At 66.8% G+C, this 57671-nt stretch carries 54 protein-coding genes, 1 tRNA gene and 2 pseudogenes (1 of these 57 running past the window's edge); 31 read left to right on the top strand and 26 right to left on the bottom strand.

Annotated features, from left to right (window positions below; all coding sequences use genetic code 11):
- Positions 1–228 carry the 5' portion of a YybH family protein gene (locus ACIRG5_RS21845; RefSeq protein ID WP_402907196.1) on the bottom strand. The gene continues 222 nt to the left of window position 1, outside the view, so only the first 228 of its 450 coding nucleotides appear in the window; its start codon is at positions 226–228; its stop codon lies beyond the left edge, outside the window.
- Between the two features lie 115 nt (positions 229–343).
- Here ACIRG5_RS21845 and ACIRG5_RS21840 point away from each other — a divergent pair, with 115 nt between their 5' ends.
- Positions 344–718, top strand: a complete 375-nt coding sequence (locus ACIRG5_RS21840; protein WP_402907194.1) for a YciI family protein — start codon at positions 344–346, stop codon at positions 716–718.
- On the top strand, positions 715–1893 hold the full coding sequence (locus ACIRG5_RS21835) for an RNA polymerase sigma factor (protein WP_402907192.1): 1179 nt from the start codon (positions 715–717) through the stop codon (positions 1891–1893). The genes ACIRG5_RS21840 and ACIRG5_RS21835 overlap by 4 nt, the downstream gene beginning before the upstream one ends.
- Here ACIRG5_RS21835 and ACIRG5_RS21830 read toward each other — a convergent pair.
- The 3 genes from ACIRG5_RS21830 to ACIRG5_RS21820 are packed head-to-tail and all read right to left on the bottom strand — an operon-like array spanning position 1865 to position 4441.
- Entirely contained in the window at positions 1865–2557 is a 693-nt protein-coding gene (locus ACIRG5_RS21830; protein WP_319980467.1) for a histidine phosphatase family protein, read from the bottom strand. The two genes, ACIRG5_RS21835 and ACIRG5_RS21830, sit on opposite strands and share 29 nt — an antisense overlap.
- A 10-nt stretch (positions 2558–2567) precedes the next feature.
- The gene (locus ACIRG5_RS21825; protein WP_402907190.1) at positions 2568–3395 is read right to left on the bottom strand and encodes an undecaprenyl-diphosphate phosphatase; all 828 of its coding nucleotides are present in this window, start codon (positions 3393–3395) and stop codon (positions 2568–2570) included.
- Positions 3392–4441: an LLM class F420-dependent oxidoreductase gene (locus tag ACIRG5_RS21820; protein WP_319980465.1), complete on the bottom strand. Its 1050-nt coding sequence runs from the start codon at positions 4439–4441 to the stop codon at positions 3392–3394. Before ACIRG5_RS21820 ends, ACIRG5_RS21825 begins: the two co-directional genes overlap by 4 nt.
- Before the next feature lie 72 nt (positions 4442–4513).
- On the opposite strand from ACIRG5_RS21820, the gene ACIRG5_RS21815 reads away from it, so the two are divergent.
- The 3 genes from ACIRG5_RS21815 to ACIRG5_RS21805 all read left to right on the top strand — a co-directional run bounded on the left by ACIRG5_RS21815 (position 4514) and on the right by ACIRG5_RS21805 (position 6550).
- Positions 4514–5479, top strand: coding sequence for an aldo/keto reductase (locus ACIRG5_RS21815; protein WP_319980464.1), 966 nt, complete (start codon positions 4514–4516; stop codon positions 5477–5479).
- A gap of 205 nt (positions 5480–5684) precedes the next feature.
- On the top strand, positions 5685–6341 hold the full coding sequence (locus tag ACIRG5_RS21810; RefSeq protein WP_402907187.1) for a YncE family protein: 657 nt from the start codon (positions 5685–5687) through the stop codon (positions 6339–6341).
- Positions 6338–6550, top strand: a complete 213-nt coding sequence (locus ACIRG5_RS21805; RefSeq protein WP_093602889.1) for a DUF5703 family protein — start codon at positions 6338–6340, stop codon at positions 6548–6550. Before ACIRG5_RS21810 ends, ACIRG5_RS21805 begins: the two co-directional genes overlap by 4 nt.
- Here the strand turns inward: ACIRG5_RS21805 and ACIRG5_RS21800 are convergent.
- Complete coding sequence (locus ACIRG5_RS21800; protein ID WP_402907185.1) at positions 6543–7475, bottom strand: aldo/keto reductase; 933 nt, start codon at positions 7473–7475, stop codon at positions 6543–6545. The two genes, ACIRG5_RS21805 and ACIRG5_RS21800, sit on opposite strands and share 8 nt — an antisense overlap.
- A 69-nt stretch (positions 7476–7544) precedes the next feature.
- Here ACIRG5_RS21800 and ACIRG5_RS21795 point away from each other — a divergent pair, with 69 nt between their 5' ends.
- The 3 genes from ACIRG5_RS21795 to ACIRG5_RS21785 all read left to right on the top strand — a co-directional run bounded on the left by ACIRG5_RS21795 (position 7545) and on the right by ACIRG5_RS21785 (position 12584).
- Positions 7545–8267, top strand: coding sequence for a helix-turn-helix domain-containing protein (locus ACIRG5_RS21795; protein WP_402907183.1), 723 nt, complete (start codon positions 7545–7547; stop codon positions 8265–8267).
- A gap of 46 nt (positions 8268–8313) precedes the next feature.
- Positions 8314–11952, top strand: coding sequence for a helix-turn-helix domain-containing protein (locus ACIRG5_RS21790; protein WP_402907181.1), 3639 nt, complete (start codon positions 8314–8316; stop codon positions 11950–11952).
- A gap of 188 nt (positions 11953–12140) precedes the next feature.
- On the top strand, positions 12141–12584 hold the full coding sequence (locus ACIRG5_RS21785; RefSeq protein WP_402907179.1) for a hypothetical protein: 444 nt from the start codon (positions 12141–12143) through the stop codon (positions 12582–12584).
- Here the strand turns inward: ACIRG5_RS21785 and ACIRG5_RS21780 are convergent.
- From ACIRG5_RS21780 to ACIRG5_RS21740, 9 genes are all read right to left on the bottom strand, one after another.
- Entirely contained in the window at positions 12565–13668 is a 1104-nt protein-coding gene (locus tag ACIRG5_RS21780) for a hypothetical protein (RefSeq protein ID WP_402907177.1), read from the bottom strand. The two genes, ACIRG5_RS21785 and ACIRG5_RS21780, sit on opposite strands and share 20 nt — an antisense overlap.
- Before the next feature lie 11 nt (positions 13669–13679).
- Positions 13680–14513, bottom strand: a complete 834-nt coding sequence (locus tag ACIRG5_RS21775) for an alpha/beta fold hydrolase (protein WP_402907175.1) — start codon at positions 14511–14513, stop codon at positions 13680–13682.
- A gap of 63 nt (positions 14514–14576) precedes the next feature.
- On the bottom strand, positions 14577–15365 hold the full coding sequence (locus ACIRG5_RS21770; RefSeq protein WP_402907173.1) for an SDR family NAD(P)-dependent oxidoreductase: 789 nt from the start codon (positions 15363–15365) through the stop codon (positions 14577–14579).
- Positions 15366–15376: 11 nt separating this feature from the next.
- Entirely contained in the window at positions 15377–16702 is a 1326-nt protein-coding gene (locus ACIRG5_RS21765) for a M20/M25/M40 family metallo-hydrolase (protein ID WP_330275832.1), read from the bottom strand.
- A 37-nt stretch (positions 16703–16739) separates the two neighbouring features.
- Positions 16740–17630 (bottom strand): glutaminase, encoded by an 891-nt coding sequence (locus tag ACIRG5_RS21760; protein ID WP_402907171.1) that lies wholly within the window; start codon positions 17628–17630, stop codon positions 16740–16742.
- A 26-nt stretch (positions 17631–17656) separates the two neighbouring features.
- Complete coding sequence (locus tag ACIRG5_RS21755; RefSeq protein WP_402907169.1) at positions 17657–18250, bottom strand: DUF6801 domain-containing protein; 594 nt, start codon at positions 18248–18250, stop codon at positions 17657–17659.
- Positions 18251–18393: 143 nt separating this feature from the next.
- The gene (locus tag ACIRG5_RS21750; protein ID WP_402907167.1) at positions 18394–19551 is read right to left on the bottom strand and encodes a PucR family transcriptional regulator; all 1158 of its coding nucleotides are present in this window, start codon (positions 19549–19551) and stop codon (positions 18394–18396) included.
- 58 nt (positions 19552–19609) lie between these two features.
- Positions 19610–20278: a GAP family protein gene (locus ACIRG5_RS21745; protein WP_402907165.1), complete on the bottom strand. Its 669-nt coding sequence runs from the start codon at positions 20276–20278 to the stop codon at positions 19610–19612.
- Positions 20275–20841: a TetR/AcrR family transcriptional regulator gene (locus ACIRG5_RS21740; protein ID WP_402907163.1), complete on the bottom strand. Its 567-nt coding sequence runs from the start codon at positions 20839–20841 to the stop codon at positions 20275–20277. The genes ACIRG5_RS21745 and ACIRG5_RS21740 overlap by 4 nt, the downstream gene beginning before the upstream one ends.
- 79 nt (positions 20842–20920) lie before the next feature.
- Between ACIRG5_RS21740 and ACIRG5_RS21735 the strand changes: the two genes are divergently transcribed.
- The 6 genes from ACIRG5_RS21735 to ACIRG5_RS21710 all read left to right on the top strand — a co-directional run bounded on the left by ACIRG5_RS21735 (position 20921) and on the right by ACIRG5_RS21710 (position 25617).
- Complete coding sequence (locus ACIRG5_RS21735; protein WP_402907162.1) at positions 20921–21325, top strand: hypothetical protein; 405 nt, start codon at positions 20921–20923, stop codon at positions 21323–21325.
- An 18-nt stretch (positions 21326–21343) separates the two neighbouring features.
- Positions 21344–22219 carry a LysR family transcriptional regulator gene (locus tag ACIRG5_RS21730; RefSeq protein WP_402907160.1) on the top strand — a complete coding sequence of 292 codons (876 nt, stop codon included), beginning with the start codon at positions 21344–21346 and terminating at the stop codon, positions 22217–22219.
- A gap of 68 nt (positions 22220–22287) precedes the next feature.
- Positions 22288–23172, top strand: coding sequence for an ABC transporter ATP-binding protein (locus ACIRG5_RS21725; RefSeq protein ID WP_402907158.1), 885 nt, complete (start codon positions 22288–22290; stop codon positions 23170–23172).
- Entirely contained in the window at positions 23169–23876 is a 708-nt protein-coding gene (locus ACIRG5_RS21720; RefSeq protein WP_402907156.1) for an ABC transporter permease, read from the top strand. The genes ACIRG5_RS21725 and ACIRG5_RS21720 overlap by 4 nt, the downstream gene beginning before the upstream one ends.
- Positions 23858–25015 (top strand): sensor histidine kinase, encoded by a 1158-nt coding sequence (locus ACIRG5_RS21715; RefSeq protein ID WP_402907155.1) that lies wholly within the window; start codon positions 23858–23860, stop codon positions 25013–25015. The genes ACIRG5_RS21720 and ACIRG5_RS21715 overlap by 19 nt, the downstream gene beginning before the upstream one ends.
- Positions 25012–25617 carry a response regulator gene (locus ACIRG5_RS21710; protein WP_402907153.1) on the top strand — a complete coding sequence of 202 codons (606 nt, stop codon included), beginning with the start codon at positions 25012–25014 and terminating at the stop codon, positions 25615–25617. The genes ACIRG5_RS21715 and ACIRG5_RS21710 overlap by 4 nt, the downstream gene beginning before the upstream one ends.
- Here the strand turns inward: ACIRG5_RS21710 and ACIRG5_RS21705 are convergent.
- Positions 25614–26540, bottom strand: coding sequence for a squalene cyclase (locus tag ACIRG5_RS21705; protein ID WP_402907151.1), 927 nt, complete (start codon positions 26538–26540; stop codon positions 25614–25616). The two genes, ACIRG5_RS21710 and ACIRG5_RS21705, sit on opposite strands and share 4 nt — an antisense overlap.
- A gap of 148 nt (positions 26541–26688) precedes the next feature.
- Here ACIRG5_RS21705 and ACIRG5_RS21700 point away from each other — a divergent pair.
- The 5 genes from ACIRG5_RS21700 to ACIRG5_RS21680 all read left to right on the top strand — a co-directional run bounded on the left by ACIRG5_RS21700 (position 26689) and on the right by ACIRG5_RS21680 (position 31608).
- Positions 26689–26774 (top strand) — tRNA-Leu (locus ACIRG5_RS21700).
- Positions 26775–26887: 113 nt separating this feature from the next.
- Entirely contained in the window at positions 26888–27364 is a 477-nt protein-coding gene (locus ACIRG5_RS21695) for a hypothetical protein (protein WP_402907149.1), read from the top strand.
- Positions 27361–28395, top strand: coding sequence for a tyrosine-type recombinase/integrase (locus tag ACIRG5_RS21690; protein ID WP_402907147.1), 1035 nt, complete (start codon positions 27361–27363; stop codon positions 28393–28395). The genes ACIRG5_RS21695 and ACIRG5_RS21690 overlap by 4 nt, the downstream gene beginning before the upstream one ends.
- A gap of 229 nt (positions 28396–28624) precedes the next feature.
- Positions 28625–28978, top strand: a complete 354-nt coding sequence (locus tag ACIRG5_RS21685; RefSeq protein WP_402907145.1) for an Lsr2 family protein — start codon at positions 28625–28627, stop codon at positions 28976–28978.
- Positions 28979–30213: 1235 nt separating this feature from the next.
- A complete protein-coding gene (locus ACIRG5_RS21680) occupies positions 30214–31608 on the top strand; it encodes a hypothetical protein (RefSeq protein WP_402907143.1) in 1395 nt (464 codons plus the stop codon).
- A gap of 128 nt (positions 31609–31736) precedes the next feature.
- Here ACIRG5_RS21680 and ACIRG5_RS21675 read toward each other — a convergent pair whose 3' ends face one another.
- The 4 genes from ACIRG5_RS21675 to ACIRG5_RS21660 form a co-directional block, all read right to left on the bottom strand.
- Positions 31737–32666: a hypothetical protein gene (locus tag ACIRG5_RS21675; RefSeq protein ID WP_402907141.1), complete on the bottom strand. Its 930-nt coding sequence runs from the start codon at positions 32664–32666 to the stop codon at positions 31737–31739.
- Positions 32667–32676: 10 nt separating this feature from the next.
- A complete protein-coding gene (locus ACIRG5_RS21670; RefSeq protein WP_402907139.1) occupies positions 32677–33057 on the bottom strand; it encodes a hypothetical protein in 381 nt (126 codons plus the stop codon).
- Between the two features lie 30 nt (positions 33058–33087).
- The gene (locus tag ACIRG5_RS21665; RefSeq protein WP_402907137.1) at positions 33088–38178 is read right to left on the bottom strand and encodes a CHAT domain-containing protein; all 5091 of its coding nucleotides are present in this window, start codon (positions 38176–38178) and stop codon (positions 33088–33090) included.
- Positions 38179–38762: 584 nt separating this feature from the next.
- Entirely contained in the window at positions 38763–40856 is a 2094-nt protein-coding gene (locus ACIRG5_RS21660; protein WP_402907135.1) for a hypothetical protein, read from the bottom strand.
- 300 nt (positions 40857–41156) lie between these two features.
- Between ACIRG5_RS21660 and ACIRG5_RS21655 the strand changes: the two genes are divergently transcribed.
- Positions 41157–41339, top strand: a complete 183-nt coding sequence (locus ACIRG5_RS21655; protein ID WP_402907133.1) for a hypothetical protein — start codon at positions 41157–41159, stop codon at positions 41337–41339.
- Positions 41340–41397: 58 nt separating this feature from the next.
- On the opposite strand, the gene ACIRG5_RS21650 is transcribed toward ACIRG5_RS21655, so the two are convergent.
- A complete protein-coding gene (locus ACIRG5_RS21650; RefSeq protein ID WP_402907131.1) occupies positions 41398–41685 on the bottom strand; it encodes a glutaminyl-peptide cyclotransferase in 288 nt (95 codons plus the stop codon).
- Between the two features lie 17 nt (positions 41686–41702).
- Positions 41703–41936 (bottom strand): annotated as a pseudogene (locus tag ACIRG5_RS21645) (glutaminyl-peptide cyclotransferase); the annotation flags it as partial.
- A gap of 234 nt (positions 41937–42170) precedes the next feature.
- On the opposite strand from ACIRG5_RS21645, the pseudogene istA reads away from it, so the two are divergent.
- Together istA and istB are read left to right on the top strand one after the other, a co-directional pair.
- Positions 42171–43779, top strand: a pseudogene (gene istA, locus ACIRG5_RS21640) (IS21 family transposase).
- The gene (gene istB, locus ACIRG5_RS21635; protein WP_402907129.1) at positions 43776–44549 is read left to right on the top strand and encodes an IS21-like element helper ATPase IstB; all 774 of its coding nucleotides are present in this window, start codon (positions 43776–43778) and stop codon (positions 44547–44549) included. Before istA ends, istB begins: the two are co-directional and overlap by 4 nt.
- Positions 44550–44553: 4 nt before the next feature.
- Here the strand turns inward: istB and ACIRG5_RS21630 are convergent, their stop codons facing one another.
- The gene (locus ACIRG5_RS21630) at positions 44554–44769 is read right to left on the bottom strand and encodes a hypothetical protein (RefSeq protein ID WP_402907127.1); all 216 of its coding nucleotides are present in this window, start codon (positions 44767–44769) and stop codon (positions 44554–44556) included.
- A gap of 798 nt (positions 44770–45567) precedes the next feature.
- Here ACIRG5_RS21630 and ACIRG5_RS21625 point away from each other — a divergent pair.
- The 3 genes from ACIRG5_RS21625 to ACIRG5_RS21615 all read left to right on the top strand — a co-directional run bounded on the left by ACIRG5_RS21625 (position 45568) and on the right by ACIRG5_RS21615 (position 47479).
- The gene (locus ACIRG5_RS21625) at positions 45568–46305 is read left to right on the top strand and encodes an inositol monophosphatase family protein (protein ID WP_402907125.1); all 738 of its coding nucleotides are present in this window, start codon (positions 45568–45570) and stop codon (positions 46303–46305) included.
- 76 nt (positions 46306–46381) lie between these two features.
- The gene (locus ACIRG5_RS21620; RefSeq protein WP_402907124.1) at positions 46382–46882 is read left to right on the top strand and encodes a helix-turn-helix transcriptional regulator; all 501 of its coding nucleotides are present in this window, start codon (positions 46382–46384) and stop codon (positions 46880–46882) included.
- A gap of 246 nt (positions 46883–47128) precedes the next feature.
- Complete coding sequence (locus tag ACIRG5_RS21615) at positions 47129–47479, top strand: hypothetical protein (RefSeq protein WP_402907122.1); 351 nt, start codon at positions 47129–47131, stop codon at positions 47477–47479.
- A gap of 220 nt (positions 47480–47699) precedes the next feature.
- Here ACIRG5_RS21615 and ACIRG5_RS21610 read toward each other — a convergent pair whose 3' ends face one another.
- From ACIRG5_RS21610 to ACIRG5_RS21600, 3 genes are all read right to left on the bottom strand, one after another.
- Positions 47700–47966, bottom strand: a complete 267-nt coding sequence (locus tag ACIRG5_RS21610; protein ID WP_402907120.1) for a helix-turn-helix domain-containing protein — start codon at positions 47964–47966, stop codon at positions 47700–47702.
- 430 nt (positions 47967–48396) lie between these two features.
- Complete coding sequence (locus ACIRG5_RS21605) at positions 48397–49242, bottom strand: SDR family NAD(P)-dependent oxidoreductase (protein WP_402907118.1); 846 nt, start codon at positions 49240–49242, stop codon at positions 48397–48399.
- Between the two features lie 29 nt (positions 49243–49271).
- A complete protein-coding gene (locus ACIRG5_RS21600; protein ID WP_402907116.1) occupies positions 49272–50303 on the bottom strand; it encodes a GAF domain-containing protein in 1032 nt (343 codons plus the stop codon).
- Between the two features lie 512 nt (positions 50304–50815).
- Here ACIRG5_RS21600 and ACIRG5_RS21595 point away from each other — a divergent pair.
- The 5 genes from ACIRG5_RS21595 to ACIRG5_RS21575 all read left to right on the top strand — a co-directional run bounded on the left by ACIRG5_RS21595 (position 50816) and on the right by ACIRG5_RS21575 (position 55846).
- Positions 50816–51631 carry a hypothetical protein gene (locus ACIRG5_RS21595; RefSeq protein WP_402907114.1) on the top strand — a complete coding sequence of 272 codons (816 nt, stop codon included), beginning with the start codon at positions 50816–50818 and terminating at the stop codon, positions 51629–51631.
- A 295-nt stretch (positions 51632–51926) separates the two neighbouring features.
- Positions 51927–52577 (top strand): hypothetical protein, encoded by a 651-nt coding sequence (locus ACIRG5_RS21590; RefSeq protein WP_402907112.1) that lies wholly within the window; start codon positions 51927–51929, stop codon positions 52575–52577.
- A gap of 47 nt (positions 52578–52624) precedes the next feature.
- Positions 52625–53506, top strand: a complete 882-nt coding sequence (locus tag ACIRG5_RS21585) for a hypothetical protein (RefSeq protein ID WP_402907111.1) — start codon at positions 52625–52627, stop codon at positions 53504–53506.
- A 490-nt stretch (positions 53507–53996) separates the two neighbouring features.
- Positions 53997–55049, top strand: a complete 1053-nt coding sequence (locus tag ACIRG5_RS21580; RefSeq protein ID WP_402907110.1) for a DNA-processing protein DprA — start codon at positions 53997–53999, stop codon at positions 55047–55049.
- Positions 55049–55846 (top strand): YgjP-like metallopeptidase domain-containing protein, encoded by a 798-nt coding sequence (locus tag ACIRG5_RS21575; protein ID WP_402907108.1) that lies wholly within the window; start codon positions 55049–55051, stop codon positions 55844–55846. The genes ACIRG5_RS21580 and ACIRG5_RS21575 overlap by 1 nt, the downstream gene beginning before the upstream one ends.
- Before the next feature lie 69 nt (positions 55847–55915).
- Here ACIRG5_RS21575 and ACIRG5_RS21570 read toward each other — a convergent pair whose 3' ends face one another.
- On the bottom strand, positions 55916–56599 hold the full coding sequence (locus ACIRG5_RS21570) for a phosphotransferase (RefSeq protein ID WP_402907106.1): 684 nt from the start codon (positions 56597–56599) through the stop codon (positions 55916–55918).
- 548 nt (positions 56600–57147) lie between these two features.
- On the opposite strand from ACIRG5_RS21570, the gene ACIRG5_RS21565 reads away from it, so the two are divergent.
- A complete protein-coding gene (locus ACIRG5_RS21565; protein ID WP_402907104.1) occupies positions 57148–57606 on the top strand; it encodes a hypothetical protein in 459 nt (152 codons plus the stop codon).
- Positions 57607–57671: the final 65 nt, after the last annotated feature.

Genomic DNA, 57671 nt, shown 5'->3' with positions numbered 1-57671 from the left:
GTGCTCGATCGTGATCGGCCCGCTGAACCCGGCCATCCACCCCGCCAACGCCTCCGGATCACGAGCGTCCAGCCCCGTGTTGCGCAACGGCGGCGCCAACGTGCACGTCACCGCGTCCTGCGCATACCGCGCCACGATCCGCGCGGGATCACGCAGCCGCATGCCCTCCTCCTGCTCGGTGAACACCGCGAGGATCGCGACCTCGTCCTGCACCAGCGTGTGAGTCATCTCGAACTCCTCCGTCGAAAGTGGCTGACACACCGGTGTCGAGACACAGCCCGCGGTCTCGACATGGCGGTGAGAAGATTTTTCCGCCAGCCAGCCACGAGCCGGGAGGCCGCACGTGAAGTACCTGATCCTGATCTACAGCAACCCCAAGTCCCGGGCCGCGTGGGACAAGCTCACCGAAGAGCAGCAGATGAAGTTCGGCCAGGACCACTACGACCTGTCCGACAAACTCCGCGCCTCCGGCGAGCTCATCGTCAGCGAAGGCCTCCCCGGACCCGAGACCGGCAAGGGCGTGAGCATCCGAAACGGCGAGGTCGTCGTCACCGACGGACCGTTCGCCGAGGCCAAGGAGTACCTCGCCGGCTTCTACCTCGTCGAAGCCGACGACATCGAGCAGGTCATCGCCCACGCCGCCACCCTGCCCGACGCCCACAACGACGGCATCGAGGTCCGGCCCGTCTGGGACCCCTCCATGCTGGACGGCATGTGAACCCAGAGGTGGAGGGCCTGCTGCGCACACTCGCGCCGCAGGTCCTCGGCGTCCTCGTACGCCGCCACGGCCAGTTCGACGTCTGCGAGGACGCCGTGCAGGAAGCACTGCTCGGCGCCGCCCAGCAATGGCCCGCCGACGGCATCCCCGACAACCCCAAGGGCTGGCTCATCACCGCCGCCAGCCGCCGCTGGATCGAGCAGTACCGCTCCGACACCGCACGCCGTCAGCGCGAGGACAAGGTCGTCGCCCTCACGCCCGCACCACCGGACCCGGTGCCCGCCCAGGACGACACGCTCACGCTCCTCGCACTGTGCTGCCACGAGTCACTCACCACGGCCTCGCAGATCGCCCTGACGCTGAGAGCGGTCGGTGGCCTCACGACGGCGGAGATCGCACGCGCGTTCCTCGTCCCAGAGGCGACGGTCGCGCAACGCATCAGCCGCGCCAAGCAGAAGATCAAGCAGTCGGGAGCGAAGTTCCGGCCGCCCCAGGACCTCACCGCCGTCCTGCACGTGCTCTACCTGATCTTCACCGAAGGCTCCACCGCCAGCTCCGGCGACGACCTCGTCCGCGTCGACCTCACCGCGGAAGCCATCCGCCTCACCAGGCAACTCCACCGCAGAAGGCCCGACGACGGCGAACTCACCGGCCTGCTCGCGCTGATGCTGCTCACCGACGCACGCCGCCCCGCCCGCACCACCGCCCACGGCACCCTGATCCCACTGGCGGAACAGGACCGCACCCAGTGGGACACCACAGCCATCGCCGAAGGCACCGACCTCATCAGCACCGCGCTCAAAACCGCACAGATCGGCCCCTACCAGCTCCAGGCAGCCATCGCGGCCGTCCACGCCGACGCCAGGACCGCCGACGACACCGACTGGCACGAAATCCTCGGCCTCTACGACCTGCTCACCGTCACCGCACCCGGCCCGATGGTCTCACTCAACCGCACCGTCGCCGTCGCCATGGTCCACGGCCCGCAGCAGGCACTCGACGAACTGTCCACACTGGACCTCGACCACTACCGGGTGCACGCCGTCAAAGCACATCTCCTCGACCTGCAAGGAGAACACGACCAAGCACGCCACGAGTACGATAAGGCCGCCAAACTCACCCTGAACGCACCCGAACAGCGCTACCTCAGGTCCCGGTCGCGCCACCCACGGTAGCGTCCGACGACGGCTCCTCCTGCGGCGGCGCCACCGGCACCACACCCTTCAGATCGCCACCGTTGTCGTTGGTCCGCAACACGAACGGCCGCGTCGTCGTGTACTGCACCACCGAGATCGAACACGGATCCACCACGATCCGCTGGAACCCGTCCAGATGCACACCCAGAGCGTCCGCCAGAATCGACTTGATCACGTCACCGTGCGAGCACAACACCCACACCGCACCAGGACCGTGCTCCTCGGTGATCCGCGCATCATGCGCACGCACAGCCGCGACAGCGCGAGCCTGAACGTGCGCCAGCCCCTCACCCTCGGGGAACACCGCGGCGGACGGATGCTGCTGCACCACCGCCCACAGCGGCTCGTTCAACAGATCCTTCAACGCCTTACCGGTCCACGCCCCGTAATCCACTTCGGACAGATCCGGCTCCGCGACCGCCTCCAGAGAGCGGTCCGCCAACAAAGGCGCCAGCGTCTCCTCGCACCGCTGCAAAGGAGACGACACCACCGCACTCACCGGAACGTCCTTCAACCGGCCGACCAACGCCGCGGCCTGAGCCTGCCCGCGCTCGTCCAAACCCACACCCAGCGAACGCCCGGCGAGCACACCGGAACCGTTGGCGGTCGAACGAGCATGTCGAAGCAGGATCACCGTGGCCACGGCACCCACCTTAGATCGGCTGCAGCAACCCCATCGACAGCAGCCCCATCAGCACGAGCCCCAGCATCAACCGGTACCAGACGAAAGCCGAGTACGAATGCTTCGACACGTACTTCAACAACCACGCGATCGTCGCGTACCCCACCACGAACGCGATCAACGTCGCCACGACCATCTGCGGAACCGACGCCTGCACACCCTCACCCGAACGCTCCAGAACGTCCGGAATGGAGAACAACCCCGCCCCGAACACCGCCGGAATCGCCAGCAGGAACGAGTACCGCGCCGCCGCCTCCCGCGTCAGCCCCAGGAACAGACCCGCCGTCAACGTGCCACCCGAACGAGAAACGCCCGGGATGAGCGCCAGCGCCTGCGCCAGCCCCATCCCGATCGCGTCCTTCATCCGCAGCTCGTCGCGCTGCCGCTTGGCCATGTGGTCCGCCAACCCCAGCAGCAGACCGAACACCACCAGCATCGTCGCCGTGATCCACAGGTTCCGCGCCGACGTCCGGATCTCGTCCTTGAGCAGGTAACCGAGAACAGAGATCGGCACGGAACCGATGATCACGTACCAGGCCAGCCGGTAGTCCTTCTCCTTGCGCGCCTCCGCGGAGAACAGGCCGCGGAACCAGGCGCTGATGAAGCGCCCGATGTCCTTGGCGAAGTAGATCAGCACCGCCACCTCGGTACCCAACTGGATCACCGCGGTGAACGAAGCGCCCGCGTCGTTGCCGAAGAACAGCGTCGACGTGATGCGCAGGTGCGCACTGCTGGAAATCGGCAGGAATTCCGTCAGTCCTTGGACCAGTCCGAGGACCAGAGCCTGCAACCAGCTCAACTACCCACTCCTGCCAGATCCAAAGCCTCGGCCGCGGTCCGAAGACCCGCGATCCCCTGCTCCAGATCTTGCAGCATCGGCGAAACGGACAGCGTGGTGACCCCCGCGGCAGCGAGCGCCTTCATCTTGTCTGCTATGCGCTCCTTCGGGCCCAGCAACGACGTCGCGTCCAGGAACTCCAGCGGAATCGCCGCCATCGCCCCCGCGTAGTCACGGGACAGGTACTTCTCCTGGATCTCCTCGGCCTGAGCCGGGAAACCCATGCGCACCATCAGGTTGTTGTAGAAGTTCTGCTTACGCGAACCCATACCGCCCACGTACAACGCCGTGTACGCCCGAACCGGGTCCGCACACGCCTTCCAGTCCTCACCGACGATCAACGGCACGGTCGGAACGACGTCGAAACCGTCCATCGTCAGCCCGGCCTTCTCCCGGCCCGCCTTCACGCTGGCCAGCGACTCCGCCGAGTACTCAGGCGAGAAGAAGATCGCCAGCCACCCGTCCGCGATCTCGCCCGTCAGCTCCAGGTTCTTCGGGCCCACCGCAGCCAGGTAGATCGGAATCTTCTCCCGCACCGGGTGGACGGTCAGCTGCAGCGCCTTACCGGGACCGTCAGGAAGCGGGAGCGTGTAGTGCTCACCCTCATAACGCAGCTTCTCCCGGGACAGCGCCTTCTTCACGATCTCCACGTACTCACGCGTGCGCGCCAACGGCTTGTCGAACCGCACACCGTGCCAGCCCTCCGACACCTGCGGACCCGACACACCAAGACCCATCCGGAACCGCCCACCGGACAAAGTGTCCAAAGTGGCCCCGGTCATCGCGGCCATCGCCGGCGTCCGCGCCGGAATCTGGAAGATCGCGCTACCGACGTCGATGCGTTCGGTCTGCGCGGCCACCCACGCGAGCACCGTCGGCGCGTCGGAGCCGTAGGCCTCCGCGGCCCACACCACCGAAAAACCGAGTCGGTCGGCCTCTTTGGCCAGCTCAAGGTTCGCGGCGTCGTTGCCGGCGCCCCAGTATCCGAGGTTCAGTCCGAGCTTCACACGGCGAGACCCTACCGGTCAGTAACACCGATTGCCAGGCTCAGCCGATGATCACCCCTTAGCATCGCGCACGTGGAACAGCGATACCTCGGCCGCAGCGGCCTCCGCGTCTCCAGGACCGCACTGGGCACGATGACGTGGGGCCGCGACACCGACGCGGACGAGGCCGCCACCCAGCTCATGGCCTTCGCCGACGCCGGCGGCACCCTCGTCGACACCGCCGACGTCTACTCGGAAGGCGAAGCCGAACGCCTCCTCGGCACCCTCCTCGACGAAGTCGTCCCCCGCGACGAACTCGTCCTCGCCACCAAAGCCGTCGCCCGCCGCACCGAAGGCCCCTTCGGCGGAGGCGCCTCCCGCGGCGCACTCCTGTCCGCCCTCGACGGCTCCCTGCGCCGCATCGGCGTCGACCACATCGACCTCTGGCAACTCCACGCCTGGGACGCCGGCGTCCCCATCGAGGAATCACTGTCCGCCCTCGACCACGCCATCTCCTCCGGCAAGGTCCGCTACGCCGGCATCTCCAACTACAGCGGCTGGCAACTCGCCACCGCCGCCCTCACCCCCACCACGTTCCCGCTCATCTCCACCCAGGTCGAGTACTCCCTGCTCGAACGCGGCATCGAACGCGAAGTCGCCCCCGCCGCCCGGCACCACGGACTCGGCCTCCTGCCGTGGGCCCCCCTCGGCCGCGGAGTGCTCACCGGCAAGTACCGCAACGGCACGCCGCCCGACTCCCGCGGCGCGTCCGCGCACTTCGCGGGCTACGTCGAACAGCACCGCAACGAACGCGCCGCCCGGATCGTGCAGGCCGTCTCCACCGCCGCCGAAGGCCTCGGCACCTCCGCACTGTGCGTGGCCCTGGCCTGGGTCCGCGACCGGCCCGGCGTGATCTCTCCCGTGGTCGGCGCCCGCGACACGAACCAGCTCATCGCCTCACTCGAAGCCGAAGAGCTCACCCTGCCGCCGGCGATCAGGGCCGCGCTGGACGACGTCAGCGCCATCGAACTCGGCTACCCCGAACGCCCCATGCCCTGAGCTGACCCTCTTCTTCTCGGCTTGTCTCTGGTCTGCATGGTTTCTGATGCCGAAGACCGGCTGATCATCAATTTTGGTCTACACTGAAGCAATAGAGATAACTGCCGAACCGAGCGGCCGAACGGGTTTCACCCCACCCCTTGCGTGACCTATGACCGCCCGTCAGGGATGCTGGAGAGGACGACTTCCGCGAAGGGAACCGATCTTGCGCCGGCTCGCTGCTCTGCTCCTGACCACCGCCACGCTGGCAGCGTGCGGCCAGAGCGAAGGGTCACAGGATCCCCTGCAGGTCGCGGAGACCCTCGAAGCCGCCAAGCCGGCCCACTCCCCCGCCCAGAACGCCACCCCGCCCGGCGAGATCACGCCCGGCGGCACGTTCACCGAGACCGGCACCACGCTGAAGTTCCAGGTCAACGGCCGTGACGTCGAACTCGACCGGCTGCGCAGCGCGGTGTTCGAGATGACCACCGACGACAAGGGCGCCGAGACCAGGGGCGCGGGCCTGCGGGCGGGCGACGGCGCCACCAACGGCGTCCCGGACCGCTTCGGCCGGCTGCTCGTGGTCGACACCCGCGGTGGCGAGTTCATCGCGTTCTCGATCAACCCGCTGATCATGCGCCAGCGCTACCCCGTGCCCGGCACCCCGTACGGCATCGCCTACGACGGCAAGCGCGACATCGCGTGGATCACGCTCACCGACCGCAACGAGGTCGTCGGACTCAACGTCGCCGCGGGAGAACCATCCGAGAAGTACCGGTTCCCCACCGTGCGTCAACCCAACACCGTCAGCGTCGACCAGGAATCCGGACGCGTCACCGTGACGTCCGGCGACAACGGAGGGATACAGGTGATCTCACCATGAACGAAGGGGTGATCGACGGAGACTGGGAATACCGGCCGCTGCGTCTGCCGCCCGGCATCTCCCGCCGCACCGCGACCACGCAGCTGGCCATCCAGGCCGAGTTCGCCGGCTGGGAACTGTCCCGCACGCTGCTCTACAGCGACGGCTCCCGCAAGATGTGGCTGCGCCGCAAGCGCCAGCCCGCGTTGCTGCCAGGCCTCATCACCTGACGACGACGGCAGAGCCGAACGTACCCGCCTCGCACTCCGCGAGGAAGTCCGCCGGAAAGCCCCGCTCGAACGGGGCCGACGCCTCCAGGCGCGCGACCGCTTCCGGCGGCAGCACCACCTCGCCCAGGCAGTCCAGCACCTGCTCCCGAGTCCGCGCGCCCACCAGCGGCAGCGCCCCGGACGCACGCACCCACGCCAACGCCACCTGAGCCGGCGTCGCGCCCAACTCCTCCGCGACCGACCGCACGGCCCACGCCGCGCGCTGTTCCCGTTCGGTCAGCACACCAGAGCGCTGGGTGCCGCCGGACAACTTCCCCGCCGCCAACGGCGCCCACGCCGCCACGCTCAGCCCCAGCGCCGAGGCCATCGGCAGCAACTCCCGCTCCACATCGCGCCGCAGCAGGTTGTACGGCACCTGCAACCCCGAGAACGCCGTCCAGTCACGCCACTCCGCCAGCGTGTTCGCCCGCGCCACGAACCACGCCGGCGCGTCCGACACCCCGACGTAGAGCACCTTCCCCGCCCGCACCACGTCGTCCAGCGCCCGCATCGTCTCCTCGACCGGCGTGTGCCGGTCCCACAGATGCACCCACAACACGTCCACGTAGTCCGTGCGCAACCGCCGCAACGACTGCTCCAGCGACAGCATCAGGTTCTTGCGGTGGTTCCCACCCGCGTTCGGATCCTCCGCGTCCCGCGACAACGCGTACTTCGTCGCCACCACGAACCGGTCCCGCCGCCCCAGCACCGCGCCGAGCACCTCCTCGCTCTCGCCATAAGCCGAAGCGGTGTCGAGGAAGTTGCCCCCGGCCCCGGCGTAGACATCGATCACCCGCCGCGCCACGTCCTCGGAACGCAACGTCATCGTGCCCAGCAACAACTCCGAGACGCGCAGGCCGGTCCGGCCGAACAGTCGGTATCGCATGATCCACAGCATCACCGCAGACGACGAACGCGGGGAGACCGGCTCAAGGCCCCTCTAAGCTCCGCCGTCATGGCCGACAACGCACTGGGCCGCTTCCTGCGCGCCCGCCGCGAAGCCACCACTCCCCCGAGCACCGAACGCCGCCGCACCCCGGGACTGCGCCGCGGCGAACTCGCCGACCGCGCCCGCATCAGCGTCGAGTACCTCACCCGGCTCGAACGCGGCACCGACCGCTCCCCCTCAGGCCAGGTCCTGGCCGCCCTCGCCGACGCGCTGGCCATGACCACCGACGAACGCGTCCACCTGTACCGCCTGATCAAGGCCGGCACGACCTGCTCCCCCGCACCGCCACCGCCGCTGCGGCCGACCGTGCGGGCCACCCTCGACGCCCTCGAACCCACCGCGGCCGCCGTCCTCTCCCCCGCCGGCGACGTCCTCGCGAGCACCGCACGATTCCGCGAGATCTCCGGCCTGAACGACGAGCAGAACCTCGTCCGCTTCGCCTTCAGCCCCGACTCGTTGGCCCACTACCCCGACTGGGACCTCATCGCGAACGACCGAGCCGCCGCCCTCAGAGCTGCCGCGGACCTCGGCGACCACACCGCGGCCGCACTCGCGTTCGAGCTCTCGATCACCGCGGGCGCCGCCTTCACCGACCGCTACGACACCGCGTCGTCCCTGCCTCCGGCCACCGGCACCGAACGTTGGGGCCCTCATCTCCTGGTGTTCGAGGCGTTGTACCTGTCGGGTGAAGGCGAACACCGGATGATGGTCTACTTTAGTCAACACTGAAGATATAGAGATTGAAGATATTCGAGCGGATGAAAGAATCTTCGCCATGCCCCGCCCGGAGAAACCGCTCGACCCGTTCGCCGGGCCAGTCGAACAGTTCGCGTTCGACCTGCGCCGGCTCCGCGAGAAGGCCGGCTCCCCCGGCTACCGCGAGCTCGGCAAGCTCAGCCACTACTCCGCCAGCACCCTCGCCGACGCCGCCCGCGGCCAGCGCCTGCCGAGCCTCGCCGTCACCCTCGCGTTCGTCCGGGCCTGCGGTGGCGACGAGGAGACGTGGGAACAGCGCTGGCGCAAGATCGGCGAGACCGAACAGCGCTCCCCTGCGGCCGACTCCCCCTACGTCGGTCTCAAGGCGTTCACCGAGGACGACGCCGACCGCTTCTTCGGCCGGGAACGGCTCGTCGGCAAACTGCTGGACAAGCTCGAGCACCACACCACCGTGCTGGTCATCGGCGCGTCCGGCTCAGGCAAGTCATCGCTGCTCAGGGCAGGACTGCTGGCCCGCAAACCCGGCGAGCTGATCACCCCGAGCACCACCGGGACGATCCCGGAGACCCCAGGCCTGCTGGTCATCGACCAGTTCGAGGAGATCTTCGCTCTCCCCCACCGAGACGAGTTCATCGTCGCGCTCACCGAACGCGACGGCCAGACCGTCATCGGCCTGCGCGCCGACTTCTACGGCCATTGCGCCCGCTACCCCGCACTCGCCACCGCCATCGAGGACGTCCAGGTCCTGGTCGGCCCCATGACCACCGACGAGCTGCGCAAAGCCATCACCCAGCCCGCCGTCGAGGTCGGCTGCGCGCTCGAGACGGGACTCGTCGCCCGTCTCATCGCCGACGCCACCGGCGAACCCGGCGTCCTCCCCCACGTCAGCCACGCGTTGCTCGAAACGTGGCAACGCAAGCGCGGCAACGTCCTCACGCTCACCAGCTACCACGAGAGCGGCGGCATCGCCCGCGCCATCGCCAACACCGCTGAGAACGCCTACACCCGCCTCGACGAGCAGCAGCGCGCGCAGGCCCGGCAGGTCCTCCTGCGCCTGATCACCCCCGGCGAAGGCACCGAGGACACCAAACGCCACGTCAAGCGGTCCGAACTCGGGGCGGACGAGGTGGTCGAACACCTCGCCGCGGCACGCATCCTCACCGTGCACGACGACAGCGTCGAAATCAGCCACGAAGCCGTCATCCGCAGCTGGCCGCGCCTGCGCGACTGGATCGCCGAAGCACGCGACGACCTGCGCGTGCACCGCAGGCTCACCGCCGCGGCCACCGACTGGGAGGCGCACCAGCGGGATCCCGGCTCGCTCTACCGGGGCGCGCCGCTCACCCAGGCCTCCGACTGGTCGCAACGCGAACCCGGCGCGCTCAACGTCGAGGAGCAGGCGTTCCTCGACGCCAGCAAAGCCGCGGTCGAACACGGTCTCGTCACCGAGAAGCGCCGCACCACGAACCTCCGCCGAGTCGTCGCACTGCTCGCCGTGCTGCTGCTTGTAGCCACCACCGCGTCCGTGTTCGCCGTGCGCGCCCAACGACAGACGACCGAGCAACGCACCATCGCGCTCGCCGAGAAGGCCATCGCCGAGGCCAACGGCCTGCAGGACCGGGACCCCGGCCTCGCGAGCCAGTTGCGCCTCGCCGCCTACCGCCTGACCGGCCTGCCCACCGCCCGCGACAGCCTGCTCAGCACGTTCGCCGGACCCCAGGTCGCCATCGCCAGGGGCCACACCGACGCGACGTCGTTCGCGCTGTTCAGCCCGGACAACAAGCTCATGGCCACGACCGCCGACGACAAGCAGCTGATCGTCTGGGACATGAGCGACCGCCACCACCCCACCGAGCTGAGCCGCACGCACGCCGGCAACGACGCGATCCACGGCATGGCGTTCAGCCCGGACAGCCGCACCCTCGCCACCGCGGGCTGGGACGGCCTCATCCGCCTGGTCGACCTCACCGACCCGCGCACACCCGTCGAGAAGGCGCGCATCAGCGGCCACGACGGCCAGGTGCAGGCGGTCCAGTTCACCCCGGACGCCGCCACGCTCGTCAGCAGCGGCAGCGACAGGACCATCCGCGTCTGGGACATCTCCCGCACCGCCACACTCGTGCGCACCATCCAGGCTCACAACGACAACGTGCACGGCATCTCGCTCAACAGGACCGGCACGACGATCGCGTCCTCGTCCTGGGACGGCACCGCCAAGCTCTGGGACCTCGCGACCGGCGAGCAGCTCGCCGCCATCCCCACTGCCCCCACCAACTTCTCCTCGGACGCCATCGCCTTCTCCCCCGGCGACCTGCTGGCCACCGGCGCCGACAGCGGCGACGTGCGGGTGTGGGACGTCAAGAACCCGCGCGCCCCGGTGCTGCTCGGCTCCGCCACCGGGCACCAGTTCTCCATCCACACGCTGGCCTTCTCCCCCGACGGCCGGTTCCTCGCCACCGGCGGCGGGGACAAGTCCACGCGGATCTTCGACGTCACCGACCCGCGTGACGTCCGCCCCGCCGCGACGCTCGCGGGCCACACCGACACCGTCTGGTCCGTCGCGTTCAGCTCCGACTCGGCGCAGATGGTCACCGCCACCACCGACGCCGAGGTCCGCGTGCTCGACGTGGCCGACCTCAGCTACCCCCGGCACAAGTGGACGGTGTGGAAGCTCAACTACGCCAAGGACGGTTCGTTCTTCACCACGGTCTCGACCGACGGCGACATCAAGCTGTGGCGGCAGGTGGACCGGCACGTCGAGCAGATCTCGGCCCTGCCGAGGCTCTCCGCCGGCTCCGAGGCGGCCACGGCCGTCATCCATCCCGGCGGCAAGCTCGTGTTCGGCTCCACCTACTCCGACAGCGCCCTGTGGGACATCAGCGATCCCGCCAGGCCACGGGAGATCACCAGGGCCGTCAAGGGAGGCGGGCCGCTCGTCTCCGCCGCGTTCAGCCGCGACGGCAGAACGCTCGCCGTCTCCGAGGACAGCGGCGCGATCGGCCTCTGGAACATCACCGACCCGGCGAACCCGGTGAAGTCCGGTGGCTTCGCCGCCCTCAAGGCCGACACCGTGTGGGAGATCGAGTTCTCCCGGGACGACCGCACGCTCGTCATCGCCAACGGCAGCCGCGAACTGCAGCTCTGGGACGTGAGCGATCCCGCCCATCCCCGCTCCTACCCCGCGCTGCGCACCGACACCAACCCCGATCCGATCCGCCGCGGCGGGCAGGCAGGCCGTGAGGAGGTCATGACCGTCGCCGTCCACGGCACGGTCATGGCGTTCGCGAACATGGGCAGCAGTGGCGTGCTGTACGACATCAGTGATCCCGCACAGCCGCGCAAGCTGAGCTCCCTGCCCAACGACGGCGGGCCGCTGCAACGTCTCGCCTTCTCCCCCGACGGCACTCTCGTCGCGGCCGGGACGACCGACGACGTGGTTCGCGTGTGGGACGTGCGCGATCCCCGCAACCCCCAGGTGCGGGCAGTGCTGCACGGTCACACGGAACGGATCTGGGGCGTGGCCTTCTCCCTGGACAATCGCACGCTGACGACCACCGGCACCGATCGCACCATCCGCGTCTGGGACATCGACGTCGAAGCCACCGCGGCCCGCGTATGCGCCACTACGACGGCGCACCTGTCCAGTCGACACTGGGAGCACTACTTCCCCGGCGTGGAGCCGAGGCCTCTCTGCTGAGCACCACCACTCACCTTTCCTCTCGACCGCATTTGTAGTGCGAAAACGTTGTGTGGTGTCGATGCGGTCGTGCCTCACAACAATGCTCGCGCAACCGTGGTGACCCACTGCGGGAAAGTGAGACTTCAGTCAACACTGAAGCAATAAAATACACCGAACTGGTTGTAGATGTGATCAGATTCTGGGTCATGGAGCTCGTGCCGCACGAAGTCGGGGTCGCTCACAGCGCACTGCCGCACGACGAAACGTCCGCCCGTGCCCTGCTCGCGCAAGCCGCGGCGCAGGGCCTGCACACAGTGGTCGTCACCGCCGAGGAAGGTGACGAACGCGCCCTCGCCGTCCTGCGCGAACTCCGCGCGGAATGGCACACCGAGGACGGCCGGGTCACCGCCCGGCTCGACTCGGACGCCGAGGGCCAGCTGGCGCATCTCTGGGGACTGACGGCGGAGGGGCGGGCCGCGTGGCTCGCCGCGTTCCCCCGCCACGACGACCCGAACTGGTGGATGCACCGCCTGCTGGTGCTCAACCACCACCCGGAATGGGCGCCGCTGAAGGACTGGCTGATCGACGAGCACGTCCGGCTCTTCGGCCGTCCGCCGGGAAGGCGCAGGTCTAGCGCGGCAGGCCGCTGAAGTCCGGTTGGTGGAACCGCAGGATCGGGGGGATCGGGTCCTCCTTCGGGGTGTCCCGATCCGGCTGGACCGCGGCGAACGTCAGCACCGGCACCCTCGGCACGCCCACCGCGATCACGTCCCCGTGCGTCCCGGCGATCCACATGACGCCCGTGTCGGCGATGTTCGCCACCACGTTCAGGTCCGGGATCACGAACTGGACCAGCGCGAGTCCGCCTGGCATCTGTGCGAGGCCGGCGACGTTCTGGTTGGGCTTCCACGGGAACAGCGTGATCGCCACGGGCGTCCACTGCGCCGAGTTCTCGACGGCCTTCACCGCGTCGCGGTACCAGCGGCTGATCTCGATCGCCGTCGGGACGCCCAGCAGCCCCAGCGCCGTCATGAGTCCGCCGACGACCAGTCCGGCCGGCGCGAGCGGGAACAGGCTGAGCAGGACCAGCACTCCCCCGAGTCCCGCGGGCACCGCCGACCACAGCCACGACCGAACGCCCCACCGCATGCCCTTGTAGGCCTTCATGGTGGACGCGTCGTCGAGCGGCCTGCCCAGCGGTCGTTCGACGCGCTCCCGTGCCGGGTGGGTATCGGCCTTCTTGCCGGCCCTGGCGTTCTCCATCTTGGCGAACCCTGCCGCCCTGACGACCGCCTTGCCGGACGCGTCGGGGCCGCAGACGAAGACCTCCTGCCGTTCCAGCACCATGTCCGGCAGGTCCTGGAACCAGCCCTGCAGCACCGTGCCGTCCCCGAGCAGCAGGCGGTCGTGCACGTCGTCGTGCTGCTTCTCCGCGACCGTGGCCGGGACCCGCCGCCACGGCTGCTCCAACAGGCCGCGCCGCAGTGCCCTGGTCTCCGACCGGTACATCAGCGGGCCCAGCCCGAACAGGAACGTGACCAGGAACAGCACCACCATCGCGCCGACGTTGCCCGGTGTCGTGGCCAGGAACAGGCAGCCCACGCCGAAGGCACCCGTCACGACGGCGATGCCGCCCAGCGTCGCGGCGCCCCAGCGCAGGTCCTGCAGGATCAGGCCGGTGGACCAGTCGTCCAACGCCCGCACGTCGGTGCGAGGTTCGAGGTACTGCAGCACCGGCCCCCCAGCTATGCCTTCGCGGCCACCTCGCGGATCAGGTTCGCGAGCTCCGCCGGTCGTTCCAGCGGAAGCATATGTCCGGCGTCGGCCAGCACGACCGACGTTCCCCCGAACTTCACGGCGTCCGACTCGGGCACCAGGCGGTCCTCGTCGCCCACGACGGCGACCACGGCCTTCTCCTTCGCCACCATGAGCCCGGCCTCGCGGTCGTAGCGGTCCACGGCGGGCCGGAACAACGCGACGGTCTCCGGCCAGTGCGCCCACACCATGTCCGCGGTCAGGTCCACGTCCTCGGCCGCCGGCTGGTCGCCGAACAGCCACCACCGCAGCCCGGCGGTCTTGGTCGGCTCGATCTTCTCCCGCACCGCGCGCACGATGGGCCCGAACGCCCGTTCCAGCTCCCGCACGAGCTTGCCGACGGCCTTGGGCCACGCGAGCGTCGTCTCGGACATGCCACTCGCCGCCGTGGACACGAACACGTTGCCCAGCACCCGCTGCCGGAACAGCCGCGGCCTGCGTTCGGCCATCGCGAGCGCCGCCATGCCGCCCATCGAGTGCCCGGCGATCACGACGTGACCCTGCGGCACGGCGCGTTCGATCAGTTCGCCCAGGTCCTCCCCGAGCTGGTCGATCGTGGCTGTCTCCTTGGACGCGCCGCCGGACTTGCCGTGGCCGCGGTGGTCGTAGGCGATGACCTGGTAGTCCTGGCTCAGCAGCTCCACCACCTTGTGCCAGCTGCGGTGGTCGAGCGCGTAGCCGTGCGCGAGCACGACCGTCACGGGTGCCTCGGGATCCCCCGCGCGCATCACGTTGAGCTCGGTCCCGTCCTCCAGCCGCACCATGCGCTGTCCTTTCGCCGTGTCGTCTGTTCGTCCTAACGAGACAACCCGGTTCCAGGACACGCCCTAAATGCGGCCGAGCACCACTTCGGGCGGCATCTTCCCGCCACCGACGCCCGGCACGCCGCGGAAGTCGTAGGCCGTCACCTTCCCGCCGGGCTGGATGATCCAGGCCTGTCCCGGCTCCCCTTGTGCCAGCACGGTCTGCAGTGCCTCGGCGACGTCGGACGGCGTCAGCAGCGGGAACGCGACGGAGTTGAACTCCTCCTTCGCCGCGCCCAGCAGCAGCGTGTCGACGAACCCGGGGCACAGCGCGGAGACCGTGATGTCGTCCCCGGCCAACGCTTTGCCCGCCGCCCGCGCGTACCCGACGACCGCGTGCTTGGTCAGCGTGTACAGCGGATCGGCGGGCATCGCCGTCAGCCCGGCCAGCGACGCGGTGATCACGATCTTCCCGCCGCCCTGCCGCCGCAGCGCCGGGACGGCGGCGCAGAGCCCGTACACGACGTGGTCGACGTTGACGCCGACCAGCTTGCGGTAGCGGGCGACGTCCAGCGCGTCGTCCACTCCGGTCTGCCCGCCCCCGATCCCGGCATTGAGGAGCACGACGTCGAGGCGGCCGAACTCCTTCTCGACCTGCTCCACGACCGCGGGCATGGTCGCGGGATCGGCGACGTCACCGGCGATGGCGATGCCGCCCACCGCGGACGCGACCCGGTGCGCGCCGGCGGCGTCGAGGTCGAGCACCGCCACCCGCGCGCCGAGCTTCGCGAGCCGGTGCACGGCGGCGGAGCCGATGCCTCGCGCTCCTCCGGTGACCAGCGCGACCTGACCGGTCAAGTCCACAGTGGACACGACACCACTCCTCAGCTGTTGCGCAGGAATCGGTCGAGAACCCGGACGCCGAACTTCAGGGCGTCCACCGGCACGCGCTCGTCCACGCCGTGGAAGAGCCCGGAGAAGTCGAGGTCGGCGGGCAGCTTCAGCGGCGAGAACCCGAAGTTGCGGATGCCGAGGGTCTGGAACGACTTGGCGTCGGTGCCGCCGGAAAGCATGTACGGCAGCACGCGGGCGCCGGGGTCCTCGGCGAGGAGCGACGCCGTCATCGCGTCCACCAGGGCGCCGTCGAACGTCGTCTCCACCGGAGGCAGGCCGACCCACTCGCGTTCCACGTCCGGGCCGAGCAGTTCGGCGAGCTCGCGGTCGAACGCCTCCTCGCGGCCCGGCAGGATCCGGCAGTCCACAGTGGCCTCGGCGGTCGACGGGATGACGTTCGCCTTGTACCCGGCGGAGAGCATGGTCGGGTTCGCGGTGTCGCGCAGCGTCGCGCCGATCATCCGCGACAACGCGCCGAGCTTGCCGATCGAGCCCTCGATGTCGTCGTCGGGGAACTCGAGGCCGGTGATCTCGGTGACGCCGTCGAGGAACTCGCGCACGGACGGCCGGATGATCAGCGGCCACTGGTGCTGGTCGAGCTTGGTGACGGCGGCGGCGAGCTTCGCGACCGCGTTGTCGCGGTGGATCATGCTGCCGTGCCCGGCGGTGCCCTTGACCCGCAACTTGAGCCAGCGGATGCCCTTCTCGGCCGTCTCGACGAGATACGCGCGGACGTCGTCCTTGAGCGTGATCGAGAAGCCGCCGACCTCGCTGATCGCCTCGGTGACGCCCTCGAACAGCTCGGGCCGGTTCTCCACCAGCCACTTCGCGCCGAACAGGCCGCCTGCCTCCTCGTCGGCGAGGAACGCGAACACGATGTCGCGCGGTGGCACGATGTCGTTGCGCTTGAAGTGCCGGGCCAGGGCCAGCGTCATGCCGACCATGTCCTTCATGTCGACGGCGCCGCGGCCCCACACGTACCCGTCCTGCACGGCCCCGGAGAACGGGTGCACCGACCACTCGGAGGCGTCGGCCGGCACGACGTCGAGGTGGCCGTGGACCAGAAGCGCGCCACGGCTGGGATCCGCGCCCTGCAGGCGCGCGACGACGTTGCCGCGGCCTTTGGCCCCGGACTCCACGTAGGTCGTCTCGTAGCCGACCTCGGACAGCTTCTCGGCCACCCACTCGGCGGCCTTGCGCTCCCCCACGACCGTCGCGGGATCACCCGTGTTCGTGGTGTCGATCCTGATCAGCTCACTGACGAGGGTGACGACCTCGTCCTCCGCCAGTGCCAGTGCGTTCCCCGTTGTGCTCACCCCGTCTTCCTACCACCCGTTTCCTCCTGGCCATCAGTCAGAACACCGACCAGCCCGTGGACGTGGTGAATCGGTCCAAGGCGTCCACGCCCGCGAGGGAGTTGCCCCGCGCGTCCAATCCTGGGCTCCAGACGCAGATCGCGCATTTCCCGGGGACCACGGCGATGATCCCGCCGCCGACGCCGCTCTTGCCGGGCAGGCCGACGCGGTAGGCGAACTGGCCGGCGGCGTCGTAGGTGCCGCACGTGAGCATGACGGCGTTGACGCGTTTCGCGCCGCTGACGCCGAGGAGCCGGGTGCCGTCGTTGCGGACGCCGTGGCGGGCGAGGAAGAGGGTGGCGCGGGCAAGATCAGCGCAGCTCATCGCGATCGAGCACTGCCGCACGTACTCCTGCACCACCACGTCGACGGGGTTGCGCATGTTGCCGTAGGAGGCCATGAAGTGCGCGAGCGCGCGATTGCGGTCGCTGTGGTCCATCTCCGACTTGGCGACCTCGGGGTCGACACCGATCTGCGCGTTTCCGCTCTCCTGGCGCAGGAACGCGAGCAGCCGGTCGGCGGCGCCGAGGCCGAGGTGGTCGGTGACGACGACGGCGCCCGCGTTGATGAACGGGTTGCGCGGGATGCCCTGCTCGGTCTCCAGCTGGACCAGCGAGTTGAACGGCGACCCGGACGGCTCGCGGCCGACTCGGGTCCACACGTCGTCGTTCTCGGCGAGGGCCAGAGCGAGCATGAACGCCTTCGAGATGCTCTGGATCGAGAACGGCCGGTCGTAGTCCCCCGCGCCGAAGACCTCGCCGTCCAGTGTGGCGACGGCGAGGCCGAAGGCGTGCGGGTCGATCCTGGCCAGTGCCGGGATGTAGTCGGCGACGGCGCCACCTGGCGTGACCTCTGACGCGATCCGGTCCACCAGTTGCTGGAGCTCCATGCCGTCATCCCATCACGGGATGAGCGTTACGCCACCGGGAACTCGTGGAACTTGGTGGCCTGGCCCGCCTTGACCGTGCAAGGCGAGTTGACGGTGCCGATCCACGTCGGGTCGCCGTTGGCGTACCGCGGCGTCAGCGCGAGCGTCGCGTTGCCCAGTGAGATCGTCGCCGTGCCCGCGTTGGCGAGCGTCAGCGCCGGCAGCGTGCCGGTGGCGACGACCTGGAACGTGCCCGAGGACGGCACCGCGGTGTTCGGGATGGTCGACGTCGCCGTCAGGTTCTGCACGGCAGTCCCGTTGGTCACCGTGACGCTGGTGCTCAGCGTGCCGTCGACGGAGCGGCCGCCGATCCACCACAGCGTGTTGCGGATGTCGTCCGACACGGTGGTGGTCACCGTGGTCGAGGCCGCCGCGGTCGGCACGCCGACGGTGGCGGAGTCCGGTGCGTCCGGCGAGGTGACCACGGTCGGCATGTCGTGCGTGCCGGTGATCGAGAACTCGCACACGTAGGTGATGTTCAGCGAGGCGGTCGCGGCGGAACTGGTGCCGGCCGTCGTCACGCTCAGCGCTCCGGCAACCAGAACGACGGCGGCGGCGCGCGCGAAAAGTCCGGTCTTCATCTGCAGGGACCTCCTGAGTACGTCATTGAACTGCAGAAAGGCGGTGTTGCTTTACTCGTCAGTAAAGTAGCCAGCTTTGATTCGGCAAAGCAAGCGAAAATCGTCTTTTGTCATCCGAGTACGAAATGACTTCCCGTTGTTTGTCAGTCGCGCAGCAACAAATAGTGCGCGCGCAGGGCCAGTTCGAGCGTGAACCTCTCCTCGGCGTCGTGCATTCGGTCGCCGAACAGTTCGTCCAATTGGTTCACGCGGTACCGAACGGTCTGCGGATGCACCTTCAGCCGCGCGGCGACCTCGGGCGCGCCACCCCGCGCCGACAGCCACACCAGCAGCGTCTCGGCGAGCTTGGTGCGTTGCAGGTCGGTGAGCGGGGCCAGTGGTGCCAGCGCCCGTTCCGCAAGCTGCCTGGCCAGGAACTCGTCCGCGAGCACGGTCAGTTCGACGATGTGGTCGGCGCAGTCCAGCACCGGCCTGTCGGGCAGCACCTTCTCCCGGGAGAGGGCGAGCACCCGGCGTGCGCAGGCCAGTGACCTGCGCGTCTCCTGCGGCGCCACCGGCAGGCCGACCGCCGCCCGCCACCCCGGCAGTGCTCCGCGCAGCCAGCGCGGCACCGCGGCCGGGTTCGGCACCAGCAGGTACGGCGTGGCGTCCTCGAAGTTGACCAGGACGTCGGCCGGCAGGTCGTCCGCGGGCGCGGCGGACGGCTCCAACGCGACGGCCACGAGCCGGTCGGGCATGGGCCAGGACGCCGCCCTCGCCGCGTCGAGCACGGCCTGCCAGTTGGTCGTGGGATCGCCGACGAGCAGCTCCATCAGCTTGCGCCGCTTGCGTTCCAGCGTGCCCGCCGCACTCGCCTGCGCGGCGGCGTACCCCTCGACCGACAGGCTGACCAGCTCGTCGACGTGGGCGATCATCGCCTCGCCCAGCACCGACATGAGGCGCAGCGACAGCTCCCGCCGCTCGGCGAACCCGCAGATGTGCCGCCACGCCACCCGCGCGCCGATCCGGTAGGCGGCCTGGAGGCTGTCGAGGCTGCGGCCGGACTTGAACTCCCACGCGCCGAGCTTGCGGTGGATGTCGTCGTGCGGATCGGGCTCGGAATCCGGCGAGGCGATGCGGTCGACGAACTTCACCAGCGCCTGCCGGATTCCGTCGACCACGTTCTCCCGGAACCTGCTGTATTCCGGAATGGATTTCTCGATCGCCTCGAAAATGCCCACCGCGACGGGCGCCACTTCCATTCGGAGCAACGGTGCCAGTTCGCGCGGGACCGATCTTCTCGGATCGGCCGGCCCAGTCATCCTGGCGAGTGTAGGAGGAAAACGAAACCGGGTCGTTCAGCCAACTGGACCAAATGGTTCACATGAGGAACAGCCGGGCGACGGCATCGCGCGCGACGAGGAACCCGGCGATGCCGAGAATCCAGCCCGTGGCGCTCGCCCCTTTCGCGGCGAACCAGTCGCTGATCCTCGTGAGGAACGGCTCGATCCTCGCCCGCAGTGCGAGCCGCCCGGCGAGCAGCAGGAGCGCCGGCACGATCATGACCAGGCAGTACCCGGCGAGCAGCAGCCCGATCTGGGCCGGCCGCAGGTCGGCGGCGCTCATCATCCCGATCGCGCCCAGGTACGGCAGCATCGTCGCGAGCTCGACCACGCCCGCCAGCACCGCGACACCGGCGAGCGCCATCGCGGACCCGTTGGCGTCGAGGCGGTTCCGCCACTTCCCGGTGTTCGGCTTCTTCTTGCTGTCGAAGCGGAAGCTGATCGCGAACAGGAACACGCCGATCACCAGTTGGATCCAGGGAGCCACCTCGTTGTCGAGGTGGCCTGCCAGCCGCGAGGCGCCGAGCACGATCACGATGCCGACGGCGAAGTAGAAGACGGTGATCGTGCCGAGGTAGACGCCGAACCTGCTCAGCTTCAGGCGTCCCGGCGTGAGCATCAGCCAGATCGGGATGAACAGCGTCCCGATGCTCGTCGAGTCGAGCAGCGCCAGTCCCGCCAACGCCGCCACCAGTCCCAGTGTCACACACTCCCCCACAGTCGTTCGAGGTGGCGCGCGATCACCTGCCGCGCCACCTCCTCCGTCATCACATCCGGTTCGAGCGCCCGTTGCGCCGTCACCCCGTCGACCAGTGCCGCGAGCCCGACGGCCTCCCCGCCGTCCAGGCCCGCGCCCTCCAGCACGTGCCGGCACAGATCCCTGATCTGCTGCGCACCCTCCACGTGCCGTTGCAGCAGCACGGGATTCGCTGCCGCACGAGCGGCGAACGCCAGCCACACCCGTGCGCGTGCCGCGTCGTCCACCAGCCCGATGGCGCACAGGGCGTTGCACAGGCGGTCCTGAAGACTCCCCTCCTGGTTCAGGACCGCCCGCACGCGTGCGGTGAGCTCCTCCACGAGTTGGTCCTGCGCGAACAGCAAAAGCTCGTCCTTGCTGCGGAAGTACTTCTGCAGCAGGCCGGTGGTGGCGTTCAGCTCCCTGGCGATCCTGGGCAGGCTCGCCGCGTCCAGCCCCTCGGCGTCGACCACCCGGTAGAGGGCGGCGACCACCTGCTGACGCCGTTCGGCGGGATCCGCGTGTTTTGGCACGACCGTAAGATTACGACCTTGATCTGATCATGGCAACTCCGGGCGCAACCCCGCCGCCCGCTGCGGCGTCGAACACGTCGTGAAGCGGTGGATCTGGGCGGCAGTGGCCGCGGTTCCGGTCGGGGCAGGCGCGATCTGGTGGGCGTTGCCCGACACCACGAACGTCGCGGTGATCACCGCGGTCAACTCCGACGGCACGGTGCAGTGGGTCGAGGGCGAGATCCGGCGAGCCGAGGAGAACAACTCCATGGTTCACGAACTGCCTGGTGAAACGCACATGTCGCGGCTCGCCGACGACGTGGTCATCCGTACACCGTTCGGGTGCGGAGAGCCGCGCGGCCTCTCGCTGACGTGGACCGGGATGGGCGCGACCGAGTGCACGCGCGCAGAGTTCCTGGAGAAGGGTTATCCGCCCTACGCGTCCCGGCTGACGTTCAACGGCGACGGCGAGATCACCGAGATTCAGGGGCGATACCACCCGTAGTCCGTATACATCTGGTTCATGGACCTGACTGCGGTTCCACTGGTGGCGTTGCGGGTGTTCCAGGAGGTGGCCGAGCGGGGCTCGCTGAGCGCCGCGGCCGCCGCGCTGGGCTACACGCAGTCGGCGGTGACCCGGCAGGTCGCCGCGCTGGAACGGGTCGTGCGCGCGCCGTTGCTCGACCGGCAGCGCGACGGCATGCAGCTGACCGACACCGGGCACGTGCTGCTGCGGCACGCGGGGCTGGTTCTCGCGCAGCTCGACGCGGCCGGCCGTGAGCTGTCCGGGCTGCCGGCCACCGCGGGCACGGTCCGGCTCGGGTGGTTCACCAGCGCGGGCGGCACGCTGGTCCCGTCCGCGCTGGCGTCCTTGCGGCGCAGCCATCCGGCGTTGACGGTGACCACGCGCGACGGCACCACGGCGTCGTTGGTTCGCGCCCTGCGAGCCCGCACGGTCGACGTCGCGGTACTCGCGTCCGAGCCGCCGTACCCGCCGCTGGACGACGAGACACCGGCGCTGCGGACCAAGGTGCTGGACGAACGCGAGTTGCTGCTGGCCGTGCCGTCGACGCATCCGCTGGCGCACAAGGACTTCATCGACGTGGCCGACCTGCGCGGCTGGGCGTGGATCGCGGGCCCGCCCGGTTTCGGCGTCTGGCCGGGGCTGGACGAACGGGTGACCGTCGCCCATGTCGCGCGGGACTGGCTGGCGAAGCTTCAGCTCGTGGCGTCCGGTGCGGGCATCACGACGTTGCCTGAGCCGTTGGCCACGTTGGTCCCGCACGGTGTACAGGTCGTACGGGTGCGCTCTTTGGAGCGTCAGCGCATCGTCGTCGCTTGGCTGAACCTGTCCGAACCGGCGTCCGTGGTGGTGGACGCGCTCGTTCTACGTGCATGACATCTGTCATGGGGAACTGATGTGGGACGGCACTGCCGGTTGCCCGTGTTTCCCGAGATCGTTGGTTCATGACAGCGATCGAGGTGCGGGGGCTGAGTCGCCGGTACAGCGGAGGGTTCGAGGCTGTGCGGGGCGTGTCCTTTGACGTGGAGCGGGGCGAGATGTTCGCTCTGCTCGGCACGAACGGCGCGGGAAAGACCTCGACCGTGGAGGTCGTGGAAGGGCTTTCACGTCCGGCGGAGGGGTCCGTACGTGTGCTCGGCCACGACCCGTTCAGCGAGCGCACCGCCGTGCGGCCGCGGATGGGCGTGATGCTGCAGGAAGGCGGTTTCCCGCCCGACCTCACGGTGACCGAGGCCGCGAAGATGTGGGCGGGGACCCTGACGTCGCCGCGGCCGGTGGACGAGGCGTTGTCACTCGTCGACCTGGCGCATCGGGCGTCGGTGCGGGTGAAGCAGCTGTCCGGCGGGGAACGGCGGCGGCTGGACCTGGCGCTCGCGTTGCTGGGCAAGCCGGAGGTGTTGTTCCTCGACGAGCCGACCACCGGACTCGACCCGGAGAGCCGGCGCAACACGTGGGAGCTGATTCGTTCGCTTTTGCGTGAGGGCGTGACCGTGCTGCTGACCACGCATTACCTGGAGGAGGCGCAGGCGTTGGCCGATCGGCTGGCGATCATGCACCGCGGCCGGATCGTGGCGCAGGGAACGGTGTCCGAGGTCGTGAACGCGTACCCGTCCCGCATCTCGTTCGTGCCGCCGGCCGGTGTCCCGCTGCCTGTCGTGGCCGACGTGGAGTCGTCGGGCCGGGTGACCGTGCGGACGAACGAACTGCAGTCGACCCTGCACGAGCTCCTGGCGTGGGCTCACCAGAACAACGTGGAACTGTCCGGTCTGGACGCCCGGTCGGCGTCGCTCGAAGAGGCGTTCCTGGCGATCGCGGAGGAGGCGGCATGAGGGCCGTGGCTGTGGGACAGGCCGAGCTGAAGTTGTTCTGGCGCAACCGGACCGCGCTGTTCAACTCCCTGCTGCTGCCGTTGTTGCTGGTTCCGGTGCTGATCTCGGTGGACGCGGACGGCGTGCCGCTGGTCGTCGGGTTGGTCGGGTTCGCGCTGCTGATGGCGGTGTACTACAACCTCGTCACCACGTTCGTCGCCCGGCGCGAGGAACTCGTCCTGAAGCGCCTGCGCGTCGGCGAGCTCACGGATCCGGAGATCCTGCTCGGCGCGTCCCTGCCGTCCGTCGTGGTGGCGTTCGGGCAGATGGTGCTGTTCACGGTGATCGCCGGCGTGATCACGGGGGTGCCGCTGCCGTCGCGGCCGTGGTTCATAGTGCTCGGCGTGGCCGGTGGCATCGCGGCCTTCGTGCTGCTCGCTGCGGTGTCCTCGGCGTTCACCCGGACCGTCGAGATGGCGCAGGTTACGTCGCTGCCGATCCTGATGGCGTGTCTGTTCGGCTCCGGCCTGATGTTCCCGCTCTCCGCGCTGCCCGACGGCGTCGCGGCGGTGCTCAAGTACCTGCCGCTGACGCCGGTGCTCGAACTGCTGCGCGCCGGCTGGGCGGACGGACCCGTGCTCAAGCCGGTGATCGTTCTGGCGGTGTGGATCGGCCTGGGGACCTACGCTGTGCAGCGGTGGTTCAGGTGGGATCCCCGGAGGTGAACTTGCTCGGCTGGTGGCGGTCCCGTGGCAGCGCAGCACGGTTCGACCTCTTCGTGCGCTACACGTTCTACCTGAGCTACGTGTTCCTGCCGCCGTTGCTGATCATCAACTTCGCCCAGGAGGTCGGCACCGCCGCACTCGTCGTGCTCCTCGCGACGTTGGTGATCTACGTGGTGCTGAGCTGCCGGCTGGTCCACGTCGGCATCGAGCACCACCTCGGCAGGGGGCCCTTCCCCCGCCGCCTGCTCACGGCGTACCTGATCACCACCTGCGCGGTGCTGGCCACCGGTGAGCTCACCTTCCCAAATCCGTTGCCCGGCAAGCCCGACAGCCCCGGCGACGGCATCTCGGTGATCTTCCTCGTCCTCGCGATCACGACGCTGTCCGCCGTGCTCCGCCCGCGTTACGTCGCGCTGGCGGCCGCGGCGGGCGGCGTCTGGATGTACCTCACCGCGCCACCCGGCCACGCCCTGTTCATCACGCTGATGCTGCAGTTCCTGGTGGTCGCGTTCCGCTCGACCCTCTGGATGCTCGCCGTCGTCTGGGAACTGGACCGTTCCCGCGAGGTCCGCGCCAACCTCGCCGTGGCCGAAGAACGCCTCCGCTTCGCCCGCGACCTGCACGACGTCGTGGGCCGCAACCTCTCCGTCGTGGCCCTGAAAGCCGACCTGGCAGCCCAACTGGCCCGCCGCGACCGTTCCTCGGCGGCCATCGACGAGATGCTGGAAGTCCGCCGCATAGCCCACGACTCGCTGGACGAACTCCGCGCCGTCGTCAGCGGCTACCGCACCGCCGATCTCTCCGTGGAACTGGCCGGCGCCCGTTCCCTCCTCGCGTCCGCCGGCATCGACTGCCGGGTGATCGGCGAGGTCGACGTCTCCGGCGAACCGGCCGGCGCCCTGGGCTGGGCCGTCCGCGAAGGCGTCACCAACGTCCTGCGCCACAGCGAGGCCCACACGTGCACGATCACGTTGCGCGGCAAGGTGCTCACCATGTCCAACGACGGAGCCTCCCTGACGACGTTCCGCTTCGGCAGCGGCCTCACCGGCCTCCACGAACGCGTGGCGGCCCTCGGCGGCACCGTGACAGCGGCCCCGGAAGCCCCCAACCGCTTCGTCCTCACCGTGGAGCTCCCGTGATCCGCATCCTCCTGGCCGACGACGAACACCTGATCCGCGGCGCCATGGCCGCTCTTCTGTCGTTGGAGGACGACCTGGAAGTGGTCGCCCAGGCCGCCACCGGCGCCGAAGCCCTGGCCACCGCCCGAGTGGTCCGCCCAGACGTGGCCGTGATCGACCTGCAGATGCCAGACCTCGACGGCGTCTCCGTAGCTCAGTCCCTGGCCCTAGAACTCCCCGCGTGCTCCACGATGATCGTCACCAGCCACGGCCGCCCAGGCCACCTCAAACGCGCACTGGCCGCAGGCGTAAGGGGCTTCCTCCCGAAAACCGTCTCCTCGGACGTCCTGGCCACAGTGGTCAGAACCGTCCACACAGGAGGCCGCTACGTGGACCCGTCCCTGGCCGCCGAGGCAATCAGCGCCGGCGACAGCCCGCTGACCCCACGAGAAGCAGACGTCCTGGAGCTGGCCCTCGAAGGCGCCCCGATCGAAGAAATAGCCCGCCGTGCCTCCCTGTCCCCAGGCACGGTCCGCAACTACCTCTCCTCAGCCGTGGGCAAAACCGCAGCCTCGAACCGCCACGAGGCAGCCCGCTTCGCCAGGGCAAAAGGCTGGATCTAACTCTCCCACCACTCCAACACCCTGAGCGCGTAAAACGTGAGCCACTTCGACGACTCCCCTTCGTCAACATCAACCTCGAACCACACCCGCCCAGGATGCCGCCCACCCTGCAACCAGGTCCCGTCCGCCTGCCGCGCCAGCCTGATCATCTCGACCGCCTCAGCCATCCGAGGATCCTTCCGCCCGGCCTCCCGGAAGTAGTCCATGGCATTCAGCACGCTGTACCCCCACCGAAACGGCGACCTGAACCGCCCGACCCACTCCCCCACAACCTCCTGAGTGGACAACCGCCGACAAAGCCGCCGAGCAAGCAAATACTCCTCACCCCGCACCCGAGCCGCTCGGGTCTCCGCCGTCCCTCCAGTAGCCACCTCGTAGGCCAGCAGCCCTTTCAACGAGTTGAGCGTCGAGTGAAACGAAGACCGCGTGGACCCCTCAACCCACTCGCAGTTCCACCCACCGTCCTCAAGCTGATGCTCCACAAACCAGTCGGCGATCCCCCGAACATCAACCCCAAGCCACACCCCGTTGGCCAAGGTCCACGAGTTGATGCAGCAGTCGACCTCCCCACCCCAATAGGGCAACCCCTCGTACTCCCACCGACACCCATCCGCAAGCAGCTCAGCGGTCCCCTCAAGCACCCCAGCGTCAACCCCCCACTCCCGCAACGAGGTCAACGACCAGGTAGTAGCCGTCCACGGCTGCCCCTCCTCCTTCCCGTCAAACCCAGCGGGAAAGAAGGCCCCACCAGCCCACATGCCATCGCTCCCCTGCGCGGCAAGCAACCGAGCCCCAAACCCCTCAACCCCCACAAGCGCCCGCGTGGCAGACCAAACCTCCTCAGGCGCCCCTACAAGATCCCGCTGAACCTGCCACCGCAACGCAGGGTCAGAGTCAAGCAACCACCCAGTAACCTCACCCACACCCCGACCCTAACCCCACCCACCGACACCACCACCGATCAAGCCCAGACCAGCACAAACACACCCATCAAGCCCCGATTTTGGCGTGCACCGACGATCATGTAACCTATGGACACACCACGGCGCGAGCCGAGGCAGAACTAAATACGTCCGGGTGGCGGAATGGCAGACGCGCTAGCTTGAGGTGCTAGTCCCCGAAAGGGGGTGGGGGTTCAAGTCCCCCCTCGGACACCAGCAGCGGGGAAGTTTCCCCGGTATCAGCAAGACGGTCGAAGCAGGGTTCCAGGCAAATGGATCCCTGCTTTTGGCGTGCTCGGACACCGTGCTCGCAGGGCGAGGCGAGGCTGATGTCTGAGCCGATCATCCGCATGCTCGACCTCGCCGCGATCGCGGCTCCGCCTTCACTCGACCGTGACGGTGTGGCTCGCGGAATCCAGCCCGTTCTCGTCGGTGACCTCGCGAGTACCGCGCCACCGAGCTCCCCGCTCTCATTCGAGTTCGCCAGGATCGACGACCACGGCCGCGTCAGCGGGCGGTCAGTTCTGCGCGAATTGCGGTGGGCCGCGGGCACCGAACTCGACTTCGTACTGCGCGACTCGACAGTCGTCGTCCGCGAGCGCCGAGGAACCGCGGTGTGCGTCACTTCGCGCGGACTGATTCAAGTTCCGCTGGCGATGCGCCGGTGGATGTCCTGGGGACCAGGACATCGCCTCCTGCTCGTCTCCTCTTCGCGAGCCGCAGTTCTGGTTCTTGCCAACGCATCAATTCTTGACGAGTTCGCGCAGACGAACTTCGGCGTACTCACCGAGGTGACCACTCGATGACGATCACAGATCCCGCCGTCGCCGCCTCAGCGGATCGGCTCGCTGCCGCGCGACTGATGTTGTCGAGCCTCGGCATCAGCGTCGAGGACCTCACATCAACACCAGCCAAGACCAAGGACGTGCCGACGTTCGACACCTACATCCCGATTGTCGAAGCCGCGGTGTCCCCCGGAACGCTCCGGGTCTACGGCTCGTACTGGAACCGCATCAAGGAGCGCTGGGGCGAACGCCGCCTGGACGAGCCTACGGCGACCGAGATCGCCGGCCTCGTCGAGCTCACCAAGCAGAACCGCGTGCAGCGCCGAAACGGACGGGGCGGCAACTGTGCGGGCGAGCACATGGTCGCTGCCTTCCGCTGCCTCTACAAGTTCGCCGTCATCGACGAGTACATCACCGCCGCGAGCAACCCCGCCGCCAAGGTCGCCAAGCCTCGCCGCCTGCCCTCCAACCGCCGAGGTCTGCCGGCCACTCAGGTCGACGAACTCGTCGGCGTCGCATCCTCGACCGGAAACGATCCCGCGCTGGACGCGTTGATCGTGCGGTTCCACCTCGAAACCGCCGCACGGCGTGCCGCCGCGCTGAAGCTCCGGCTCAGGGACATCGACGAACAGCAATGCCTGCTGCTCCTTCAGGAGAAGGGCGGCGTCTTCCGTTGGCAACCAGCATCACCGACGCTCGTCGCACACCTGCTAGATCACGCGAAGCGCCGAGGCTGCCTGGAGCCGGAGAGCCGCGTGCTGCGCAACCTCAACGGCAAGCCCATCACCACGCGGCGATACGACGGCCTGTGGGAACGTTGCCGCAAGCAGATTCCGTGGGCCGATCGACAGCAGGTCGCCACCCATTGGCTGCGATACACCACGCTCACGTTCGTCGAGCGGAGGTTCGGCCTTGCCGTCGCGCAGGCTTATGCAGGACACGAGACCAAGAACGACGCCGTCACAACCACTACCTACGTACGCGCCGGCATCAACGAGGTCGCCACTGCCCTCGCGGCTCTCACCGGAGAGCCGCATCCACTGGCGACTTGATCGCGCCCACCACTCCACCCTCGCCCCGATCGACCTGCTACGAGGCCCCAGACTTCGGTTCGGGGCCTCCCTTGTCACGCCCACACCAAAACTCGGCGCCGCACGCTCGCTGCATCAATCCGGTACGAGTCCGATCTTTGGTCGCCAACCGAGTGGCGACACCCGGCCACCTCGGTTGATCTTGCTACTGTTCTCGCTCACCCAGCCCCGCGAGGAAACGGAGAAGGTCATGGCGCAGAAGGTGCTCGTCCAGCTCATCGATGACCTCGACGGAACCACCGCCGAGGACGTCGAACCCGTGAGCTTCGGCCTGGACGGCGTCACCTACGACATCGACCTCAAGCCGGACAACGCCACCAAACTCCGTGACGCCCTCGCCGATTTCGTGGCCAGCGCGCGCAGCACTCGCGGCCGGGCCAAGAAGTCCCCGAGTGCCACCCGCACCGTCGTGGCCGAGTCGCGCACGAAGGAACAGACCAAGGCGATCCGCGACTGGGCCAAGGCCAACGGCCACGAACTCTCCGACCGCGGCCGCATCCCCACGCACATCATCGAAGAATTCGAGAAGGCGCACCGCGCATAGGGCCTGACCGGAACGACCACCCACAACTGCCAGCGTGTTGGGCGGCGGCGCGACTCGCCGTGTCGCACTCGGCTCGGTCTTCACCAATACGATCGGCCGCATGATGTCCGAGAGCACGGACGACCCTGTCGGCAAAGGCGACGCATCCATCAACGACCGGCTGCTCTCGACCCCGGCAGCCAGGCCGATGGCACTCGCGATAGGTACCGGCACTAGAGTGTTCTCCATTCCCACGGCACGCAGTGTCGGACTTGCAGGCCTCGTCGGCGTCAGCTCCGACAAGAACGGCGAACTGCAGGCTCGATCGGGCTCACCGACGACGTGGACGACCACCTGCGCGCCGATGTGCTGGCGTTCGGCCTGGCGGTGCTCGTGGGCACGCTCGAGGCCCTAGCCGAAAGCCCGGACGGAATCCTCGGAATCAGCAGGCAGCGACTCCCTCCAAGCCGAACAACGGCCCCGGCAACCTGGCCTGGCACATGTTGCAAACCTGCGAACGCGAGTCACCGTCGACGACGTTCCACCTCATGATCATTCAACCCGACGAGTAGATCCGCGCCTCGAGCACAGAAGACGAGCTCTCATGCCCATGAGCGGACGTTGGGCTCTCGCCTTGCGGCGATCCTCGAAGATCGTGACCGCTTCGCTGGCCGTCATCATCGCGTGAGGCAGCAACGTCGACCTAGACGCCTGCGGCCACTGGATCGGTGCGTTCCCACCCGGATGAAGATGACCACCATCAGTCAGCTCTGAACCACTCCGTGGGTGCCTTCCGGAGGTTGTGCGCGACCGCATTACCCGCGACCCAACGGCTGCTGAACCAACTCGCGCGCAACGACACCGATGCCGTGTGGGCGGTAAGGGACGCGGTGGCATTTTTAAGCCATCGAGCGGCAGCGGCCGGCCGCACGACCCCGTCCAGCCGTCACCAGTGCTGATAGACAGCTGTCGGCTAGCTTCGAACCCGCGGCGCGTCGCACGAGCAGCTGTCGTGAGGGCGGTGGTCGGGCGGACCAGATGGGTTCTACACCAAGCACGATCGACTTGCCCGAACGCAGCTCGGCGATCTTGTCCAGCGCCTACCGTGCGTCCTGGACGGGGTCGAGGCTCGCACGACGGCGTTCGTATCATCCGGTGGTTCAGCACGTCGACATGCGGATGCGCGCTCGCTGTTCGTGAGACCGCGCCCTTCGGCTCGCCTACTGCGAGGCAGGCTACACCGATAAGCTCAGGGAGTGCCCACTCGCCAGCGCCAAAAACAACGGCCTGGCAGACGGCATTGGGTCTACAAGATCGACTACAGGCGGGTTTCGCAGGTTCGGCCGTTCCTGCCACCTGTCCAGGCGGCTCCCGGCGATCAGATCCTGTTCGTCGGCGACATAGGCCTCTGGGGCATTGGTCACTTCAACGCCATGTCACCTCGCGACTTGCGTCATCCCGAACGGGCGAGCCTGCTCCAGGTAGAACTCACGTTCGTCAACCAGGGCGACGGCAAACAGCTCTCCTGGAACGCAGCTCGCCAGCGCTTGGCCGGTCCCGTCGCTCGAAACGTTCAGCAACGCGTCCACACCTCTGAGACCGACATGATCATGGTCATGCCCGGCGAATGGCGTGCGCTCGCCAAGATGCTCGGCGCGATCCCACAGCCGCCGCTACGAACGTCAGCCCCATCAACACGGCCAACTGGGGCCAGCCTCCCCGGCACTTCGCTCCCGGTCAGCCCCACAACTACTGCCCGCGAGGTGACCGATCGCCCGCGCCACACGCCCGACAAGCCATCGGAACCTCGCGGCGAGCACCGCTACTGGATTACCACCGACAGCACAAACGACTCGGGGGTCATGGTTCGCCTGCTGACCTACCCAGGTGGTGAAGTCAGGCCTGGGGATCCCGTCGTGCTCGTCTCGGTCAAGGGGCACGCCAAGCTGGCCGAAGTGACCTCGGTGGCAGCGGCTGGCGCAAACAGAAGTAAACGTTCGCTGCGTGTGACGATCACGGCAGTCACACACACCACTGCTCTGCGTACCGAGGTCTTGGTTCCTTTCAAGGGGAACGTGAACGGCCGCCTGGCAGAGCTCACCGAATCCGAGTGGCACTCGTTGACGGAGCAGAACTCTCCCGTGATCGGACAGAACTACCTCACTGCGGAAGCTATCTCAGTCGAAAATGCGCGAGAGATAGCGAGCCTGTTCACGTCAGAGAAGCTCATCAAGAGCAGCAACCGGCACCGGCGCCTGCAGAACACGCTGGCGAACCTGTTGACCGCAGCAGGGCTTCATCCCCGCTCGCCCAGTCCGGACACGCCTCTTTTCGACCTGACCTACGACGTGGGGACGACGACGATCGTAGTCGAGGTCAAATCACTGTCCGATGACAACGAGGCTCACCAACTGCGCACAGGCCTTGGCCAGGTGCTCTATTACGCCGAGTTGCTCAGATCGCGTGCCACAGAAGTCCAGGCGGTCTTGTTCGTCGAGCGCGCGCCGAGCGAAACGATCTGGATCGATGTATGCGGCCGGGCAGGGGTCCTCCTGGCCTGGCCGACCTCGCTGGACCAGATGCCCGGCCTGGCTCGGACGCGTTGGCCCAACGAGGCCCAGAAGCGTTCGAGGTTGCGATCGACCACGTGAACATCGAGACCGGCGATCACGACCTCGTCTCCGTGAACAACTCCTGTCTGCCGTCGCCGACGAGCACGTACCGCTGAGCGAACGTCCCCGTCGAACCGCGCGCGTAGGCGAACTGATACCGCCTAGATCTACTCCGAACTGGAAGCCACGAACGTCGGTGTGGATCCGCTGAGCCCGCGAGACAGATATGAGCTGAGCAATCGTCCACTGGCTCGTTCCTCGGCTGGATTGCCGGGCATTGGCCACCGCAATTGCTCGTACAAAGCTCGTCGGTACAGGTCGATGGCGGATTGAACTAGGTCCGCGTACGCCTCGGTTCGTCCGGGCAGCCACACGAGATAGCACCCGATCATGGTGATCAGCCCGGTCGGCACTGCCCACACGGACCAAGGCGCGAATCCCGTGAAGAGCACACCCCAGATGCCTGCGGCGACTCCGGCGTTGAGCCGGGCGCGGGCAGCCGCGACCTCAGTGCGGACGACATCGGGAAGCAACAGCCACAGGTGCGGCCAGACAGTGACCACGTCGAGCCCGTACTTGTCGATCGGATGGCTTTCGGCTGCCCGCAAGGTGTTACCAATGGCAGTCGGCATGAACCTCCCTGGTCCGGGAAGACGCCGTTGGCGGCGAGTGAGCCGAACGTAAGCAGCTCGCTGTTGGGGAGTTGCGCTGTCCGGGGTGAGGAGCACTGCGGGTGCCAGCGCGGCGAACTCGCTGCCGATTTCGTCGAACTTCGTCTGGGCCCTCTTCACGAGCCTGGTGCGCACGGGTCTCCACAATGGACCGTAGCCCTGCAGGAACCTCAGCACAGGGTTGACCAGCTGAGTCACGATCCACCCTGATGCTGCGACCCCCAGCAACACGACGACGAGACCTATGAGCTGGCTGCCCACCGGGAGCTTGGCGAGGTCGGTCAGTGGTTGCCGCAGTGCCGCGGGTCCCCCACGCCCGATCATCCACATCAGCAGGCCGCCGAGCCAGAACATCAAGGCGGGTGCGGCCACAGAAAGCCATCTCTCGGCGAGCTTGCCGCCGAGCGACTCCCAGAACTTGTCCACGACACTCCGTTCAGGCGACGGTCAGCTTGACCTGATGGGTGGGGCAGGTGGGCACCTGGTAGACGACGGAGAGCCGATACCAAACAAAGTCACCTTGTGGACACTGGAAGCGCTCGGCGTCGACGATCTCGCCGTCGCCGCTGGTGCTGTCGATGCGCTCGATCGCGCGTTGCGCGTGTGGTGGGCGCAGACGTTCGTCGTTCAACGTCTCCTGGACCCACCGCAAGATCTCCGGTGAGCTCCTGAGCACTTCCTCGATGCGTGCTTCGACGTCGGCTTCCGCACCTCCGGAGGCGAGCAGGTCCGCCAGTTGCCGGTCAATTGATCGTGCTTCATCGTCGCCCACCAGCTCAGGCAGGCAAGGCCTGATAGCGCGGGCGAGTTCGATCATCTCGTTGTCCATGAATGCCCTCCGTTGCAGTCACGCACCGAAATATGCGAACGATGCCCAGTGGTACGGGTGCGTATGTGGGCGGGCGGCGGACCAAATCTGGTATGCCCGCTCGCTCCTCGGCGTCGTGATGTCGGGAAAACGTTTGTGCAGCTCGCTGTTGCCGGCATCGCGCAGCCAGATCTGGGCTTGACGCAGAGCAGCAGCGGGTGCCAGGCCCTCAGCACGCCATCCTTCGTACAGCCGGCGGACGAGCAGCATCGTGGCACGATCGGGCACCGCCCAGAGCGATGCCACCACGCCCGCCACACCGGTCTGCAGCAGCCCGCTTGGCAGTCCGATCACCTCGTCCGGCAGGTTGGTGCCGACAACAGCCGTCTCACATGCCGACAACACTGCCAACCGGCGTGGGATCAGCGGCTCATCCAGTAGTTCACGTAGCGTCAACCGGTGTCCACCGGACAGACGTAGTGCGCTGTTCAACGGTTCCTCCGGTTCACCGATGCCGTGACACGAGAAATGCACGGCGTGGTGCGTGCGCATCTCCGACAAGACGCGTTCGGGGTTCGTGTCCGCGCCGGCGAGAACCGAACCCGCACCAAAGATCGTGTGTACCTCTGCGGCTTCCTGCGCGGCGTGGGGCAAGTGCGCCGCTCCGGTTTCCGAAGGCGCTCCGACCACCAGCAGAGCCTCCGCCGTGACCCGAGCCGCGGTGTCTCTTGCCACGGTGAGCACCCGAGCGTTCGGCGCATAGGTGATGAGGAGATCATCGATGGCGTATCGCCTGCCCCCTGGCATCGTTTCGTCAAAGCGCCACGCGGCGTGCAACGGCAAGAACCCGAGCCGGCCAGATGCCACCAGCACCACTTGGTCCGCAGCGCCGGCCGTCTCGACGACCGCCTCTAGGACCGCGTCCCAAAGCCACCGGGTTACGTCGTCTAAGGACGTGAGCCAGCGTTCACGCGAGGGTGTGTCGTGGATGCGGTCTCTGTATGCGGCCATGTACTCGTGAACCCGATCGTCGAGTTCAGCGCTGGTGAGCATTGGAAGGTGCGTTGCTTGTATCTGCTCGCCGCGGACGAGGATCGCCCATCCTCCGTTGCGGCCCGCAGTGAGGTAACACAACGGCGCTGTCGCAGCGCGAGTGACGTCCGCAAAGGCAGGCGGCCTGAGGAAGTGCTCGTATCCGGGGTGTTCCCGTACCTCGGCGACGATCGTCCGCAACGAGGTGTGCGCAGCTCGAAGCGCCGATTCTCGAAGGCCGACTTCGGCCGCGAGCCCACTGTGGATCGCTTGCAGATCACGGAGGTTCTTGACGGCCGCCGTGAACCGCACGCGCAAGGATTCCAGACCCGCGTCGGTGAGGCTGTCCACCACGGCGCGGTCACGCTCCAGAGTCTCGGACAGGACCAAGGCCCTGCCTTGCTCGAGCGCGAGGACCGCATCTGCCAGCCGGCCAGCCCGCGCCATCGCATCGGCGGCGTCGACGAACAGCTCGCTCGCGCCGTGCAACCAGAGCGCGTAGTCCTCGCGAAGGATCTGCGTCTCCGTCAGCCGTTGCACAGCTTGGACACCCGCCTTGTACGCCTCTACTGCCGTTTCCCAGTCGGCGGCATCGGCCGCCCGTTCACCCCAGGCCCTGGCCATGCGCAGAGCAGACTCTGGGCGCACGCCGAGGTTCATCTCTACACCGAGCCGGAAGTACTGGCCGACTCTCACTCGCTCGACCGGGTCAAGCTCTCCACCGGGCCGCGCGGCAAGAGCGGTGGCGAGATTGCCGATCCGCCAGCCATATCCAGGTGCGTCCGCGGCACTGGCACGAACACCGTCTTCGATCGCCGCGATCGCGGCGTTCAGATCGTCCGTTCGGCGGGTGCGGTTGTACAGCGCCATCAACCCCGCGCCCAGGTTGTTGCACCGGTTCGCGTACTCGAACGAGTACTCCGGCGTATTGGCGACAGCCTTCCTGAGCAGGGCGATGGACTCCGTCAGATCTTGCAGTTGTCCAGTCACCTCGGCAAGGGCGCCAAGTGCGGAGCCCAATGTGGACTGCCAACGCGCCTGCTCGATCGGTCGTGCGCCGCGGAAGTCATTCGCCTGCCGCAACAGGCCCACTGCTCGTTTCAGATCGCCAGTGTCGTGACGGTAGTTGTACTGGTCGACCAGTCTCAATCCGTAGTTCGCCAAGGCGACCGCATGGGCGGCCTCATCTACTGGTGCCGCGACGAGCTTCGCACTGATCGCGGTCGCGCGGTCGAGGTCATCTAGACGTCCGGTTTGGTAGAACCTCGCGCTGAGGGCGAGACTGAGTGCATTCCAGCCTCTGTGGTTCTCATCCGCACGCGCCCCTTCGGCAGCGAGTTGGCTCTCCGCCAGCCCGATCGCCCGGTCGAGATCCTCTACCTTCCCGAACCTCTTGTGCCGCCGCGTTAGCGCATCGGCGTAAATGGACCACAAGTCGCCACCTGAGTTCACATTCTCGGCCTTTTCCAACGCGTCGACCGCGTCGCGAAGATCATCCGCGCGGCCGCGTTCGTCGTATCTGTCGCAAAGGGCCATTCCGAGCAGGCGTAAGTGATACGCATGCTCGGCGTCATCCTCCGCTGAGCGGGCCACCAAGTCACGCAGGCCGTCAACCGCCAGGTCAGCGTCTTCGGCCTCGCCCGTCAAGGCATGACGCAGGCCGTGAAAGGTCGCGACGGCACGAGCTACCGGGCGTGGCAACGGGAACTCAGTGAGGCGCTCGGCGGTGAACATGGGCTCCGCCAGTGCCTCGGTCCACGCTCGAACGACCGGTTCAAGCGTGGACGGGTCGGCAGGATCGATCTGGCGCGCCAGGTTCGTCGCACGGGACAACAGGTGGTAACTCCGCGAGTCCAGCAGGTCGCCACGGTCCCAGGCTTCCATCAGGGCGGCAGCTTTCCCAATCTCGGTACAGCGCAGCAACATCCGACGCAGCTTGGCGATTTCTGCGGCGGACTCCTGGTTGGGCAATTCCTCTTCGATCGCGCCAAGTACCTTATCGGCAATTGGTGAGAGGAGACCTGGATGCTCTCGGAGCACCGCGTGCACGGTGTCGACCACCGGGTCGTCTGGTGCGAGCAATGCGCTCATGACATACCGCACGGCATCTGGTTCCGGACCGAAAACCCGGTAGCGGCGCAGGACCGAGCGCGAGTACTTGGCCATTTCTGTGGCCGGTCCTGGCTCTCGTTCGATCATTGTGGTGAGGATGTCGTCGAGGTCGTCGTGTAGCAGGTCGTCACCGTGCTGCTCGATGATCTTCCGCTGGTCTTCGGCGCTCTCGGCAGTTAGAAGAAGCCCCAGGGCATCGGCTCCACGGTGGCTCCGTTCTTCCCGCTCATCAGGGGCAGCCGGGAAGTCCGGCTGCCCGAGCCCGCCCACGCGCCAGCTCCGTAGCCAGTTCCGCACCTTTGAAATGCCGGCGGCGTCGTAGATTCCAGGCAGTTGCTCGGCGGCAGCCAGAACCAGATCTGCCTGGTCTGTCAGCAGTTCCGGATGGTCGGCGACGAGCTGTCGACCATCTTCAGCCGTGTGGAGCGTCATGATCAGGCCCATGATGTGCTGGCCGTCCGAGGTCATCACAGTCAGCACCGGTTCGACGCCGTTCTGCCTGCACACGCGCAACAGGTCGACCCCGAACCTCAGGCTTTCGAGGACGCCGTCCTGATCGTGCACATCCTGGCCGAACCGCTCACCGAGGTCGTCGATCACGTGTTGCAGCAGAAGTTCCGGGTGCCGGTCCAGGACCTCGCTTGCCGTTCCATCCTGCAGCGCCTGCAGGAACTCGACCAACCAGGACACGGCGAGATTGCCGCGCCGAACGTGGGCCAACGCGTCGAGGACTTCCTTAGTCGTCCTCACGTCGCGTCCTGCCTGGACCGCGAGGTCTGGCAACGAGCACAACAGGCGATCCGCCGCGTCGCCCAAGTCGGGATCCCATCTGTAGGACTCCAACACCAGCATCGCCTTGGCCGCGATCATCCTGCCCTCGAATGCTGCGGGCGGTGGCAACTGTTCCCAGGCGGCGGATCGGAACAGCGCCGCACACCCGTCATGCAAATCCTCGAGTAGATAGGCTTCGCCTCCTGCAATCTGCCGCGATGTCTCTCTGACCTGCAATAGGAGCAGTCGCAGGTCTACCGGAACGTTGTCGACATGGAGGTCCACGAATGCCGCCAAGGCTTCGTCGATCCCTATACGCTCGCATCGGCGCAGCAAGTCGACGAACGGCATCACCGCCGAGGTGTCCTCCCCCATTTCCTCCAGTCCATCAGCCATCGCGGCGACCGCCTGGACCAGCTGCGGTAGAAGGCCAGCGTTGCGATGCAATGTCTCGCGCGTCTGGTACCAGCACGGCACGTCCATCAGGCGCCTTGTGGCGCGGGCGATCGTCATGTCGACCGTCGGTTCTTCCATCAACGCAGTCAAGGCGGCCGCTGCCTCCACTGCACGGGGGTCGGGATGAGCGGCCAGACGCTCCAGACACAGCTGTGCAGTCTCGACATCACCCAGCTCAATCAGCACCGACGTCTGGTTGGCCAGCACCATCCACGCGTGCGGCTCACCCCTGGCCTCGGCGGCCTCGGCGGCCTGGCCAAAAGCGGACTCCGCGTCACGCAACCTCTGCTGCACCAGCCGCACCCCGCCAAGCCGGAAGAAAGCTCGCAATCGGAGTGCGAGATCACCCGTCTGTCGTGCTACCTGATCGAGCACCGCTGCGGCACCCTCGCGATCACCGGATCGGAACAACAACTCACCGAGGCACACCGCTGCGAGCTCGGCCATCTGCGGCTCACCGCGTTCCATCACTGACCGGTACACAGCGGCCGCCTCGTCGGCGGCGAAGTCGCCCAGATACCGGGCCAGGTTCAACGGAGCCCAGGTGCGATTGGGGTCAGGATGGTCACCGACTACTTCCCGATATGCCTGCCAAGCGGCGGTAATCGCCTCTCGCGCGTTCTCCGGATCGGGCACGATCCGTCTCAGCCGTTCGGCACCGTCTTCGCTCTCGACTCGGAACAGGCTGACAAGCGAGGAAACCAGCTGCTGATAGGCCCGCTGCCGGGCACTCCCACGGGAGGACACCTGTTTGGCCAACCTCAACAAGATCGCGTTCCCCGACGCCGATCCAAGAGTTGCACACACAACTAGATGTGGAGGAGCAAGATGAAAGCGGATCCCCCCAACGGACGAACGATTCGACCGTCGACCCACTCAGTGGTCACCGCAGACGTGCTCGGCCGACCCCTGCTCGTGCTACCAGTGCTTGATCTCGGCCGACAGCAAAGGTGCCAGCGCGTCCGCAGTGGCCACGAGCTGGTCCGGGTCTCGTTGGACGCGAGCAGATCCGCGACGTGGCGCAGCCGACCCCGACCATGACCTGTCTGATGTTCGACGCCGCCTTGACTTTCCGAGCTTCGCACCCTGGAAGGTACTGGCCATTCGGGTGGGGTGGATCAATGCGCCGACGTCGATTTGCGCGGAGGGTTGCAGACCACAGCCGTGCGAGCGAACTGCAGCTGGTCCGCCCATGCGGTCATGTCCCGGCTAATTGTGACTGTCGCGACGAAGCTGCCGACCACTCGAAGTCTAAGCGTGGCCTCGTTTTGCTTTCCCGGTCGGTGTTCTGCGAACATGCGCCGCGCTGATTTCGTGACCGTGTAGCTGTAGCGATGTCCAGTTCAGCGGGTCGCTTTGGGAGTGATCCGCGGCTCGTAGACGGTCGCCGTTCGCGTCAGGTCGATCAGGTCGGACAACGCTGGTAGGACCGCCTGCTGAGTCCGCTGCAGCTTCTCGGCCGCCGTGGCAGCCAGCTGCTCGGCTTCCGCGACACGCTCGTTGCCCGCTCGCTCCGCCTCCCTGCTCGCCGCCTCGGCCACCCGTCTGACGTCCTCACGCCCTGTGGCGATCAGATCCTCAGCCTCTTGCTTCGAGCGTTCTGCAGCGTGAACGGCAGCTGTGATCGTCTCGAAGGTGGGGACGGTGGCCCGCAACTGGTCCAGCCACTCCGCAGTCCGCAGTTCGTCCTTGACCAACGTCGCTTCGAGCTCTGGGACGTACGTCTTCGCCATCTCTTTCGCTGTTTCCTTCTCATCAGGTACCGGCGTGCGCTTGTGATAGGTGTCGTACGACGTGTGCCGGGCATCGATTCGGTAGTGCGCTTCGACCCACCACCGATTCGCGTAGCTGAGTCGCTCCACAGCGGCTACATGCGCCTGGGCGATCTGCGCCTCGACCTGGACTCGGTCGGCACGTTGGCTGGCTCGCGCTGCCGCTCGTACCGCCATCAACACCGGGGTATCCGGACACTGCCGTCTGTCCGCCCATTGCTCGTAAAGCTGAGCAATTTCCCACGATGCGTCTGCCCTGTCCAATTTTGTTGGCAGCTCAGCCGCTTGGTCTCTCACACCGTGCTGGATCTCCCAGTTGTCCGGAAAGCGTTTCAGCCACCAAGGCCCTAGGTCGACCCAATAGTCTGCCAGGCGTTGCTCCTCTCGAGCGATGAAGCTTGCCTCGAGGGCCTCTACTCGCTTCTCGGACAGGCTTTCCTCCGCTTGGCGGATCTCGTCCGCCGCGCGAAAAACCTCTTGATCGAACAGCAGCAGTTGGCGCTCGACATCCGTCCTTGCCACATCGACGGCCTGTGCACTCGTGCGACGGGCATGCTTCGCGGCTGCGTCGGCTCGCACTGCGGCTTCCTGCAGGTTCCTTAACCCCTCAGTGACGTCTGAGACGAGCTGCTCTGCGGTGGCCACAGCCCCCGGCAGATATACGAACGCGCGGAGAAGGGCATCGACACCGGGCTGTGGGAGGTCTAACGGTGGCGAGGCTTCTCTGATTGCCTGCAGGTCAACCGTTTTCGCAGTGTCCGCCAACGCTGCGGCCTTGTGTTCCAGCTGGCGGAGTCGCGCGACGGGACCATCCTCGTCGCGACATCGCACGGCGGCTACCTGCTCTACTTTCGGCACCTCGTGAATGCGGGCGTCGGCGGCCATCATCGGGGCCAGGGAAAGCGCACGGTCGAGATGGTCGACCTCGCCGTGGTGCACGACCAGGCTCAGGTGCAGCTCGGCGCAGCGGTCGAGTGGCTTGAGGTACTTCCGCAGCAGGGCGGCCGACTCGGCCGGCTGGCCAAGGTCGTTACGAAGCACTCCGGCTGCCATCAGCAGCGCCCATGCCGATAACTCAGGCTGCTCGCGTACCGCGTACAGCGCGCACCGGCTATACGCGTGCGCAGCGCCGCGCGCGTCACCGCGCTGCTGCAGGGCAAGCGCCAGCAGGTGCCAGGACTCGGCGTGATGCTGGTAGGTCTCCACGGCCTGGGACAAGTGGACGACCGCTTGCTCCAGCCACTCATCGGCGAGCTCGGGAACTCCATCGGCAGCCAACTCCGACGCAGAGGCCAAGGCCCGCGAGCCAAGGCGAGTCTGCTCCCCTGCCGCCGTCGCAGCAGGGTTAGCGAGCAGCTCTTCGATCCCCGCCAACCGAGCCGCAGCCAACCCCACATAGTTCACGATCGCAGGCAAAGCCGAGTCCGCCACGGCGACCAGCCGAGCAAGATCTGCCTCCACGACGCCGATACCACTGTCGACGTTGGCGAGCACCTGGGCCATCGTCGAGAGGCTGGCAGTTTGTTGTTCCAGCTGCTCAAGGGATTGAGCGCCCTGATACTCGGCGAGCACGCGCTGGTATGTCAGCTCGTCGATCACCTTCGCTTGCAGGTAAAGGTCCAGTTGGCGTTCCTGCCACCGCTGCACCACTGCAATCGCGTCCATGAAGGGACTGTCGTCGACCGCGCGGAATCCATAACACAAGTCTTCGGTCAGGGGCGGGTCCGCCCCTGACGTAGTCGCGTCCCTGGTCCACAACCGCAACCGTTCATGCGCGGTATTCCACGGCCCATACCGTTCAGGGGGTCACGCCACGGCGCTCCGGCGCAAATTCCAACTCTTCAGGAATGCACTCTCATGCCGCCGAGCGGTTACACCGATCGCAGCAAGTGATCAACTAGTGCGCCATGCTCGTACTGATCAGGGTCGACGATCTCCGCACGTCCTGCGCGTTGCTGGCGCGCCGTGGAACTGGCCGATGACCAGCTCTACCTGGGCATCCTGCTCATCGGCCACGGCCACCGAAACTCCTTGCAGATCCTCGCCGCCAGCCTGCCGAGCCTGTGCGCGATCGGCGGGTCGGATACGGCGATGCGGTCGCTGACGGACCCTCAGCGCTGGTGGCCGCGGGGCGGTCCTGGCAAGTGATCACTACGCATCGCTCGCCTCCTGCTCCCGCACCGGCTTCGCGGTCGCCAGCGCCGCGCTACTGCGGCCTCGCCGCCAGCCGGACCTTCACCGGCCGAGGCCAACCACTTCCCGACAGCCAGAATTCGTTGCGCGCACCTTGAACCGACGCGATACCGCTGATCACATCTGCCTCCACAGCTACCGATCCCGCCATGGCCGGAGCGAGGTCAGCGACCGCGGTTACTGCCCGCGCTTCAAGGTCAACGCGTAGCAGCCAGCTGGTGTCCACGAGGCTTGCCCACACCTGACGCCTTTCACCGTCGCGCACGCACTCCAGTTCGCCAAGGCGCCGCTCGACCACCACCCGCCGTCCACCTCAATCACGCCCTTCTCGGCGAAGGTGTCCGCGCCTCGCAGTACGAGTCGCATCGACCCTTCGCTTTGCACCAGCTGGGTTCCGTCGTCGCACAGCCCCCAGCCTTCGCCTCGGTAGGACACCTGGCGCTGCTCGACCAAAGTGGACTGGTCGCGAGCGATCGCGACACCGTCCCTCAGGGTCAGCTGCCACACGATGCCTGGCTGGCTCGGACGCGAGCTGAAGGCGACTCCCGACATCGTGCGGCCAAGCTGATCCGTCAGCTGGATTCGCTCCACACCGCTTGCGTGTCGGCGCTCACGGATTTCCCCAGGTTAGAGCGGTTGCCGCTCACGTAATTCCTCAGGTCGGCGCTCACGTAATTCCTCACCGGGACGGTGAGCGTGTCGCCGTCGGTGTGGTCCTCGCAGAACGAAAGCTGCCTCCGTTGGATCAAGCTGACGGAGGCCCGTGTGGCGAGGAGAACGTTCAACGTGGTCGACGTGACCGAGATCTTGGTCCATTGGCATGCGGGTAGGTCGCAGAGTGAGATCGGGACCAGCCTGGGTGTGGATCGCAAGACAGTGAAGAAGTACGTGACCCCGGCGGTGAACGCCGGGCTGAAGCCGGGCGGGACCCGCCAGGACGGCCGAGCAGTGGGCCGAGCTGGTGCGGGGCTGGTTCCCGGAGCTGGCGGACATGCGGCTGCGGCAGACGACGTGGCCGGAGATCGAGCAGCACCGCGACTACATCGTGGCGATGCTCGCGGCCGGAGTCACCAAGCAGACGATCTGGCAGCGCCTGTCGAGTGAGCACGGCTTGCAGGCGTCGGTGGCGTCGCTGAAACGGTATGTCGCGGCGAACCTGCCCGAGGACAACCGGCGCGCCCAGGTCACCGTGCTGCGCGAGGATCCGCCGCCGGGTGAGGAAGCCCAGATCGACTACGGCTATCTCGGCTCGTGGACCGACCCGGTCGGCGGCCGGAAACGGCGGGTGTGGGTGTTCGTGATGGTGTTGGCCTGCTCGCGGTTGATGTTCGTGCGGCCGGTGCTGACGATGGACCAGCGGGCCTGGACCAAGGCGCATGTCGAGGCGTTCGCGTTCTTCGGCGGAGTGCCGCACCGGTTGGTGCCCGACAACTTGCGCACCGGTGTCGATCGCACTGACCTGTATGACCCGAAGATCAACCGCTCCTATGCCGAGCTCGCCGCGCACTACGGAACCCTCGTGGACCCCGCGCGTCGCGGCAAGCCGAAGGACAAGCCGCGGGTGGAACGGCCGATGCCCTATGTCCGGGACTCGTTCTGGCGGGGTCGTGATTTCGTGTCGCTGCAACAGATGCAGGATGCCGCGCTGGTGTGGTGCCGGGAGGTGGCCGGGCGTCGCTCGGCCCGGCCGCTGGCTGGCGCTTCCCCTGTCTCGGTGTTCGAGGCGGTGGAGGCTGAAGCGCTGCTTGCGTTGCCGCGTAAGCCTTTCGTGCTTGCCACCTGGTCCACTGGCACGATCGGCCCGGACATCCACGTCAAGGTCGGCAAGACGCTGTATTCGGTGCCGTGGCGTCATATCGGCCGGCGGGTCGACGCCCGAGCGACGCAGTCGATGGTGCAGATCTTCGATTCCGGTGAGCTGATCGCCACCCATCCGCGCAAGCCGGCCGGGAAGCAGACCGACTTCGCTCACTATCCGCCGGAGAAGATCGCGTTCCGGATGCGGACCCCGGTCTGGTGCCGCACCCGCGCGAGCGAGGTCGGTCAGGCGTGTGTCGCGGTGATCTCCGAATTGTTGGAGGTCAACGCCCTGTTCCGGTTGCGCGCTGCTCAGGGCGTGCTCGGCTTGGCCGACAAGCACGGACCGGCCCGGCTCGAAGCGGCCTGCGCCAAGGCGATCGCGGTCGGTGACCCGTCCTACCGCACCATCAAAGGGATCCTGGCCGCCGGACTGGAGAAAGACCCGCCACCACCAGCGACCGGTGATGGTGGTGCCGCGGCGTTCCTGCATGGTCCTTCGCGGCTGTTCGTGAACGTCGTGGCCATGCCCACCGCGGCCACCGCGCCCGTCACGGGCACCGCCATCACGAACGACGAGCCCGAGGTGTCGGCATGATCATCGACGTCGCGCTGGAGCAAGCGCTGCGCAGCTTGAAACTGTCAGGGATGCTGCAGACCCTCGAGGCCCGGCTGGCCCAGGCAAGGGCCGGGGAACTCGGTCACATCGAGTTCCTGCAGGTGCTCTGCCATGACGAGGTCGCCCGACGCGAGTCCCAGGCCATCGCCCGTCGGATCCGGCGGGCCCAGTTCGAGGAACAGTCCACCCTGGAAGGCTTCGACTTCGCCGCCAGCCCGAAACTGCCCGCCGCGCAGATCCGGGACCTCGCCGCGCTGCGCTGGCTCGCCGCGGGCGAGAGCGTGATCCTCTACGGGCCGGTCGGTGTCGGGAAAACCCATGTCGCACAAGGACTCGGACATCTGGCGATCCGTCATGGCGCGGATGTCCGGTTCGCCAAGACCAGCCGCGTCCTGGCCACCCTGGCCGGCGGGCACGCCGACCGCAGCTGGGACAAACGCCTGCGGGAACTGGCGAAACCCGCGGTGCTGATCCTCGACGACTTCGGCATGCGCGAGCTCACCGCACCGCAAGCCGACGATCTCTACGAGTTGATCTCCGAGCGCGCCGCGGCCGGTCGCTCGCTGGTCCTGACGTCCAACCGGTCGCCGGTGGACTGGTATCCGCTGTTCCCCAATCCAGTGGTCGCCGAGTCCCTGCTCGACCGACTCATCAACACCAGCCACCAGGTCTTCATGAACGGCCCCAGCTACCGACCCAACAAGCGCCCCAACCGAGCCGCCGCAACCAGCCAGGAGGCAACCGGGTAGAACATCACCACGGACCCACCACCTGCGGAATTACGTGAGCACAGGCGCCAGGAATTACGTGAGCGCCGACACTTGCGGCGTCGATCGCACGGATCCCTCCGCCCTCAGATCTGTTGGTGCTTTCCAGGAGCACACCTTCGCCGTTCACGAGGCCCGTGCCGTTGTTGTCGCCGCCCGTCATCTGCCCGACGACCGCGGCGGCGAAGGTTTCGACCTTCACCGCTCGGGTTGAAGCGGTCGCGGCCGACGTCGCTCGAGCAGGCGGAGACAGGCCTCGCCCTGGACGAGCCCGCTCTACGCAGGTGCACGCAGTCAGCAGGACCGCGGCCCCGACCGTCAGAGCCACGATGCGCGTGAGGTCCAGTCTGCGACCACCGAAGAGGTCAGGGGAAATCCTGCGTCGGTGCAACATTCGAACTCCTATACCCAAACGAATGCGAAATTCCCGCACAGCAGAAGCGTCCCGCCACACTCACCCAAACAATCAGCCAAACTCGGACGCCAAGGCGGCCTACCGCGGCAACACAGGCTCACTTCCCAGCTGCTGCACCTACATACGTTCACACGAATGCATGGTTCTGTCGCCGATCTAGCAGCCAAGACGTGCAAAGTTGCAGGCCCCGACCCCTGCAGGACAGCTGAGCGCGACATACACCACGACCTCTCGGCAGGCATTCTTCCAACTCGCGGAAGCCCGGGACAGTAGCCGAAACCGCGCCGAATTCCGTTGATCGAAAGATTTGGCAAGCCACGGCATTATTGGTGTAGGGTGAAACACCTCTCCTCCCCCACGCGCATCACGACAACCTGGGCATGTCGATGCCTTGGTGCATTCGCTCGCCTATTCGCGCCAAAGGGGGACTTACTCGTGTTCACACGCGTCGAGCGACTAACGGCATTCGCCGGACACGTTGCCGCACACGCGGCACGCCAGATCTGGTCCGACCGTCTGCGGACTGCCGGGGGGCCGTACCGAGGCGCCCGCCACACTTCCTGCGGCCTGCTCGTGCCAGCCAGCATGTCTTCCGAACACCTGACTCGCGAACTGGTCTCGCTGCATCGTCCCGGAGACGCAGTACTCGGCGAGGAGCCAGCCACGTCCGGCCAAATCACGTGGATCATCGACCCGCTCAACGGTGTCGACAACTACGTCAGCGGATTGCCCAGCTACGCGGTCTCCGTCGCAGCCGCGCTCGACGACGTCGTCCTGGCAGCTGCGGTTGCTGAACCGCACAGCCGTCGGCTCTGGATGGCAGGCCTGGGGCAGGGCGCTCACCTGCGCGACCCCTCTATCTCCACGGACTGGCTCGAGATCCGCGTTGGATCGACACAGCTGCTGGACGATGCACTGATCGGCACTGGATTCTCCGCTGCAGCAGCTATCCGCGCGGATCAGGCCGAGCTGGTGACGAGGCTCCTGCCGCAGGTCGCCGACCTGCGATGTGGCGGCGCACCTGCTCTGGAGCTCTGCCATGTCGCGGCAGGATGGCTGACGGCCTACGTCGAGCACGACGTCGGCCTGAGGGCGGCCGCCGCCGGCCTTCTCATCGCTCACGAAGCAGGCGCAACCGTCCACTGGCCAGGCCACAGAGGACCAGGCACACAACTGGGCGACCCGGTCTTCGCCGCGGCGCCAGGTATCTCCCACGCATTGCTGGAAGCGCTGGAGCAAGCCGGCGCCGCCTCTGTACCTCGATCCAGCGAGCCCCCGCCTCCGAGGTCCCCGCTGATCAACTCACCGAGCCGCACAGCCTGAAACCGAAGGGGCACAAGCAATGCCTAGGAGAGCAATCGACGAATGCCCGCGGTTCAACCCTGAGGTGTTCCACGCTGTGCGCAAGGCACGGATGAGCCGCCAGAGCCTCGGCCGCATGACCAACCTGTCGCAGCAAACCGTTGTGCGGCGGGAAACCGGCGTGAGCACACCGTCCGCACGCAACCTCCGCGCCGCCGCACAGGCGCTGCATGTGAGGCGCGCAGACCTGCTCTACCCACCTGATGGCGAACCCTCGCTTGCAGATCTGCGCATGAACTACGCGCTCACCACGGCCGAGTTGGCCGTGCGCAGCGCGACCAACCTGGGCCGTCTGCAGTTCTGGGAGCTCACCGGCCGCCTCGGCACCGCCGACGAAAGCGCGCCGCTGCTGTCCGCGTTCCTGGGGCTAGCCACCGACACCGTCGACCGGTATCTCCTCACCGGCCAGGTACCTGGCACGATCACTCGTCGGCTGGCGCAGGCACTGCACGTGGCGCCACTGGAGGTTCAGGCCGCGTTCGACCGTACCGCCACCCTGTATGAGGCTCGGCACCACGAAATCAGGACTGCCGCATGATGCCGCACTCTTCGTACTGACGTCACCAAAGCAAGCCGCACAGATTGCCGGCGAGGATCCCCGAACCGGCACTCTGTCATGCAAAGAAATATGACAGAGTCGCCGCTAACCAATATTCGCACGATTCGTTGACGCCAAACCCATATCGAGCTTCTCTTAGTTCACAGAGCGAAGGCGCAATCAGGCGCAAGGCATATGCGCCGACGCTCCACTGATTGAAATCAAGAGAGGCCGACTATGATTCGCATGTCCATCAGCCGATTCACGAGCGTGCTGGCCATTGCCACCACGTTGTTCGGCATCGGCGCCGTCAACGCCGAGGCCGCAACCAGCGAGCCCGCGCCACAGCCCACCGCATCCACGAGGGACTGCGCTGGCTACCCGTTCTCGACCGGTGACTGGGTCAACATCCGAGCGACGCCGGGCGGCCTGCCAATCCTCGGTCAGTCCATGCGTGGCGACCGTTACAGCTGGCCGAAATGGCCAGATGACTACAAGGACAACGACTGGATGCTGACCACAAACCTGCGCAACGGCGTCAGAGGCTGGGTCTCCATGCAGTTCATCGACTGGTACCAGCCAACCTGCATCGCATAGTCAGGTTAATGCGCGCCCACGTGCCCAGCGAGCGCGCATCATCTGATCCCAGGAAGGCTCGCGCTCACAATGAGCGCGAGCCTTCCGTCGAGCGTGGCCGAGCTGCACGACTCCGCCAGAGACCCACCGACAGCGAAGCGCACGGCCGGCGAAATCCGCGTACGACCGTGCGCCTCAGGTGCGTCGGCGAGCTGATGGTCCGCCGACGAGGTCTTTGCCGTCAGCTCACCAGATCCGTGTGGTCGAGCTGATCGGCGATCGCGCGCATCAGCGGTCCAACCTGATAGCGCCCGTCCTCATCACGCACCAGCACGTTGTTGTCGACCAAGCCCTTCAGCAACCGGTGCGTAGTGCTGATCGGCAACCCGGCTCCGGCGCTCAGGTCGGAGAGCCTCTTCGACGGCTGCCCCTCGGTGAACTGCCTCAGAATGCACGCGAACCGCTCAGGAGCGCTGACCTGAGGCGACTTCTCCAGCTCGGCGTTCATCTCTGTCCTCCCCTTTGGCATGGCTTCATCGCGACACGTCGGTTCAACCAGTCGACGTGCCTTGAGCTAACGGATGTTGAGGCGATTGAGAACCAGGCGAGCACCACTGGTGGCCCCGTGACCACGCCGAGGTACCAGTACGACAGCAACCGGGCCATCACAGGCCCGTGAGCGGAGGAACGTCCTGCAGGCGGGATCCACGCCGATGACCGCGACAGCGCGCCGCGAGGTCCCAGACGGTGGTTGCTGGAAGCTGACGTTCGCCAAGACATGTCGATCCCCGATCGCGTTCGAGGTCAGCGCAAAGCTGCCTCACCACTGCGTTTCAGGGATCAGCCCGATAGCGACAAAGCCAACCCAATCGGAATAGTCCGATTGGTCCAGCCTATGCAGTGCTCCCGATCACGTCAAACCATGTCACCGATCTGGGTCATGACCGACGGAACGGACGCCGGACCCGCCGGAGGAGCCGTCCTGCCGCAGGAACCAAGTCCTGATAGTGGCCGCCGGCAAGGCGTGCGAGGATCGCGACCAGCCGAGCGTCGTTCCCCACGAACACCCGCGCTCGACGGCGTTCAGCTCCACTCAGGACGATCGCCGCAGCTCGTTCGGGATCGGTGCGCGCGACGCGCTTCTCGAAGCCCCGGATCACCGCGTCACGAGGCTCGCCAGCCGCAAAGAGTCCATTGCGGACGATCGAAGTCCGCACTCCCCCAGGGAAGACACACGTCACCGACACCGGTGCGCCTGCGGATGTGAGCTCCTGCCGCAGCGACTCGCTGAAGCCACGGACCGCGAACTTCGACGAGTTGTAAGCGCTGTACTTCGGCATCGCCAGCAGGCCGAAAGCGCTTGAGAACGTCACGATCCGGCCGACCGGCGAGCTGATGAGGGCAGGAAGATGCGCCTTGACCGTGTACATCAGCCCCCGCCAGTTCACCGACATGACGCGCTCGATGTCCGCGACGTCGGAGTCGAGCAGACTGCCACGGTGGATGATCCCGGCGGCCGCGAACACCGAGTCGACGCCACCCAACGCTGAGGTCGTCGCGGCGGCCGCTGCCTCCACACCGTTCCAGTCCGTCACATCGACGACCTCGGCCACCACCTGCGCGCCGATCGATTCGCAGCGGTGAGCGACTTCCTCAAGACCATCAGCGTCGTGATCAAGCAGCGAGAGCCGTGCCCCACGTCGCGCGAGCTCAACGGCCAGAGCTCGCCCGATCCCCGCCCCAGCCCCGGTGATCACCGCGACCTTGCCCTCGAAGCAGCTCAAGATCTGGCACCTTCCCCGCGGCTGGCAACTCAGTCGACCTTCCCACGATCGGAGAGGGTCAGGGTGACGAGCGCCGCTTTGGTGTGTTGATCCAGAGCGATGAGGGCAGCGGATACCGCTACTTTCATCCACTCTCCGTCCTCCATGCGGAACCGTAGAACGCCGTCCGCCCGTCCGCTCGACACCAGCTCCTTCGACAGGCCGACCGCACTGCGCAGGTCTTCACGGTGAATCGCGGGACGGTGTTGTGCCTGCAGCGTCCAAGCGAGCCCTGGCATGGGGCTGTCGAGCCACTTCAAGAGCCTCATGGTGCGCAGGTCGGCGATCGCTCGCCATCGGCCGGGCGTTGCCTCCGCCGCGATGATCTGCTGAGCGAGCAGCACCGGCGTTGGAGGCGGCGCGGTCGGTACGCTCTCCGCGGATCCGATGTCATGCGTAATTCCGCGGACGATCAGCTCTACCCTGCCGCCGGGAGTTTTCATCTCGACGCACCGGCACGCGAAGTGCACGGCCCGCCGTTCACCGTCGTCCCGGTTCACGGTCCACGTCGCCAGGTGCTCCGCACCCGTCCTCGCATTGACGATGAGCGCCAGCGCCTTGGCCTCGTCTGCGTTGGTCGTCAGCCGCTGATAGGCGAAGAGTTCAGCGAGGTCGTGCTCGTTTCGCCACTTGTCCGGTCTCGTCCCGTACAGCCGCAACAGATCGTCGGACCGACTGCTCACGTGCAACGTGAGGTTGATGTGCCAGGCACCAGCAGGATCGCGCGGCGGCGGATCCTCATCCAGCGGCCCCACCCACAGGTAGACGCCGTGGACCAGCCCGCCATAGGCAAGCAACGGGTGACCGATCACACGACGTTTGCCCGTGGTGGTCCGGACCTCGACTGACCGACCCCCGTCGACAATGCGCGCGGTGACGCCGAGCGCGTCGGCGAGGAAGGGCCCACGCCCGAGCACCGAACGAAGCGGAACCATGTTCTTCGGGTTGCTTCCAACAGCGAGCACCGTCGGCTCGCAACGAGAACCCCCGAAGGTCTCGACCAACAACCAGTCGGCCGCCATCGCTCCGTCCCCCCGGTCGAAGATTGGCCTGCTCAGGCAGGCTAACTCCACCACGCGGTTCGCGCTTGGAGCTTGTCCAATGCGCTAGCGCCGAGGTCGTCGAATCATGCAGTCGAGTGAGTTCTTAAGTTGGTTCCTAGTCCAACAGAGTTGAGGCGAAGTCCCGGTGTTGTCCCGCGTGCGGCGGGCGACCCACACGATGCACCGTCCCACCGAGAAGCTCAAGCCCAAAAGAGGGGCTTGCCCTTCTCGGCGCGCCAGTGCATTTCGTGTGCGCCCGCCGCACGCGGGACAACACTGCGCTGTGTGCAGTGAACGGACGCGTGCATAGCGGGAGTTGAAGCAGATCTTCCTCCGCCAGGCACTGCCGACACGTCGTCCGCATCGACTAGTTCGTCGCCTGAGCACGTTCACAAAGGCCGGCCGCATTCCCGAGGGGCGCGGCTGGCCTTTAGGTGCGCACTCAACTGGACCTGTCAGTTTTCATGAATCGAACGCGAGGAACTGACAACATGAATCCCGCTTGCGATCATCCGTGGTTCCAGATCCACTCGGTTAGCCCTGAAAATATCGTGCAACACTACAAGTTGGCATCGTCCGATGAAATCGAGCGAGGCATACGCTGGTATCGGGATGCCAACCACGTCGCCGTAGCAATCGCGGATGGCAATGCTCATCTCGGCGCAGGAATGTTGGCCATCTATTCGCCCCAGCAGGGCTGGATCGAAAACATCCTCACCGCAGCCCGCGTACTCCAAGAAGGCAAGGGGATCGGCGGCCCAGACTCAGGAGCGTTCGCGTCTGCCCAGCAGAGGCGTGCTGCCGATCGCCTCCTGTCAGGCGAGCGGTACGAGGACCTCCTCACTGGTCCGAAGATCCGCGACTTCGCCCACCTGATCGAGCACGGCGGCGACAAGGATGCGGAAGATCCGCACGTCGTGGTGGACCGGCACGCGATCTCGGTCGCGATCGGCCACCCGATCACCACCGAGGAGTACGGCTCCGCGCCTCTCAAGGGGGCCAGGCGCCGCGACGGTTCGATCAGCCGTCGGCACTACGACCACGTGGTCGATCAGTATCGACTTGCTTCAGAACTGACGACCGCCAGCTCCGGCCGCCTTATGGCGGCGCACCAGGTCCAGGCCGTTACGTGGCTCGTCCGGCAGCGACTCAATCAGGAAACCGAGCAGCAGCGCGGCCTTAACCCCCTCGACAAGGCACGAAATCGCGCTCGCGCCAATTCCGAAGTGGCCTGGCAGGCCTTCAGGGAACAGCACCTACCTGAGTTGGACGTTTTTCCCAGCGCCGGCTATCTCTCCGCCGCATAGCGCGCGGGACCTCACGCGCCTTGCCGAAATTTCTGGAACCCGCCGCGTTAATAACACGAAAGGGGGCAGCACGATGTCTCAGGATCGCCATGCCGCTGAGTCGGCGCGTGCAGAACTCGCGAGGGAGCGAGCTCGCGCAGACTCGTTCGAGAGGGTCAACCGAGCGCAAGCCGCCAGTCTCCTGGAGCTGGCCGCGCTCGCCGCCGAACTTCGGTGCCAGGTTGCCGGCCTGGCAGACGACGCCCTGAGCTCGGAGCCCCTTCCCCTACAAGGTCTGCGCAACATCACGGGTCGGATGAACGGGTTGGCGCAGACCCTCAGTCGGGCCGCACACGGCTACGCGGGTGCGCAGACGACCGACATGCTGTACCGGAATGTGGACGACGACCTCCGCTCCAACAACTGGACGCCTCGGCCTGATCAGGGCCTCCAAGGAGCGCTGCCCCCGATCCCGATCTCAGAGATCGGTGACGGCATCCGAGGCTTCGCCCGCGGCTGGCACCGCGGACCCCAATGGATCACGTTGTGGTTCACGAGTCCGACGACGATAGCCCACGCCGACAGCAGTGACCACGGCGGCCTGACCGACGTCGACGCCGTACACGCGGTGATCACCTCTTCTCGTTCCTTGTCCGCGTCGGCGTTGGCCGAGTGGGCGGATGCGCGCCAGCAGGCTCACATCACTGCGTTCGACGCGCCCTACAGCCGAGTGTTCGAGCATCTCCGCGCCGGACCCTGGTGCGAGATCGATGTCGACCGATGCGACGAGCACGGAGTGCGGACACCCGGCGGTCTCGGCAACCGCTCAGAGTGGGCGAGCCTGAGCGACCCCGACTTCAGGCTCTACGCCTGGGGAATCGGCGACGAGCCCGCTCACGTCCGCTATTGGGCCGGCCCCGTGGTGAACATGGCCCATCTGATCCAGATCACCGGCGAGTACCGCTGACGCTTCTCGTTCCAGCCACCACCTCACGAAGGCCGAGGCGAACAGCCATGCCCATCAACAACCTGACGACCGCTGCTCCGAGCGACATCGACGCCGAGCTCGAGCGCCTCAACCTGCAACTCGCCAAGGCGGAGCAAGCTGTCTTGGCGCTCAGGAAGCGTCGACGAGATCGCATCGAGCGCGGCGAAATCGATCTCGCGGACGACGCGTTGATAGTCCAGATCGAGCAGGCGTGTTCTGCTGCCGACGCGTGTGAGGCCGAGGCCGCACCCCTCGAGCAGGAGTTCACACGGCGCGGTGGCTGGACCCGTGCCTGGCTCGTGCTCAACACCGGCGGCCACGTGCATCGCACTACCGCCTGTCGAACCTGCTTCCCCACCACAAAGTTCGCGTGGCTCACACACCTCTCCGGACACGACGAGGTGGAGATCGTCGATCTGGCAGGCAGGGCCGCCTGCACCGAGTGCTACCCGAGCGCACCAGTCGAGGTTCGAAGTCAAACCAGTCGAATCAAGACCCCTGACCAGCTCGCACGGAGCGCCGAGCGAGCGCAACGGGCACGTGCAAAGGCTGCGAAGGCTGCGAAGGCTGCGAAGGCTGCGAAGGCTGCGAAGGCTGCGAAGGCTGCGAAGGCTGCGAAGGCAGTCTCTTCACCTGATGGCACTCCCCTGCGCACCAAGCACTGTGGACTGATCAAGACCGAGTTCACCGCCCGACGTTCGTATACCGACTTGCTGAGCTACGCCAGGTACTTGACGCGGCAGAACGTGGTCTTCCACCGCGCCAGCATCGCCGAGCACCAAGAGGACGCACGACTCATCCTCGCCGCGCTGTCGGCGAAGCACGGCCGCACCGAGGACGACCTGCTTGAGGAGCTCGCGCCCAAGGTCGAGGCCAAGTGGAGGCGGGAGCACAGCAAGTGGGGATGACGACTCCGCCCCAACTTCTTCTCACGTTCAAACCTGAAGGAAGGTCCAATGTGTACCCAACAGTGGGCTGCCATCCCGGTGTTTCCCTCGTGCCCTGAATGCGGGGGCGACCTGCAAATACGTCCAGAGGAAGACCTTCGGCACGTCTACTGCGTGCGCGGCACTTGTCCCTTCATAGGAGACGCCGCAGGCGACGTCGTCATCCAACACCTCCAACCTGACGAGGGGTGGCCCCGCCCAGAGATGGAAGGCCGCAAGGTCCCCTGGGTCACACCGGTCATCGGCGACCGGGTCGCCTGGGCAGCACTCAACGGAGCACGTGTCCGGGAGGCACTGCGGCGCTGGCTTTGCCAGGTCTGCGGTGAGCCCTTGGACCGGCGATCACGAGCCTGGGTTGCGGTTTCCGAAGGTGTCGTTGCTGAGGGCGGCCCGATGCACAAGAAGTGCTTTGCGTTCTCCGCAGCGGCGTGCCCGGCGCTCCGCAAGGAGCGTGCAGGCACGGTCCTCGTCGAGGTTCGTCACGGCGACCAACACCACGGCTGGGAAACAGTCATCGGACGCCTTCTCGCCTACTGCATGTCACACGGCCAACTGCCGGATTTCGTTCCCCTCTAACAAGTTACAAGCGATTCGCCCTTTTGACGAGGCCGCTGTCAGGGAGCTGATCATGTCCTCAGATGCAGAGCTTCGCGCACGTCTCTACCTGTTGCGCGTCGCAGAACCTCCAGCACCGGCGCTGCAACAGTACGTCGCTGTTCACGGTCCGGTGGAAACTGTCGCTCAGATCCGATCGGGAACTGCACCTGCGACAGTTCTCGGCGAGAGCAGCCGATCCGATGTCGACATCGACGACGACCTGGACATCATCGACCGCGGAGAGGCACGTCTTCTCACACCTGAGCACGACGACTGGCCGTTCGGCCGGCTCAGCGGGCTCACAGCCCGCGGGGCGCCACTCACGTTGTGGCTCAAGGGGAATGGGTCGTTGGCCGACCTCACGAAGCGAGCCGTGACGGTGACAGGCTCACGTGCTGCTTCCGCCTACGGCCAGTCCGTTGCCGAAGAGTTCGGCAACGGATTCGCGCGCGCCGCTATCACCGTCGTCAGCTGCGGCTCGTACGGAATCGGCAGTGCTGCGATCCGCGGAGCCCTTGCGGCTGGCGGCCGGGCGGTCGTCGTGCTCGCCAACGGGGTCGACTTGCCAAATCCGCGCGCGCACGCTGACCTGTACCGCGCAGTGATCGACAGCGGCGGTCTGGTGGTCAGCGAGTATCCGTTCGGCGCCGCGCCGACACGACACCGGTTCCACGCCCGTTGTCGTCTGCTCGCGGCGCTCACCGGAGCGACGGTTGTGGTGGAAGCAGGCAGGCGGAGCGGATCGCTCGCGGTGGCGGGCATGGCCAACGAGCTCGGGCGACGCACCTACGGTGTACCTGGGTCGATCTACTCCGTCAGCTCCCAGGGCGTCCACGAGCTGCTTCGAGCCGGTGATGCAACTGTGGCCACGTCTGTCGAGCACATCGCTTTTGTGGACGGTCTGTGATGACCAACGCCGACAACCATCTCGCCGCGTTGGCAGCTCTCGGGCTTCCCAGTGAGTGGCGCACCACCGTGGCACTCCGCCCGCAGAACCGGCTGATCACGATCAGGGTCAAGTCCAACGGTGCTGTCGCCGTCTTGGTACCGACTTCGGCCACCACTGAGCGAGTAGTGAAGTTCGTCAGCGAACGGCGCTCTTGGATCAACCAGCAGCGCGAGCGCTACGAGCTCTGCGCTCCCCAATATCCCGCCAAAACACTCGTCGACGGTGAAACTTTCGACCTTCTCGGTCGCCGATGCCTGCTTCGCCTCGTCAAGACACCGCCCGCCGGCATCCACGAGCTTCCCGCGATCGCGGACGAGGGCATCCTTTACGCGAAGCGTCAACGTCCTGATGTCGCCCGTCGTGCGATCACGGGCCTCTATCGCGATGCAGGCCTCGCCTGGATGCAACAGGAAGGTCGTCGGTACGAAGTAGACGGTGGGATGTCCGGGCCCTCCTACGCCGTGCGCAATCTCGGCCGGCAGCGCTGGGGCATCTACGAAGGTCCGGACAAGCACCTCGTGACGATGCACTGGACGGCTTTCGCCTTGCCGATGCCGCTTGTCGAGTACGTCTTCGTCCACGAGCTGGCTCACGCCGCTCAGCCCGCCGGGCGCGCTCACGGTCCGCAGTGGCGACAGCGTCTGCGAATTTGGATGCCGGACTGGCGTCGACGGCACGCCGAACTGCTCGGGATGTGCCGTCACGCCTGGTTCGGCGATTGCAGGTCGGGCGACGCTCCTCAGGCTCCGCTGTAGAGCGGACGGTGTTCGATGATCACGCGTCCGCCACGGCCTCGCGCCCAGTGGCCGACGATCCTTGCAGTATCAACCTACAGCTCGCTCCAGAAGCCGCCGGTGTCGTTGCACCCAGGCTGCGCTCCGGATTCGCCATGCGAGACCCCACAGGGGAGCGGGATCACCGCTGTCCGGTGTGATCGAGGCCTCGATCGCTTCGTGGGCCGCGTCCTGCACTGCGACGGTGATGATCGTCTCCACCAGTTCACCACGATCGGCCGCGCCGAGTCCGTATCCGTCGGCGATCAATCTGACCTGCCTGGCCCGATCCTCCGGAGAGCCAAGACCGACACGTTCGGCCACGTCATCGTCGTGAAGCTGGGCGTTCAACCAGCACACCTGCGCCAACTCCACTACCGGATCAACCGGACCAGCCACCTCCCAGTCGATCAAGGCGACCGGCAACCCCTCCCGCTCCACGATATTCCACGGTCCCGCATCACAGTGGCCGATCACCGGAGCCCGATGACCGAGCCGCCGTCCATACCAAGGACGCCATATCGCTCGATCCGGCATCCGAAACGATGCGGTCGCACGACGCAATTCACCCAGCAACTCACCGACGGCGAAGGCCCCGGCATCGCTCCACGGACCGGGGTGGACGAAACCGCCCTCGATGAAGGTCAGCGTCTCCTGGCCGGTGACCGGATCCAAGCCCGTGCCAACAACACGAGGCGCTCCATGGAAACCGACCACCTTCAAATGACGCAACACGCCCAACACCGTGGCCGACCAGGGCCCTGGAGCCCGCAAGACGACCCCGCCGCGACGGCTGACCGCCGTCCGGCCACCGCCGTCCAGCGTGACCTCCGAGGCATCGCCGCAGTCTCCATCCATTGGCCACCTCGTCCCGTCGCTCACCACACCGGAAGACAGCCAACCCACTCACGGGTCGTGACGCCACTGGATATCAGCCACCGCCGCGAACACTGCACCCCGGAACAGCCGCATCGAGCACCACGAACGGCCCGGCCGGCAACCGCACAGACAAGCGAGAGAAGCACGGCGTGGAGTGATCAGGCTCGGCGCACTCGGCTGCGGCTGCCCGGCTGTGAGCACACCGGTATCTGCAACAACTGCCCTCGCTGGGCTCTGACCTGGCGAGAAGCCGTCGTGGACGCCATTCGCGACTCGGAGCGGCGCCTCATCCCGCACTGAGCGAGGCAGTCACTTCCGCTCCTGAAATCCACGTTCGCCCCGGTGCATCACGCGTTCGCGCCGGGGCTTTGCCATGCCATCAACCCTGAAGAGAGGCCGTCACCATGAGGAAGCTCCGCGTCAAGAGCAACACGAGCCCCGAGCAGGTCGTAACCGGGACCACCTCCGATCAGGCTCACCGCTATCCATACGTCCTGCACGGCGTCGATCCGCGGACGCTGCGCACGAACCAGAACTCCCGTCGGACGCGGGATGTCCGCGAGGAGCGATCTGACCTGGTGTCCGCCGTCGAACAGTTCGGATTGGACACGCGAATCTCGATGATCACGGTCGCTGACGAGGCAGAAGGCCTCACGGTGCTCGTCGGCCACCACCGCCATGCCGCCGCGGTGGCTGTGAAAGAGGACAAGAAGCCCGACCTGCTCATCGACGTCCTGGTCCACGCGCCCGGCACGACTCCCCTGGACCTGACGGTCGCCCAGGCCATCGAGAACATGAACCGCCAGAGCTACACCCAGGACGAGGAGGTCGCCGGGTCTGCTGCACCTTTAGGTGACATCTGAGTTGGCTTGCCGTGATGGTGAGCTGGGAGGATGTCGCTGTGCCCAAGCCCTACCCCCAGGAGTTC

Origin of the sequence: Lentzea sp. NPDC102401 (genome assembly GCF_044765805.1) — a bacterium.
Lineage (GTDB): Bacteria > Actinomycetota > Actinomycetes > Mycobacteriales > Pseudonocardiaceae > Lentzea > Lentzea sokolovensis.
Note: the sequence above shows the minus strand (reverse complement) of the source record. Positions and strands in the feature narration are given on the sequence as shown.

What these genes read in the sequence shown, in the direction of transcription:
- ACIRG5_RS21695 (WP_402907149.1), top strand. Translation starts at nt 26,888, where the DNA reads ATGTCTGAGCCGATCATCCGCATGCTCGACCTCGCCGCGATCGCGGCT.
- ACIRG5_RS21775 (WP_402907175.1), bottom strand. Translation starts at nt 14,513, where the DNA reads ATGGTGCGGCTGGAGGACGGGACCGAGCTCAACGTGATGCGCGCGGGG.
- ACIRG5_RS21805 (WP_093602889.1), top strand. Translation starts at nt 6,338, where the DNA reads ATGAACGAAGGGGTGATCGACGGAGACTGGGAATACCGGCCGCTGCGT.
- ACIRG5_RS21670 (WP_402907139.1), bottom strand. Translation starts at nt 33,057, where the DNA reads ATGATCGAACTCGCCCGCGCTATCAGGCCTTGCCTGCCTGAGCTGGTG.
- ACIRG5_RS21795 (WP_402907183.1), top strand. Translation starts at nt 7,545, where the DNA reads ATGGCCGACAACGCACTGGGCCGCTTCCTGCGCGCCCGCCGCGAAGCC.
- ACIRG5_RS21785 (WP_402907179.1), top strand. Translation starts at nt 12,141, where the DNA reads ATGGAGCTCGTGCCGCACGAAGTCGGGGTCGCTCACAGCGCACTGCCG.
- ACIRG5_RS21565 (WP_402907104.1), top strand. Translation starts at nt 57,148, where the DNA reads ATGAGGAAGCTCCGCGTCAAGAGCAACACGAGCCCCGAGCAGGTCGTA.
- ACIRG5_RS21615 (WP_402907122.1), top strand. Translation starts at nt 47,129, where the DNA reads ATGTCCATCAGCCGATTCACGAGCGTGCTGGCCATTGCCACCACGTTG.
- ACIRG5_RS21755 (WP_402907169.1), bottom strand. Translation starts at nt 18,250, where the DNA reads ATGAAGACCGGACTTTTCGCGCGCGCCGCCGCCGTCGTTCTGGTTGCC.
- ACIRG5_RS21750 (WP_402907167.1), bottom strand. Translation starts at nt 19,551, where the DNA reads ATGACTGGGCCGGCCGATCCGAGAAGATCGGTCCCGCGCGAACTGGCA.
- ACIRG5_RS21590 (WP_402907112.1), top strand. Translation starts at nt 51,927, where the DNA reads ATGAACGGGTTGGCGCAGACCCTCAGTCGGGCCGCACACGGCTACGCG.
- ACIRG5_RS21685 (WP_402907145.1), top strand. Translation starts at nt 28,625, where the DNA reads ATGGCGCAGAAGGTGCTCGTCCAGCTCATCGATGACCTCGACGGAACC.
- istB (WP_402907129.1), top strand. Translation starts at nt 43,776, where the DNA reads ATGATCATCGACGTCGCGCTGGAGCAAGCGCTGCGCAGCTTGAAACTG.
- ACIRG5_RS21720 (WP_402907156.1), top strand. Translation starts at nt 23,169, where the DNA reads ATGAGGGCCGTGGCTGTGGGACAGGCCGAGCTGAAGTTGTTCTGGCGC.
- ACIRG5_RS21790 (WP_402907181.1), top strand. Translation starts at nt 8,314, where the DNA reads ATGCCCCGCCCGGAGAAACCGCTCGACCCGTTCGCCGGGCCAGTCGAA.
- ACIRG5_RS21575 (WP_402907108.1), top strand. Translation starts at nt 55,049, where the DNA reads ATGACCAACGCCGACAACCATCTCGCCGCGTTGGCAGCTCTCGGGCTT.
- ACIRG5_RS21600 (WP_402907116.1), bottom strand. Translation starts at nt 50,303, where the DNA reads ATGGCGGCCGACTGGTTGTTGGTCGAGACCTTCGGGGGTTCTCGTTGC.
- ACIRG5_RS21690 (WP_402907147.1), top strand. Translation starts at nt 27,361, where the DNA reads ATGACGATCACAGATCCCGCCGTCGCCGCCTCAGCGGATCGGCTCGCT.
- ACIRG5_RS21625 (WP_402907125.1), top strand. Translation starts at nt 45,568, where the DNA reads ATGTCTTCCGAACACCTGACTCGCGAACTGGTCTCGCTGCATCGTCCC.
- ACIRG5_RS21800 (WP_402907185.1), bottom strand. Translation starts at nt 7,475, where the DNA reads ATGCGATACCGACTGTTCGGCCGGACCGGCCTGCGCGTCTCGGAGTTG.
- ACIRG5_RS21725 (WP_402907158.1), top strand. Translation starts at nt 22,288, where the DNA reads ATGACAGCGATCGAGGTGCGGGGGCTGAGTCGCCGGTACAGCGGAGGG.
- ACIRG5_RS21610 (WP_402907120.1), bottom strand. Translation starts at nt 47,966, where the DNA reads ATGAACGCCGAGCTGGAGAAGTCGCCTCAGGTCAGCGCTCCTGAGCGG.
- ACIRG5_RS21760 (WP_402907171.1), bottom strand. Translation starts at nt 17,630, where the DNA reads ATGGAGCTCCAGCAACTGGTGGACCGGATCGCGTCAGAGGTCACGCCA.
- ACIRG5_RS21585 (WP_402907111.1), top strand. Translation starts at nt 52,625, where the DNA reads ATGCCCATCAACAACCTGACGACCGCTGCTCCGAGCGACATCGACGCC.
- ACIRG5_RS21660 (WP_402907135.1), bottom strand. Translation starts at nt 40,856, where the DNA reads ATGGACGCGATTGCAGTGGTGCAGCGGTGGCAGGAACGCCAACTGGAC.
- ACIRG5_RS21730 (WP_402907160.1), top strand. Translation starts at nt 21,344, where the DNA reads ATGGACCTGACTGCGGTTCCACTGGTGGCGTTGCGGGTGTTCCAGGAG.
- ACIRG5_RS21595 (WP_402907114.1), top strand. Translation starts at nt 50,816, where the DNA reads ATGAATCCCGCTTGCGATCATCCGTGGTTCCAGATCCACTCGGTTAGC.